The organism is Ruegeria sp. HKCCA4633 (assembly GCF_013034605.1).
Classification (GTDB): Bacteria; Pseudomonadota; Alphaproteobacteria; order Rhodobacterales; family Rhodobacteraceae; genus Ruegeria.
The window spans coordinates 1-54,150 of sequence record NZ_WQGJ01000014.1 but is presented as its reverse complement, the minus strand read 5'-3'; the positions used below and the strand labels follow the sequence as shown (position 1 = coordinate 54,150).

Here is a 54,150-nt window from a genome sequence, read left to right as displayed (position 1 = left end):
ACCTTCGACCAACTGGCCGCATAGCGCCGCACCGCATCGTAGCTGCCGTCGTAGCGGTTGATCTGGGCCTCAATACGGACCCTCCATCGCCATCACTTTCTGCGGCTGATGCTCCAGTGTGTTTAAACCATGAAGATCGCCGGCAACGATCTGCAGAGGGGTGACCAGAACGGCCATCCACTTTGCCATCGAGAACATGCGGGTGACCTCGGCCGCGCGATTACCACTTAGCAGGTGCCATGCCGCAACCCCGGCCACCATGAAAGAAGTGGTGAGTTAAAACAGGCAATCCATCTATTCGATCGAAAAGCAAAAGCTTGGAGCAAAGAGCCTTGTGCTCGGTTCAACTGGTGCTTCCCGCAACCAGCCTCACTTGGGAGTTTCGCCGAAGTAACCTCCAAAAAATGCAATCATTACCACCAACACACTCAACAACACCACAATCACCCAAAGCGCTCCGCTACCTCTGGCGAAGTATCCCAACGAGATTAGACCAACCACGAAGATGCCAACTAAGAAGTACAGTACCGTATTGTCCAATTTACTCCCCCCAGAAATTAATACCTAAACTCAAAAGACGCCTGCTTTGCAAAGGCGATCTAAAGGCTGTTTGAAAGGCGATATCAAACGGCTTTCGGTGAATGTCGAATGCCACTCAGCGTGGCGAACAAAACCGGGACCAATATCATTGTGAGCATCGTGCCCACCGTTAGCCCGCCCATGATCGTAACGGCAAGACCCACCCAGAACACGTCAGGCAGCAGCGGTATCACACCCAGAACTGTCGTGGCCGCGGCCAGTACCACGGGGCGAAGCCGTGAGGCCCCTGCATTCAAAACCGCGTCATAGCCCGGCTGACCTTCGGCCAAGTTATCGTTGATCTGGTCGATCAGAACGATTGCGTTTTTGATCATCATGCCCGCCAGGCTCATGCCCCCCAGCAGTGCTACGAACCCAAAAGGTGTATTCGTGAGCAGCAAGCTCGGAACAATGCCTATCAGCACAAACGGCACGGTCAGGAAAATGACCAGCGGTCTGCGGTATGAGTTGAATAGTCCGACGACGATAAGCGCCATGATCGAAAACGCAGGTATCATCCCCGGAATCAAGGACGCTTGCGCAGACACCGTGTCTTCGTATTCTCCGCCCCATTCCATGCTATAGCCCGGCGGCAAGTCAGCCTCCAAAGCGTCAAAATCAGCGAGAACTGCAGCGCGATAGCTGGGCAGAGTGACACTGTCGATCGGATTGGCCTGAACGGTCAAAACACGGCGCCGGTCGCGGCGATTGATCGTGGGGTCCTCGGGTTGGATATTCACACCGCGAACAACCTGCGCCAGTGGAACAGGCTCGACAGAAAACGGTGACTGCAGTTGCAGCAGTTCAAAGTTATCCACGGCAGCCACGTCGTCCGCGCCAGGTCGAACAATGATGGGCAACAACTCGTCACCTTCGCGGTAGAGGCCGACCGAGCGTCCGTCGAATGCACGCTTTGTCGTATTTCCAAGATCTTCGTATGTGATGCCGGTCCATCGTGCCCGATCCTGGTCATAGTCGGGGACTGTTTTCAGGACACGGTTGCGCCAATCGGTGCGTGCTACCTTTGTCCATGGGTGCTGATCCAGTATCGCGACGGCTCTGTCGCCAATTTCGCGTAAAGTCTCAGGATCGGCATCCGCTGGGCCGATGATGCGGTTTTCGAACGCCCAAGTATTGCTGGGCCCCACACCGAATTGACGTGTGAAGGAGGTCGCCTCAGGCATAATGGCTGCAATCCAAAGCGAGATCTCTTTGGTCATCTCTGGAATGTCGCGATAATCCTCGACGTTCACGATGACTTGCGCGTAGGACGGGTTTGTTCCTTCAGGGTCGACCGGCAAGTAGAAACGCGGCGGGCCAGCGCCGATAAAGCTTGCGATACCGGTCACGCGATCATCCATTTCCACTTGCGCTTCGATCCGCGTGACGGCCTCGGAAACCGCTTCGATCCGGGTTCCTTCAGGGGCGTAATAGTCGATCATGTATTTGGTCATCGAAGAGGTCGGGAAGAACAACTGTGTAACGGTCCCAAACCCGATCCCGGCAATAACCAGCGCAGCGACGGCGACTCCGATCGTCAGATAGCGAACCCGGATCGCGGCGGCCAGAAAGCGGCGGTATACGGCGTATAGACCGGTGTCAAAGGTCTCCTTGGCTCCACCCTTAGGGTCCGGCAGCATGGCCACGCACTGTAAAGGCGTGACTGTCATCGACAATAACCAACTGACCAACAACGCGATCCCGACAACCGAAAACAGCGTCCGGCAGTATTCTCCCGCGCTCTCAACGGAGGCAAAGATTGGGTAGAACGCCATAACCGCAACAAATGTTGCACCAAGCAGAGACATAGCGGGGCGCGTGGCAGCGTCGATAGCGGCTTTCGCCCGGTCCATTCCCTGTGACATTCGAACCATGGCGCCATCTGCAACCACGATCGAGTTATCGACCATCATACCAAGCGCAATGATCAACGCGCCCAAGGACATGCGTTGAAGATCTATTCCTAGCATCGCGAGCGGGATAAAGGTGGCAAGTATCGTCAGGATCAATCCGCTACCTATTATGATCCCCATGCGAACACCCATCGCCAGGGTCAAAACGACCAGAACAATCGCGACAGCTTGTCCAAGGCTGACTAAGAAGCTGCTGACTGCCAGATTCACGTCGTCAGATTGCCAATGAACCCGTTCTACCTCGATGCCTACCGGCAGGCCTGCGATCAGTTCCGTTACTCTGGCGTCTACGGCCTCACCAACGCTGACAACGTTGACACCAGACTGGAAGGATATCGCCAAACCAATAGATGGAAGGCCGTTATAACGCATCATGGTCGTCGGTGGATCAGCATAGCCTTCCTGGACCTCAACGATTTCACCAAGCCTTAGTAACTCTGGTCCACGGCGCTGACCGCTTTGAGCTTGGTCCAGACCGCTTGGCCGAACAACCAAATCAGCGATGTCTTTCGGGCTGGTGAATGCGCCGCTTGGCGCAATGCGCATGCGATAGTCGCCGATATTTACGCGGCCTGCATCCACAATCGCGTTTTGGGTTTGCAAGGTATTTAGGATGGTCTGAGCCGAAACGCCCAATGCTGCCAAGGCTTCTTCCCGTGTCTCCAAATAGATGACCCTATCGCGATCCCCCCAAAGATCGACTCGGCCAACGCCGTCGATCAACGAAAGCTCTCGTTTGAAGTCTTCGGCAAAATCGTCAAGCTCGCGGGCGGAGAAGCCATCAGACGTCATCGCCAGAAGTAGACCGAAAACATCACCGAAATCATCATTGATCGCAGGGCGACCAGCACCTGGTGGCAGGTCTGTTTCAACGTCTCTGACTTTGCGACGCAACGTGTCCCAGATCTGCGGTAGTTGATCCGACCAATAGTTCGGGCGGATCTCGACTTTGATTGTCGACACACCCGCCCTGCTTTCGCTCGAGATGTAGTCAATCTCTTTGATCTCTTGGAGTTTTAGTTCGATCCGTTCGGTAACCTCCTGCTCAACTTCGTCCGGGCTGGCACCAGGATAGAGGGTGGTCACAACAGCAGTCTTGATTGTGAATTCGGGGTCTTCCAACTGCCCAAGGCTAAAGAAAGCTGAAATGCCGCCCAACGTGAGCATGACGACAGTGAACCAAACAAATTTGGCGTTGCGGATCGAAAAAGCCGCCAAACCCATTAGTCCGTGTCCTCAGAAAGCAGCGAAACTTTCTGACCTTCTCGCAGAGAGTTTGCCCCGGCAGTGACTACCACGTCACCAAATTCCAAACCTTCACTAACGGCCACCCCTTGCGACCGTGGAGTGCCAAGCGAAACCTTCCTTGCCGTTACGGTTTCTGAGCCGGTATCAAACACCCAGACATGCGGATCGGTTTCCCCTTCAGGCACGAAAACCGCGCTGGCAGGAACCATGATCGCATCGAATGGTTCGTGCCCTTCCTTTGGTTTTCCGCGAACGCGCCCTGCCATACCCGGAAGAACAAGTGCGTCTTCGGGCTGCTCCATTATCAATGTGACAGGGAATGTTCGCGTCGTTGCAGAAGCCTCTGATCCAATCTCACTAATTTCTGCGGGTAGAACAACGTCCCCCAAAGCGTCAAAAGTGACGGTTATGTCTTCAATGTGCGGGATAAGGGCAATGTATCGTTCGGGGATATCGATCACCACTTCGATGTGCTCGGCATCCAGAATGCGCAGCACTGGGGTTTGTGCTGCGACTTCTTCAAAATCTTCAATGTATTTGGCGACAACACGACCATCGAACGGTGCGGCCAAGCTCGTATAGGTTAAATCCAAAGTCGCTCTGTCCAGTGCGCCTTGAACAGAATTGATTGCTGCCTGAGCTGACGTTTCGCCTGCAACAAACCGGTCGAGTGTCGCCTGAGCGGCAACATCTTTTTCAACCAACGATCGCTGCCGATCTGTTTGCAATTTGGCGTTTTCGAACGTCGCCTGCGCGCTCTCAAGCTCAGCAGTAAGCCGATCGACTTCAGCCTGGTAGGGGGCCGGATCCAAGGCCGCGACAACAGCACCTTTCGTCACAAGGTCACCAACCTGAACGTCGACGCCAACAACATTGCCCGGCACGCGAAAGGCCAATGATACTTCGCGTGCAGCTCTGGCCGTTCCCACAAAGTAACGATCATGCAAACTCGAAAGGTCAGAAATCTCAGTTGCTCTGACAGGTCGGATTGTTGTTTCGGTCGCTTCTTCTTCCTTCTCCCAGCAGCCGGTAAGCAACACGAAAGCAAAAAGCCAAACAGATAGTTTCCTCATATCCCCCTCCCGTACGACCCGCATTTCTCTCTTCGTCTCTGTGAAGGTGGCCCAACTTGCGGATTTTGCGCCTAAAGCTGTTGAAATTGTACGCGCTTATTTAACAAAGTCAAAAATCCGAATTTATTTACTGCGAAGAAGAGAATTCTGACTAAACCTATTCAGGCGACCAAAATTTTAGGCTGACAACTTCGCAGCACGACGTCGCCTTGATGCTGCCGTTTGTCTTATCGATCGTGCAGAAGGCTGTTTTTTTGAAATTAGAGAAGCTGCGCCGGAAGACAAATACCCAGAGATTTCTGTGTGCCAGAACACAGCCAAGAGCGGCTTGTGGAAAATCCAGCCCCTATACGATGCAGTCTGAGACATTCTGCGTCGGTTTCATACTTTCGCCAGATGTGCATTTTCCGTTGCTGGGGCAAATGATGATCCTTGGACCTGGTGTCAAAACAAGCGTTCGCACAGGTGAATAGGGTATGCGTCTTATCGCAACCTTCCGCGCATCGCTGAGGGAGGTGCGTTGTGGCTGGTGGAACTTCGTTTCATTGTCTAGGGACATGATTGAGCAAGTCAAAAAGGCATGGAAGGCGGCGGATTGGTTCAAAGGTCAATTCCAGCTACCGCCGGGTGATGTTGCCGACCATATCCCGATCACGCAAGAACTTGAGCGAACACCGCCTCAAAGTAAATTCGAGCCTTAGACCTGTCGTTTTGGCCCGGGGTTGTCACTTCTTGATAGTCCGTAATCCCGATTTACAGCCCCAGAATGTCTCGTGCCTGATCAACTGTGGCAACCGGACGATTGTACTGGGCGCAGATTTCAGCAGTCCGCATCACGAGCGCTGCGTTTGATGGTGCCAGCGTATTGCGATCCAGGCGCACGTTATCTTCTAACCCCGTTCGCGCATGACCACCTGAGGAAATCGCCCAGTGGTTCAGAACCTCTTGTTGCGCACCGATGCCGGCCGCACACCAAGGTGCCCCCGGAAACAGCCGGTTGACAGTTTTCACGTAGAAATCAAAGACGTCCCGATCAGCAGGCATTGCGTTTTTGACACCCATGACGAACTGCACATAGGGCGTGTTTTTTATCTGCCCTTTCGTGTGCATCTCAGCCGCTTTCAGAATATGGCTGAGATCGAAGGCTTCGATCTCAGGCTTGATGTCATACGTCACCATCTCAGCCGCCAACCAGTCGACCAGATCGGGCGGGTTTTCGTAGACGCGTGTGGGGAAGTTGTTCGATCCTACCGACAAAGAGGCCATGTCCGGTCGCAACGGCAACATGCCACCACGCGTCTTGCCCGCTCCGGACCGTCCTCCGGTTGAAAACTGAATGATCATACCGGGGCAGTGTTTCTCCAGCCCCTCTTTCAACCTTGCGAACTTCTCAGGGTCGCTCGACGGTGTTTGATCATCGTTGCGAACATGAGCATGGCAGATCGTCGCTCCTGCCTCGAATGCCGCGTGTGTGCTTTCGATTTGTTCCTCGACCGTTATCGGCACCGCCGGGTTGTTGGCCTTGGTCGGCAATGATCCGGTGATCGCGACGCAAATTATACAAGGCTCTGCCATGTCACGCCTCTTTGGGGGCAAGAACGAAATCGAATTCAACGTCCCAATACGGGCCCTCAAAGCCAACTTCTGCAGATCGTGCCGGGTCATCGACGCGATTGAACTCTGCGATCAGACTCTCTTTGACCCCAAATACTGCGTCCGAGTTGATGTATTTGTCATCGGGATCAAAGATATGGGTTGTCAGGTCGTCATACCCGTCTTTCGACACGATATAGTGCAGATGCGCTGGCCGAAACGGGTGCCGTCCCAGACGCTTCAACAGATCGCCAACCGGCCCGTCATCCGGGATTGGATAGTTCTTTGGCCGCACCGCACGGAACCAATAGGTCCCATCAACACCGGTTGTGAAGACGCCGCGCAGGTTGAAATCGGGCTGAATACCTTTCTGTTGTACGTCGTAAAACCCGTCATCATTGGCTTGCCAGACATCAATCTTGACGCCTTCCAACGGGTTGCCTTCCACATCGGTGACACGACCTCGCACCACCATGTCCTCACCCTTTTGGTCGAGACAAATGTTGTGCCCCATCTCATATTCCGGCGCGCCGCCCACATGGAAAGGACCCAGAACAGTATTCTCGGAGGCTCCGGTTGGGCGACGAGAATTCACGGCATCCACCAGCATCGACACGCCCAGAACATCGGACAGAAGAATGTATTCTTGCCGCCAGTCATCGCACATGTGCCCGACCTTGGTCAGGAACATGATCGCCTCAAACCACTCCTGCTGCGTCGGTTCAATTTCCTTCACGGCTTCATGGAGCTTTCGCGTGATGACCTCCATCACCTGCTTCAGCCGTTCGCTTTCTGCGTTTTTGTTCCGTGCGGTGACGACCTCGGCCGAGTTTTCTTCGGTAAAGTATCCCATCTCATGCGAGCCCATTTTGGCCTCCTGACTTGTGTAAGTTTGCTCCAGATTGGCTCATCGCGAAAGTACTGTTGTCAGCGCGCGACGTAGTTCGGCTTGGGCATCCGCAACCATATCGGCTGAGCGCCACGCCACATGTTGATCAGGACGGACCAACAAACAGCCTGTATCCGAAATCTCGGACGCGCGCGCCCAATCCCCGGTGTGGTCAACATAGGTTTGGCGCGGGCCGATAACGTGACAGCGAATGGGCATGCCCAGCTCTTTCGCGATAATCTCGGCTGCTTTTACCCAGGCCTCGCCACCAATTGCGGTCAGCACAGTGAATTCTCCACGACCGCACAGATCCAGCGTTGAATGCTTGTTCCCGGTGTCATGATCGAACACCCAGACATGCGGAATGCGCGCACCGGGCCATGTCGTCGGCTGGTAGTGCAGCTCAGCATCCTGATCAAAACCGGGATTGGGTTGACCATCCGTTTCAATCGCACAGGAGTCGTAGCGTTGGTTCATTTCCACGCCATGCGCATCGAACTCATATTTCTTGAAGGCAATCGCCTCGCGAATGGCTTGTCTTTGTGCCGCAGCTTCAGGCGTTGATCCCGAGCGTGCCTCAAGGTTGCTTTGCATGACCTCTGGGTCGACGCCTTCGGCCATTCCGAGCGATTCAAAGATCGGTCCGAATTCACCGATGGATTGATTGGCCCTTGTGACGATCTGCTTTGCCACTGGCGCACGTTCCTCGCTGTAGCTGTCCAGCAGGTTTTCTCCGGCATGGCCTTTCAGGACAGCCGCCAGTTTCCAGGCGAGGTTGAAGCTATCCTGAATCGACGTGTTCGACCCCAGCCCGTTTGACGGCGGATGGCGGTGCGCCGCATCACCCATGATGAACACGCGATCCTTCTGCATATGGGTCGCGTACATGTTGTTGACGGTCCAGGTGTTGGCGCTGATCAATTCGATCTCAAGCTCGGGGTCGCCAACAAGCTGGCGCGCAACCTGCGTAGCCATGGCCTCGTCAACTTCGGGCGCTGGTTGGTTGATGTCATAGCCCCAGACAATGAGCCATTCGTTCCATGGGCGGACCATGCGGACCAGACCCATGCCGATGCCACCGACATTCGCGCCTGGTTGCATCACCCAGTAGAGGACCGACGGCCGATGCGCGACATATTTACTGAGATCTGCGCGGAACAGGATGTTCATGGACCCGCCGACGCCCATCTGTCCTTCGAAAGGCAGACCGGCATGTTCGGCGACCAGAGAATTGCCCCCATCCGCTCCGACCAGGTATTTCGACCGGATCGTGATTTCTTCGCCTGACAAACGATCCAAACACGTCGTTGTCACACCATCTGCATCTTGCTCATGTCGCAAGTATTCGATGCTCATCCGCGCTTGCGTGCCTCGGCGGCAGGCCGTGCCAAATAAGATCGGCTCCATGAATGTTTGTGGCAGATCGTTCATCATCGTCGGGCTGGACAGCAGGTGTTCGGCCTTGGACAGAGGATGATTACCCCAGCTTTTCATCCGTCCGATTTCTTCGCCCGCGAGGCTTTCGCAGAACACATTTTCACCCATCAAGTCCTGATGCGCGGCATGCATATAGGCTTCGGCCTCGACCTCGTGACCCAGATCGCGCAGCACCTCCATCGTGCGCTGATTGGTGATATGCGCCCGTGGCGTGTTGGCTAGCCAGCGATAGCGGTTGATGACCATGTTCTCGACGCCATAGCTCGACAGCAGTGCCGCCGTTGCAGAGCCTGCCGGTCCAGTCCCGATGATCAGGACATCCGTTGTGATGGTGGCCATGTTACGCCTCCCTTCTATTGTCAGATTGAATCGTTTCGAAGCCGTCTTTTGCATTCGCAATCACAAGGCGACGGCGCACGGGAAACAACTGCAGCCCGGTCTTTTCCGAGATCAGTCCCCACAGACCGCGCGGCGCAAACAGCATGATGGCGATCCCGATCAGCCCTAGTACCATGAGGTACCAAGAGCCGTAGTCCGCCAGCAGGCTTTGCAAGATGAAGAAGATCAGCACGCCCAGGATTGGGCCTTCGATGGTACCGATACCGCCGATCACCACGATGAAGATCACGTAAGCCGTCCAATCAGTGACCGAGAACGCCGCATCTGGTGAAATCCGCAGCTTTTGCACATAGATTAGCGCACCGGTCAGCCCGGTTCCTGCTGCTGAAACAAGGTAAACAAGCCATTTCATCCGCGCTGCATCGACACCGACGGATTTCGCCGCTTCAACATTGTCCCGGACTGCGGCCAGTGCCAGCCCACGCTTTGTTCTCAGCAGCCAGTAGATACCGGCAATCGTTGCGATCACCAGCGCCAAGGCCAGCCAATAGGTCAGGATATCTCGCGCTGCCGCGCCGCGAACGTCAAACGTGGTCTGGATCCATTCGGTCGCCCACATCTCGCGGGTTGCAGTGCGGGGCAGAGAGGTTCCGGTGCCGCCGCCGAGCATTTTCCACTGGGCCACCAGCAGGCGCATGACCTCTGCGATGACCCAGGTGCCGATGGCGAAATAGGCCCCTTGCAGGCGGAAGGTGAAAAAGGCCGTGGGGATAGCGACGATCAGGGCTGCGACGCCGCCCAAAAGGATTGCCGGAACCGGGTCCAAGCCCCACAGGATGACACCGCCAAACATGGCATAGGCTCCCATGCCTACGAAAGCTTGCTGCCCGACGGACACCAGCCCGCCATATCCTGCGAGCAGGTTCCAGAATTGCGCCAAAACCAACATAGTGAAGATAAAGAACAGGTCTTGGATCAAGCCTCTGCTGGCGAAGGTCGGCAGCAGGATGAACAGGATGATCAAAGCGATACAGACCGCTCCTGCGCTGTGGGACGCGCGGGTCTGTGTCTGGACGCGGTACATTGCAGTATCAGTCATCAGTCCACCGCCCTTGGAAACAGGCCTCTGGGCTTGATCAGAAGCACGATGAGAAAGGCCAGATGACCGGCCAGGATTTGCCATTCGGGATTGATCGCCGCGCCGACAGTCTGAGCGACACCAATGATGATACCGCCGATCAGCGTGCCCCATAGGCTGCCCAGACCGCCAATGATCACAGACTCAAAGGCGTAGATGAGACGCGCAGGGCCGATATTGGGGTCAAAGTTCGCGCGCATTCCCAGATACAGGGCCGCTAGTGTAACGACGAGCATGGCAATCGCTGTTGCGGTCGCAAAAATGCGTTCGGGGCGGATTCCCATGAGACCAGCGGTCACCGCATCATCCGAAGTTGCACGGAACGCCCGACCCAATTCGGTGCGATAGAAAAGTTGGTTCAGACCAACGATTACAAGAATTGCCGATGCGAAGGTTAACAATGGCAGAACGCCGAGGTTCAATCCGCCCACCTGAACAGACGCAGTCGTGATCTCACCCGCAGGCAGACGTTGGCTATCCGCCGAGAACCCTTCGAGTAATGCGTTCTGCAAGACGACCGACAAACCGAACGTCACAAGTAAGGGCGGCAGGATATCAGGCCCCAGCACGCGGTTCAGCACATGTCTCTGCAAGGCCCAGCCCACACCGAACATTATCGGCGCGGCAATAATTGCTGCCAGAATCGGCGAGAGCCCCAGCAGCGAGACCAACAGAAGGATCAGATAGGCGGCAAAGACGATCAGATCACCATGGGCCAGATTAACCAAGCGCATGATCCCGAACACAAGGCTAAGGCCTGCTGCGAACAGCGCATAAAGCCCGCCCAGCAAAACACCCTGAATGATGGTATCGATCCAGATCATGCGGCGGCTCCTCCGAAATAGGCGTCGTGTATGACCTCGCGGCTGAGCGTGTCTGCTGTGCCTTCCAGCGTGACGCGGCCTTCCATCATGCAATAGACGCGGTCGGAGACCTTCATTGCCTGGCCAATATCCTGTTCCACAACGATGAGGCTGGCTCCGGCCTCCTGAATGCGAGGGACGGCATCGTAGATGTCTTTGATGACTACCGGCGCGAGGCCAAGGCTGATCTCGTCACAGAGCAGAACACGGGGATTGCTCATCAGCGCGCGACCGATTGCAACCATCTGCTGTTGCCCGCCAGACAGGGCTGTACCGGGATGGTTCCGGCGCTCTTTCAGGATTGGGAACAGGTCGTAGATTGTTTGCAGGGACCAATGGCCCGATACCTTTCGGCCATAGGTTCCGATCAGTAGGTTTTCCTCGACACTTAGGGAAGGAAACAGCCGACGCCCCTCGGGTACCATGGCCACTCCGCGCGCCATGATCTCGTCCGCACCGAGGTCTCCGATGGGCTGTCCGTCAAAGCGCACTTGGCCGGAACCGTTGGTCAGAACGCCCGAGATTGAGCGCATGAGGGTCGATTTGCCCGCCCCGTTTGCACCGATGATGGCAACTGTTTCGCCTTCATCCAGATGCACATCCACGCCAAACAGGGCTTGGAAATCTCCGTAGTGGGCGGTCAGCGTATGGGTTTCCAGCAGACTCATCAGACTTCGATCCCCAGATAGATTTCTTTGACTTCCCGGCTGTTCATGATCTCGTCCGGATCGCCCAGACCGATCACCTTCCCGAAATCCAGAACCAGCAGCCGTTCAACGACCGATGTGAGCGCATGCAGGACATGTTCGATCCAGATGATCGTCACTCCGCTGCTGTGCAGTCCCTTGATGGTGTTGATCAGCGCGGTGCATTCCGCGTCGGTCAAACCCCCGGCGATTTCGTCCAGCAGCAACAGCTTTGGGTTTGTTGCCATGGCGCGCGCCAGCTCTAGCCGTTTGCGTTGCAGCAGCCGCAATCCACCAGCTGTGTCATTGGCAACTTCCAGCAATTCCGTTTGCTCAAGAATGCGGGCGCAGTTCTGTTCGACCTCGTGTTCGGACTTGTTCTGTCCATGCGTCGCAGCCACCAGCAGGTTCTCGAATACAGTCAGATGATCAAACGGCTGAGGGATCTGGAACGATCGCCCAATACCCGACAAGCATCGTTGCATAGGTGGCGCGCGAGTAACGTCAGCACCATCGAAATGGATCGAACCCGCATCAGAGGTCAGGTTGCCCGTGATCAGGTTGAACAGCGTCGACTTCCCGGCCCCGTTTGGGCCAATGATCCCAAGGGCTTGGCCTTGCTCGACGTCGAAGCTGACATCGTCGGTGACGGTCAGAGCACCGAAGCTTTTCGAGACGTTTTTAAGCGAAAGAATGGTCATACCGGTGTTCCTGCCCCGGAATAAATCCGGGGCGTTGATTTCATTGCGATTAGGAGATTTCTTCCATCACCCCCGCGGTCGGTACCTCGGGCGCTGAAGAGTTGTCGACGATCACGAGGTCATAGCTGCCACTGTCGAGCAGCCTCCACTGCCCACCTACCAATGGTGTCTTTGCGACGTTCTGAGCGGCGAAGGGGGGCAGGCCCGCGCCATCAAAGGCGATCCGGCCGACAATAGAGTCAAGCTGCGTAGCTGCGATGGCTTCGGCCACTGCATCCCCATCACCCGCGTCATCAACCCGGCCCATGACGTTTGCTGCCATTTCGAACAGCGCATGCACAAAGCCGATGGGTTGGGTCCACTGACGGTTGGTGGCGGCCATGTACCCTTGCGCCAGTTCAGCCGAGCTTGCGCCGGTCAGCGATGACGAGAACGGATGGGTGGGGGACCACCAAACTTCAGAGCTCAGGTTGTTGCCTGCGTTGCCCAAAGCTTCGACGGCTTGCGGGAACAAGATGGCCTTGCCAATGCTCGCGGCTTTCGGGGTGAAACCTTGCTGTTTGGCCTGGCTCCAAAAAGTGGTGAAGTCAGGCGGGATCGGAACGCCGGTTACGATTTCAACATTCGCCTGCCGGAACGCGTTGATCTGGGCTGAGAAATCATCGGTAAGGTTCTGGTACCGCCCGGGGTCCGTCAATGTGTAACCCAACTCTGAGAGAACAGGCGGGAAACCTACATTTGGGTCGCCCCAAGCGTTGCCATCGCCGTCATTCGGGAACAGCGCACCGACCTGCTTGTTGGTCTCCAACTGGTTCCACATTGCCGTGAAAACCGAGATCACGTCCTCAAGGCCCCAGAAGAAGTGATAAGCGTAATAGAACGGCTCCCAGCTGGCTGGATCGCCAGGATTGCCCTGCTGGCCGATGAACCATGGCTGCCAGGGCGCAACGGTGGAAATACACGGTACTTCCTCGGCCTCACAGGTCGAGGCAACTGGGTTGGTCGTTTCGGGTGTCGAAGCGACCAGCATCAGGTCGATCTCATCATCCACGATCAGTTCGCCCGCGATGTCTGCCGCTCGGTTCGGGTTCGACTGGCTGTCTTTGACGATGACTTCGAAATTCGCACCGGCTTCGGATGCGGCGAAATTCTCCAGAATAAACTTGTCCGCCTCGGAGAAGGCGGCCAGAGGACCTGATTGCGGGCTGACATAGCCCAACTTGATCTTGGCGCCCTGAGCGATAGCGGGCGCAGCGAGCGTGCCGGCGGCCAATCCCAGGCCGGTTGCAGCGCTGGATTGCAGCAATTTGCGTCGTGTGATCATGTGTCCCTCCCTTGACACGGTGAAGTCAAACGCTTGGGGCGTTGCCTGCCCACGCGTTTTGAAGAAGCGCCCGCAGCCCATCAGCAGTGACGGGTTGCGGGTTCCAATACGGGTTGTTGAGTGCGATTTCGGTTGCGCGATCCAGATCGCTTTCTGAAAGGCCAAGGTCTTTCAAAGCAAATGGTGCGCCCAATCTCTTTGCAAAATCCCAAAGGGCCTGGCCCGGTTCAAGGCCACCAAGAACGTCTGTCACGGGCGACAGAAGCTCTGGCACACCCACCGCGTTGTAGGCGATGGCATGGGGCAGAACGATTGCGTGGGTTTCCGCGTGCGGCAGATTGAAGGACCCGCCCAGCGTATGGCAAAGCTTGTGATGCAACGCCATTCCGACCAGACCAAGCACCGTACCGCAGGCCCATGCACCACGCTGCGTTTCTTCTCTGGCTTTCAGGTCGTTGGGGTTTCCGACAACGGTTGGCAGTCCCTCTGCAAACGCCTTCAGACCTTCGATGGCCAATTCCGTGGTCTTATCAGTTCGGTCCTTGGCATAAAGCGCCTCGGCGGCATGAGCCATCGCGTTCATGGCGCTGGTCACGGTCATTGCGGGCGGTAATGAGGCAACAAGTTCGGGATCGTACAGAATGACCCGCGGCAGAACCTTCTGGTCTGTCAGGGTAGTTTTGATGCCATCCTCAGTCTGACCCAGGATCGGAGTGGCCTCGCTACCGGCATATGTGGTCGGGATGGCGATTTGCCGCAAATCGGTCCGAAGGGCAATCGCCTTGCCTAAGCCAATCGTTGAGCCTCCTCCGATAGACACGATGCTATCCGCATTTACAGACAGGGCGTGTTCAACCGCTTCTTCCGTCACGTCGACCGGGGTGTGCATCGTTGCTCGCGTAAAGACACCCGCAGCACGATCCCCAACAGTTGTCGCAAGCTCCATGGCCATATCGACTTGCTGAGGTGTCGAAAGGATGAGCGCTTTGTTCGATCTCAGCGCTGTTAGTTCCGTGCAGATGTCGTCACGCAAACCTGCGCCGAACCGGACTTTCTGGCCATTGATACTGGTGGTACTGAGAGCCATTGGGCGAATTCCTGACAAGCGCTGGATTGCAGATCTGAAGGAAACGCTAGCAGGCAAAGACAGCACTCTTGATCGAATTATCGACGCTCAATATAACTTTGGGTTATGAAGCTTGATCCAAGACATCTCGAGATTCTTGCCGCTATTGTCGAAGCCGGCGGATTGACCGAAGGCGCTGCTTTACTTGGGAAATCGCAACCCAGTGTCTCCAGAAGCGTCTCTCTGTTGGAGGATAGGGTGGGGGAGCCTCTATTCCTGCCAACCCGAAGGCCATTGCAACCCACTGAGCTGGGACTTGCTTTGGCCCAGGAAGGTCAAAGAATTCTGAGCGCTGGTCGCCATGCAAGCCGTCTTGTCGACGAACACCGTCAAGGTCTTGCCGGTGCAGTACGGGTTGCTGGCACGCCGATCTTCATGGACGGTGTCATCTCGAACGTTATTGCAGAGTTTCAAGCCGAGTACCCAAATATTCGGATCGACCAATCTTATGGATACCCTGCCGAGCTTTTGTCCCAGTTGTCCGCCGAAACTCTGGATTTGGCCATTCTCCCTATGCGCCCGGCAGACGTGTCAGATGAGTACGAGTTTCGTCAAATCCTACCGGGTCGAAACGTCATTGCTTGCCGCGTTGGGCACCCATTGGCGCGCAAGAAAGAGGTGAAGCTGGAAGATATCACCGAGTATTCCTGGATTGCGCCACCTGCCAACAGCCCGCTGTTTCGTGATTTGCGAAACACGCTTTATGGTATCGGCGTGCGAGACTTCAAAATAAGTTTTACCGGCGGGTCTCTGAGTGCAGTTGTGAACGTTCTAACAGGCTCGGATTCCCTGACCGTTCTGCCGTTTTCAGTGGTCTTCATGATGCAAAGGCAAAAAACTCTGACGGCACTTCCGATAAAAATCGGTGATCCCGATCGTCACTTGGGCTGCGTCACACTAAATGCTCGTAGCACGTCAGGCTCGTCAAACCGTGTGCTCGATTTCATCAAGCAGAAGTTCGAAACGCTTGATCGGTTGATCTGCAACGCGTCAGGATAGCTCTGAGCGGTCGGCCCTGAAAAAAGCCTGAGATCGAATTCTTCGACGACGTTTTGGCTGCCAATAGAGTCGAAGGTTAATGTCGTTTCACAGTAGATTTTGGGCGATGGATAGTCCTTCCATCAGTGGCATAACCTTGCCATTTTCGCCTTACACCGTTCATCCGGCATCTAAATCGATCTGTTTGATCCTGACTTCCTTTTGGGAAAAACTGGGCTGATGTGCAGGTCAGACGATAAAGGTGCCTGTTCTGGCTGATTTGCCGCGTGGCGACAGAGGATGGGAGCAAAGCCGTCATTCATCGCGAATGCAGCGAGCCGGCATGGCATGCACTGTCGTGAATTTACGACATCAGTTAGACTGCGATTAGGAGGGTCCTATGCAGCGTCGACTTGCCGCAATCATGGCTGCAGATGTCGTTGGGTTTTCGTCGTTGATGGGAGACGATGAAGCGGGGGTATTGTCCGCTCTCAAATTGCTGCGTTCGGAGATTTTTGATCCTACGATCGACAGATATAATGGGCGCATCGTCAAGTTGATGGGAGACGGTGCCCTTGTCGAATTTTCTTCGGTCGTAGATGCCGTAAACTGTGGTGTCGATATTCAGCGTGCTGTGGCCAGGACCGCGCCGACACTTGCCAATGGATCCCGGCTGCAGCTTCGGATCGGTATTAACCTCGGCGATGTCCTGATCGCTGACGGGGATCTTTTTGGTGATGGGGTGAATATTGCTTCGCGTCTTGAAGGTTTGGCCGACCCTGGTGGTGTCGCGGTCTCCGAGAGTGTCGTGGGTCAGGCAATGGGCAAGGTCGAAGCCGCATTTGAAGATCTTGGCCTGCAAAAACTTAAGAACATTGCAGAACCAGTTCGCGTTTTCCGGGTCTTGTACGACGGAGCTTCTACCCCTCGGCGGCAATCAAACAAACGCCTATTGATGGCAATCACATCGGCGCTGATTTGCCTGTGCGCGGTGGGTTTCTTGGCGTGGTGGATCGGAATTGGTCGCGAGCAGTCCAACGTCACGACTTTCGATGACAGGGTAATTTTGGCGGAACCAACTGGCCCGACGGTTGCTGTTTTGCCATTTCAAAACCTTAGCAACACTGATGCTCGCGATTTGTTGGCGATAGGCATTGGCGAAGACATCATCGTTGAACTAGGAAGTTATCAGGACCTCAATGTATTGTCCCGCCAGTCCACCCATACTGTTGATCCGAAAGAAAGTGATCCGCGCAGTATCAGGCAGAAATTCGGAGCGGACTATGTGCTGGAAGGCTCGGTCCGGCAGGTTTCAGAACGCCTTCGCGTGACGGCACGGCTGATCGACACAACATCAGGCCTTCAGGTCTGGTCGGATGCGTATGACGAAAGTCTCACAACATCGAATATTCTCGACGTTCAATTACAAATTACTGAAAAAGTTGCCTCTGCAGTCGGGGACGCCGGTGGCGCGATTAAACGCATTCATGCCGGGCACGCGCGCGCGAAATCTCCTGAACACTTGTCGTCTTATGAATGTTCTCTGATGCGTGTCGGGTTTATGAACAGGCGAGACATTCAAGAGCGCGTCCGTGGTTGTATAGAACGTGTCGTCGAGGACGAACCCGATTATTGGCGCGGCTGGGCGCAGTTATCCGAGGCGCTTCTGACGGACGTCAAGTTCTTTACCGGTTTGTATGACGGCACACAGGACGAAAAAATCGCTCGGGCCGAAGATGCCGCCCGCAGGGCCGTTTCGTTGAATCCGTATTCGGCGCGTAGTCATTACCTGTTGGCTCTTGTTTTGCAGATTCAGCGCGATCTTGATGGGTTTTTCTCATCTGCCGAGACCGCACTCGCGTTAGGGACAGATCGTTATCTGCAGGGCCAGATCGGTTACGAGTTTATTTGGTCCGGGCGTCTGGAATTGGGCGCTGCTCTTGTTGATAACGCAATTGCCCTTGACCCAAATGCAGCAGACCCGAACTGGTTCCAGGCGCTTGCCGAGTATCACTTCCTAAATGAGGATTATGAAACAGCATTGGAAACGTACGGCAAAGGTGCGCAGCCTGATCTGTGGTGGTCGGTTTCGATTGAGGTCGCGATATTGGCCGAGCTTGGTCCACATAGCGCTGCATTGGCGGCGAGAGACAGGCTCAACAGAATCCGCCCAAATATTAAAATCGCCGATATCGTTTGGATGTACCGGCGTTTTGCGCGACCGGATGAACTTATCCGTCCATTTGTTGAAGCATATAGGGCTGTGGGATTACCCGAAGGACAGTACGCCCCTTTGGAAGTGGAAAACGGAGGTTAACGCGTCTAGCCGCCGGTTCAGAGCGTTTATTGCATCCGACTGCTCACAAAGAACTAAGCACTATTCAGGCACGCCCGCTCTTTGCAGGCTCGCCAACCAGACTCGGCGGTTTTCAGGATGGTTTTTGGACCCTACGAATTGCCTACGCATCGCTGAAATCGACAGTTTTGGGTTAATCTTCAGCGCAGCCTCGACGGCTTTTTGTGCCTCTTCTGGTTTGTTCATTTCGGCAAGAGTGGCGGCGCTCAGCAGATGATGAAACAGCCGCCACGTATTGCTGGTCGCCACTGCGCCCAACTTACGGGCGGCTTCCAGCGCTTCTTCGTAGTGTTCAAGGTGAAACAGGATGTGCCCTTTATAAAAATACATGTTTTGCAACATTGGATCGCGCGGACTGAGTCTGATCGCCATCTCTATCTCGGGCAGGGCGCGATCCTGCATTCTGAACCAATCATAGGTATGCGCCAGTTCCAGTCTGATGCGTGCGTCATTAGGGTTAAGTGCGACGGCGCGTTCAAGGTTAGCGATGGCAGGATCTGCTTCACCGGTAAAGCGGTAGATATAGCCAAGGGCTGCATGCGCCTGCGCGTCCTGATCATCCAGCTCAATCGCCCGTTTGGCCGCTGCGGTTGCGGCTATCAGCGTATCCTGAGGAGCGTCTGACCACTGAAAGAAGAAAATCGTGCCCAACGCGCGGGCCAACAGACTGTGTGCCGCAGCGAACCCAGGATCAGTGTCGATGGCTTCCTGCGCAAATGCCACCGCGTCCTGTTGCGCCTCGTGCGAAAAGATCGCCTGCCGCGCCCGACCACGCAGATACAGATCCCACGCCCCCATATCCTGCGTTGGTTTTCCCAGCGATCTCGTTTCGCCAGACTCATAGATTTTGGGTAGCAATTGGCCGGCGATGGCCTGGCTAATCTCGTCCTGAACGTCAAAGATATCTGTCACCTGGCGATCGAAAACCTCGGCCCAGATGGTTTCGGCACTGTCGACATCGATAAGCTCTCCGCTCACGCGCATCTGACCACCCACGCGGCGAACGCTACCGCGGACCACATACTCAACGCCAAGATCGCGTGCGATTTCAAGCGGGGTTGCTTGATCCTTCGCGTAAGAGAACATGGTTGCACTGGACACGACGAACAGTTCGCGATTGCGCGAAAGATGCGCGCTCAGGTCGTCGGTGAGACCATCGACGAAATACTGCCCTGTTCTTTCGCCCCCAATGTTGTCAAACCGCACGATAGCCAAAGAGGGCTTTCCATTGTCCGGCAATCTCTGTCGGTCGGCAAAAAAGGAAATTGAGAACAGCGCTATGGCCAGACCCAGCAGAGCACCCGCGATGAGAAGGCCGGGTTTCGGCGTGTTGGCAAGACGTTCGGGCAGGGCGTCATCCGATTCAACCGGGGCCACAAATTGAAACCCGCGCTTGGGGTAGGTTTTGATATAATCCGAATTTGCCGCGGTGTCTCCCAAAGCCTTGCGTACGGACCGGATGCGCGTGTTCAAGGCAGCGTCTGTGATTGCGGCCCCACCCCAAATCTCGTCAATAATCTCGTGTTTGCTGACGATCCTGTCTCGGTTCCTGACCAGAAACTCAAGCAATTGCAGGGCCTGTGGTTCCAAAGGAACAGGTTGGCCAAGGCGGTTCAAACCCTGCGTCGGATCAAGTCGGAACTCCAAGAAACGGTACATACTGCAACCTACACCCCGCTTTATCCTTGGCTCAACGAAGTTTGGGGATTGTCAGAAGAATGTCAGAAAAAATCAGCTTCTGATCAAGCCCGACGTGCCTGCTGCAACTAGCGTTTACTTGGCTAACGTTCTTTTGCTTTGCCCAACACTTTATGGAGATAGGATATGGTACACTTAAAAACACTTCGCGTAGTGGCTGCTGTAGCCCTGGCAGGAAGCCCTGCATTCGCTCAATCTGATCTTGAAGCGGCATTGAACAATGGAGCCGAGCGTCTCAAAGCTGAACAGATCGCGGAACTTCTGATCGGCAAAACCGTCACAGCCACGTCTGGAGAGAAGACGTTTCGCTTCTTCTATGACCCGAATAACATCGTGAGCGGAGAGCTGATGAACGGTGGTTGGAGCGGAGCGGGTGCCTTTGCCATCACAGACACAGATAAGGTTTGCGTTTCAATGGTTGCCGACAAAGGGCGCTACCGCTGTATGACTGTGCTCCGTGTTGGGGGCTCGATACAAAAATTCAATGCCGACGGAAAAAGGACTTTCGAACTTCACAGCTTTGAGCCTTCTACCGGTCTCTGAGGCAGGCTCAGTCTGGTTGTAGTGCAGCAGCCATCTTTTGAATGACGAGCTGTGGCAACTAATATCCGACCGCAAGGGGATTTGCGCAGACAACGAACACCCAATATTTTGTTGAGATCTCGAGCAAAAAAAATCGGGAACTTTTGAATAGGGCGCTGTCGGAAGCCAATTCTGAAACGCCCTCGCAAGTCGATGATCGCCGCTCAAAAAAACGGCCCAAGCTCGGTCTCTTTCGCCAAGGTTGTTCGTCCCATAGCGATGCCACCCACCGCGTTCAGAGTGTTTTCTACGAAAAGGTCAGCCTCCAGCTCTGGATTGTGCGCACAAAGCTAAGGTGGCGCGCATCGCTGCGCCGGAAACCAGAATGTGTCGTAAACCGTCGGCTCATCGCGAAAGTGAAACCGGATCACGGATCGCTTGTCGGGCAAGGCACCGACTAGAAGGACGCTTTGGCATTTCCACATCATCTTGGATGCCAATGCGCCTGCCAGTGCCACCTCGGCTTCGATGTTCTGCTGTGCTCAAAACCCCAATGCCTTGATGACGGGTTCCTTTGCTGTCGCATCGGGCGTTGCCGCCAATCTACTAGGGCAAGAAATCTGGTTGCCTCTCGAGCCGTCGGTGCCTGCGTTTTGGTTTCTAACGTTTGGCTTTCATCTAGCGATCCAAACGTGAAATTGGCTTGGTGAAAGGCTTCGACTGCTATGCAAAAATTGCAAAGCGAGTATTCGAGAAATCTTGGTAGTCGGAATCGCGATGCTCTCATATATGCGTCCGGTAAATGAAACTCCTGATGAGGACCAAGACGATGGCAAAAGAAATCAAAGATGCGTTCAGCCTCTTGAGCCTGATCGCTGCAACCGCCCTGTTGATTGGTGTGCATGCCTGGATTTATGTTCAGTAAGTCAAACCTAACCACGATTGATCTGATGAATGCAGATTGATTGGATTGGAAAAGGTTGGCTGCGTGGCCGTCTGCGAATGAAAAAGGAGCCCGAAGCCCGGGCTCCTTTCTTTGTTTTTAGTTGAATCCATTACCGGCTGAGCAGCAGTTCCGGAAGCCAGAGCGACAATGACGGGACAAAGGTGGTCAGCATCAGCGTCGGCAACCAGGCGAACACGATGAAGATCAACGTTGGCCACAGCATCTTGGACACGGACGTGTCGCAAATCTGCGCACCGAGATAGAGCAACGGCGCCGTCGGAGGCGTGATGTTGGCCATACCAAGATTGACACCGATAATCGCAGCGAAGTGGATTGGATCGACACCTACACTTTGGGCAATCGGCAACAGGATTGGCGTGGCCAAGAGTAAGCCCGAGATATCGTCCATCAGCATGCCGATCAGGATCATGACCACGTTGATCATCAAAAGGATCACGATCGGATTGTCCGATACCGAGTAAACCATATCCTTGGCCAACTGAGGCGCACCCTGCGAGATCAGGTTGTCCGAAACGATCAGCACCATAAAGATCATGACCATGACCACACCGATCGTCACACCCGAAGTCTGGATGGTCTGAGCAAGCGTTTTCCAGGTTAGCCCACGATAGAAATAGATCGCAACCGGGATAGCATAGCATACCGCAATGCCTGCGGCCTCGGTCGGGGTCATGACCCCGCCATAGATTCCACCCAAGATAATGATGGGCATCAAGAGCGCTGGACCCGCCAGACGGCCCTGACCCAAGAGCGCGGGCATGAACGGATCTGGTCGCTCCTTCAGTTGAATGTCGTCATACTTCCGCAACATGAACTGGTTGGTGACAATCAGAAGAGTTATCAGGATGATTGCCGGAATCACGGTTGACAGAAAACACTTGAGCACGTGCTGTTGCGCCACCCAGCCATAAAGAATGTGCGACGAGCTGGGCGGGATCAAAAGGCCCAAGGGTGCTGCACTGACGATAAGCGCCGCCGATTGCCCGCCTGGATAATTCGCCTTTTTCAGATGCGGCATCATGATACCGCCAATGCAGGTCAGTGTCGCATTCGCACTCCCCGAGATCGAGCCGAAGACCCCACAGGCCAGTACGGAGGCCGCATTCAGGCCGCCCTTTATGTGGCCGATGAACATCTCGGCCAGCGCCACAAGGGGGGCTGCGATTTTACCTTTTTCCATGATGCCGCCAGCGATCATGAACAGTGGGATTGCCAACAGCACCAGTGAACGGATGCCAGTCGCACCGGTCGGCAGATAGCCGGTAATGGACTGATCCCCAACAATGGCAATAAAGATCAGAACCGATCCAAAGGCCACGTAGACGCTGACACCGAGCAGCAGCATTAGGCAGACGATAATCAGGCTTCCGGTGATAATCATTTGGCGGCTCCTTTCATCGTCTCAGACCGAAGGGGCAACCCAAGGCCTTTTCGGATGTGCACGTAGAGATACGCAGCGGTGAACATCGCCATGAAGCCGAAGGCACACATGATCGCAATGCGCCAGGTGACAAACGGAATGCGCAACACCGGGGTGGACCGTAGTCGCGGGAACGAGAAGTCGTCCAGCAGCGAAACATAGCAGGCGTAAAAGAGAAACAAGATAACCACGAGTTCAACCAGCAACACCACGAAGCTGCGCCACCAAATCAACCGTTGATTATGTATTACAATGCTGAGGATATCAGCGTTGATGTGCAGATTGCGGGCAGAAGCCAGAACGGCCCCGGCAAAAAAGCCGATAATGGAGAAGGCCAAAAGCCATTCCTCATAAGCAAAAAGATCGCCTCCAAAGCCGTATCTGATCACGACAACAGCGCCAAAGGTGAATGCCATCAAGAACCCGCAGAACATTACGAGCTGTCTACAAACGAACGCGATCACCTTCATGGGATACCCAATGATAGGCGGAAGTTCGTCTGTGATTTTTTGTGGTTTGCCCTCGTCTTCATCGCCGACGAACCGTGGCAAGCCGTCTTCGTCATTCGGCATATCTGTCCCCCCCATTTTGGCATTTTTATTGAGGAATTAGCAAAAAAAGGGCCGGCAAATATGCCGGCCCTTCCGTGGTAAGGTTATCAGTTCTTCGCCGCCAGCAAGCGATCGATCACGTCCTGGCCGACGCTTTGGGCCATCATAGGCCAGATATTTTCCTGGATATGGGCGGCCATGGCAGCCTGCTCTTCGTCGCTCAGGCTCAGGATTGTGTAGCCCTTGTCGATAAGCTTCTGTCCAAAGGCCGCGTCATTGTCGCGGTTATACTGGAAGAAGTCATCCGAGGCCTTGGTCATCGCTGCCTGAAGCGCTGCACGCTGCTCATCGTTCAGTTTATCCAGCGTGCGCTGTGACGCGTAGAATGTGGTCAGTTCCGAGATCGAGTTGTACTCGACAAAGTGCGTACCAACATCCGACTGGGCGAAGATCGAGTAGGTTGCCGTCTTGGTGCAGCAGATTGCGCCATCAACGATACCGGACTGGATCGCGGGGAAGATATCACCCCACGCCATGGTCGTGGCCTGGTAACCAAGCGCTTCCACCATGGCTTTCACGGCGGGCGACGACCACACACGAATGTTCATGCCTTTGTCGTCGAAGTTGTTCCAGTTGGTCGGTTCCTGCGTGGCCACGATACCCACAAACCCTTCGGGGTTCTGGGCCATGACGCTCACGCCGTACTCGTCGGTGATTTCCTGCAAGATCTGATTATACTCAGAATCCATGTTGCGCATGATGTTGTCCATGTCGTCCCAGCCCCCTACAAGGAACGGCATCGACAGGAACTCCAGGCGCGGGTCAGTATCGGCATAGATAAAGGCCGCAGCCAGGTCGATATTGCCTCGCGCAACATCTTCGAACAGCGCTTCGCCCGAACCAAGCTGGTTGGCTGGGAACACCTCGATTGTCAGGCCGACATCTGCCGCTGCAACATCTGCGGCGACCTGCTCCATCATCTTGGTACCTTGGTGATCAATTGGAAACACGCCGGCAAAGCGCAGCTTGACATCGTCAGCAATTGCGGCAGTCGACATCAGCGCGCTCATTGCACCAACCACGATGCCCGTGGTTAATTTCGCAAAGTTCATGGAATACTCTCCCTGTTGACGTTTGTTCGTTCAGATATTTTTGCTGACCTTAGCTGGTCAATCTGTCCGGCCAGCCTAAGCAAACAAATTGCACAGTGCAATTTGATTCACGTCTGCTGGTTTTTTTGATTTTAGCCCCTCCTTCAGTTGATTTTTTTTGAGTAACTCTTGGTTTCGCGGCTCGTTGTAACAAGGCTTTGCGTCATCATTGTCGGGAAAGCGCGATTGTTTAGCCGAGCTTGGCCGCAAGGGCGATATGCCTGTGCTTCGCGGCCAGAGTGGCATCCAGTGTATCGTTAAACGCCATCATGTCTCATGTAGTCGCTGTAGTCGGTCCACGCGTCCGGCCTGCAATGTATCCCCTTGACTTATGCGGACCTTCCCTCGAAGCCGTCGAGGAAAGACTGCAGGTTTGTACCCAATTCATTGCAGAGATACCCGCCTTCCTGCACGATCACGGTAGGCAGGTTGAGCGCTGCCAGCATCCTTGCCATCTTGGCAAATCCAGGTGTTGAAACCGCCAGACCACCAAAGGGGTCGCCTTCGAAGGCATCAAGTCCAAGGGCAATGACGATTGCACCGGGCGCGAAGTTCCTAACGACGTTCAAACCTTCGTTCAGACCCTTCATGAACCCGTCATCCCCGGTGCCACGTAAGAGCGGTATGTTCAAATTGTATCCGTGCCCCGCGCCTTCACCGACCTCATGAGCGTGACCCCAGAAGAATGGATAGAACCGCGCCGGGTCCGCGTGGATAGACAGGGTGAATACGTCGTGACGTTCGTAAAAGATGCCTTGCGTTCCGTTGCCGTGGTGCAGGTCAACATCGATGATCGCCACGCGGTCATGAGTTTGCCGTAGGTATTGTGCAGCAATAGCGCTGTTGTTGAGATAACAGAATCCGCCAGCTAGATCGCTAAAGCAATGATGCCCCGGCGGCCGGCAGAGCGCATAGGCCACGTTGTCCCTGTCCAATACTGCCTGGGTTGCGCTCACGGCGCAGTTTGCGGACCAGCGCGCTGCTTCCCAGGTGTGTGCACCGATAGGGCAGGACATGTCGGTGACGTGAAATCCTGCCTGACCGACTGCCGACAAGGGATAGCTGGCCGTGCGGCGATCCGGGTGGATATTCGGGAATATCTCGGGCGTGGCGTCTGGAATGCGCGCCCACCGTTCATAAACCGTCGACAGGAACTTCAGGTAGGCCGGAGTGTGTACTGCCGCGATCGGAGCTGGGCCATGATCAGTCGGGGCGTGCACAGCGTGACCGCCCGCCGCGACGCCTGCAAGTAGGCGCTCCAACCGCTCAGGTTTTTCGGGGTTGGGTTGCATAACTCCGTTTACCAGAAACCCGCTGGGATTATGCTGGCCCTGCTGTTCCTGGTCAGAAAAGACTTTCATGTGTCAGAACCCTACCTTGTCTGCCCCTTTAAGACCGAGCATCGCGCGCGTCTCGTCAGGTGTTGCGATCTCGTATCCCAGCTCCTCCAGAACCGACCGGATTTTAGTGACCTGTTGAGCGTTGCTGGTAGCAAGTTGCCCGCGTCCGATCATCAGGCTGTCCTCAAGACCGACACGTACATGCCCACCCAGGATGGCGCTCATAGTGCCCAGTGGCATCTGCTGTCGCCCTGCGGCAAGCGCCGAAAACTCGTAGGCGTCGCCCAACAATCGGTCAGCCGTTTCCTTCAAATACATCAGGCTGTGCGGGCTGGCGTCGATCCCGCCCAGTACACCCATCACAAATTGCAGAAAGACCGGTGGCACAATGCTCTTTTGCTTTAGATAGAACGCCAGCGTCTGAATGTGCCCCACATCGTAACATTCACATTCAAACCGCGCGCCACCAGCATCGCCCAGCATTCGAAACACGGTTTCTATGTCATGGAATGTATTCTTGAACACAGTGTCGCGTGTGTTCTCCAAAAAGGACTCTTCCCAATCATGGGTCCAATCGGAATAGCGATCCTTCATCGGGAAGAGGCCGAAATTTATGGAGCCCATGTTGAGCGAACACATCTCGGGCGCCAGTTCCACGGGGGCCGAAAGCCGCTGTTCCACACTCATCTGTGAGCTGCCGCCCGTGGTCAAGTTTATAACCGCGTCACTCGCGTCCTTGATCCTTGGCAGGAACTGGCGAAAGACATTGATATCCGAGCTTGGGCGGCCGGTGTCGGGTTCGCGCGCATGCAGGTGTAAAACAGATGCGCCAGCTTCTGCTGCCTCAATTGCAGACTTTGCTATTTCGTCAGGCGAAACCGGCAGGTGTGGGCTCATGGTCGGCGTGTGGATCGAGCCTGTCACGGCGCAAGTCAGGATAATTTTTTGCGCCATGGGTCAAACCTCAAATGCACATTCACGGGCAAAGTCCCGGAGACTGTCGTCAAGTATGTTCAGGATTTCGTTGATCTGCGCTTCGGTCGCGCTCAAAGGCGGGCAAATCAGGAAATGATCGCCCTCAACACCGCCGCGAGTGCGGCGCGAATAAGTGATCAGGTTGCGCTCGTAGCAGATTTCTACGAACCGTTCATAGGCGTTCAGGTCCTTGGGCAATGGTGACATGGTGTCCCGATCCGAGACCATTTCAAAGGCGGTTAGCAGGCCTTTTCCCCGCACATCACCGATGAACGGGTGACGCGCCATGAGGTCCATGAGCCCCGCCATCAGGATTTCGCCCATGATCCGCGCATTGGTCATCAGGTCCAGCCGGTCGATTTCGTGCAGAACAGCCAACCCAGCGCTGCATGCGAGCGGGTTACCGGCATAAGTGTGGCCGTGGGCAAATCCGCCGCTGTCCAGCACGGTTTCAACCATCGCTTTGTCGGCGATCATGGCCCCCAACGGCGCATAGCCTGCGCCAAATCCCTTGGAAAGGGCCACAAGATCGGGGCGGATGTTCCAGTACTCCGAAGCCAGAAACGTACCAGTGCGTCCGACACCAGACATGACCTCGTCCATGATCAGCAGGACGCCAAATTCGTCGCAGATCTCGCGCACCCGCCCATAGTAGCTGTCGGGCGCAACCAGCGCCCCGGTAGATGCACCGCCCACCGGTTCCATGGCAAATGCCAGAACCGTGTCGGGCCCTTGTGCAATGATCTCATCCCTTAGCATCTCGGCATATTTCAGACCACGATCGTGGTCGGACAGGTTGTCGCGGTCCAAATAGCAAGTGGGCGCAGGAATTTTCGGCATTTCCTTGAAAAGCGGCGCAAACGCGTTCGTCAGCGGCCCGTATCCGGTAATCGCCAGCGCGCCCAAGGTAGAACCGTGATAAGATGGAAAGCGCGAGATGACTTTCCACCGACTGCCTTGCCCATCAGCAACTGCCCATTGCCGCGCGAATTTCACGCAAGACTCCACGGCCTCGGACCCGCCAGAAACAAAAAAGACCTTGTCCAGGCCTGCCGGTGTGCGATCTGCGATGGCTGTGGCCAGGTCTTCTGCTGGGGCGTTCTCAAAATGTAGACGATAGGCAAAGGTTGCGCTGTCCATCTGCGCCTTCATTGCAGCTAGAACATTGGGATTTGAATGGCCAATATTGCTGACCATCGCCCCGGACGAACCATCAATATAACGCTGGCCGTTCTTGCCCCAAATATAGATTCCTTCTGCGCGATCGACCTCGGGGCGGCGCGCGCGACTTTGATAGAAAAGGTTCGATGCCTTCACGGTTTTTCTTCTTTGACAGGTGTGGCGATGCAGGAGCGATACCCAACCTTGTGTTGGATTCTTTTATAGGGCAAATAGATAATGAGAATTAAGCATATTGATTGAATCAATGGATAACGCCACTGAACAGGACAAATTGATCCGCGATCTGGATTGGAATCTGCTTCGCACCTTTATGGTCATTGTTCAGGAAGGCAGCATCACCCTGGCGGCCCAGCGCCTGATGCGGCGACAACCTTCCGTCAGCCAAGCCCTGAAACGTCTTGAGACACGGCTTGGAATGCCGCTGATTGATCGCAGCCCATCGCATTTCCGCATCACACCGGCCGGGCAGACACTGTACCAGGAATGTCTGGACATGTTTGGAAGCCTGGCGCGGGCTATCCAAAGCGCACAGGGAACGGAAGACATCGTGACGGGTACCGTCAAACTCGCGCTTCTCAGTAGGATTGAAAGCGATTTTTTTGATGCGATACTGGCGGACTTTCATCTCCAATTCCCCGAAGTCAGCTTTGATATTGAGGTTATGTCCAGCAAAGCCGTCAGGCAGGCGGTTCTTGAAAAATCCGCGACACTTGGCGTCTGCTTGGTGCATGACACCCATCCAAGTCTGCAGCATGAGGTTCTTTATCGGTCCTATTTTGGGTTCTACTGTGGTCCGAGCCACCCATTGTTCGGGCAACGCGATCTGAAACTCGACGACTTGCGAGACCATTCGTCGGTTTCATTCCGGACAGACCAGCTTTGGGATGCGTTACGTCCGGTGGCGTTGCTGCGCGCGCAGCACAAGCTCGACAACAAAGTGATCGGTTACACTTCTGACCTGGGCGAGGCACAGCGGATGATCGGCGCGGGGCTCGGGTTTGGCCCTCTGCCTGTTCACATCGCTGAACGCTTCGTCAATCGCGGCGAACTGTGGCGTTTGCCGCCTTATGAAAATGCGTTGGCAATTGATATTCATCTGGTGCACCACAAAAGCGCCCGCCTGAATCGCGCGGAAAAAGCACTGCTCGACATGTTTCGAAACCGGCTTGCATCGGTGCCGCTTGAACAGCGCAGCTACAATCCGGCCGAAACAATCGAGCCAAGGGTCCAAGAGGGGTAAGCCAAACAATGACATCAAATGACACCCTGTCTCTGCTGGCTTGTCAGATTGAAATCCCCGCCACCGAGAGCGCCGCCGCGAGAGATAGACATCTTGCGGAAAGCGCTGCGAAAGTGCGCGATCAGCTCAGCCGCCGGAACGTGGACCTCGTGGTTTTGCCTGAGCTATCCAGTATCGATTATTCCCGCTCGGCCTTCGATCGGCTCAATGAGATCGCGGAACCCCTGGAAGGCGCTTCTTTTGAAAAATGGCGCGAGGTCGCCAAAGAATTCGGTGTCCATGTCTCTTACAGTTTTGCGCGCCGGGGGGAATTGGGGACGCATATTTCAATTGCGGTCGTCAACCCGGACGGTGCGCTGACCGGCTATTACGACAAGCTTCACCTTTGCCAATATGGCGCTTCGATGGAGAAGGAATACTTTGACGCTGGGGATCACATATTCACATTCAAAATCAATGGAATAACTATCTCTCCAATCATTTGCTACGATATCCGAATTCCCGAACTTGCACGCACCCTGACACTAAGGCACGACGTCGATCTCATCCTGCATTGCGGGGCATATTATCGCGACGAGTCCTTCCAAACCTGGCACAATTTCGCCATGGCGCGCGCGATGGAAAATCAGATCTTTTTCTTGTCCATTAACCGGGCCGGAGAAACCTGGGGCAATTCGATCTTCTGTTGGCCTTGGATGGATGAAAATATTCTGCCTGTGCGGTTTGCCGAAACAGCTGAAGATTTCCGTCACCTGACCATCAACAAGGGCCAGCTCTTGCAAGCAAGAAAAGACTATACATTCCTCAAGGACCGACTGGCGGATTATGATGCACTGTGAAGGGTCAGACAGCGTTTTGTTGGCGGTTGCGAAACATAGGTAAGGTTTCGAATGACACAGGTTGCCATCTCTCCGGTGACGCTCGACAAAATAAACGATCTGGATTTTGCGCTAAGGGCGTTGTCGGCTGAAATGAACGACAGGCACGTCGCGAATGTTGACGTTTTGAAAGCTGCATTCGCTGATGACCATCCGGCCTTCAACGCTTTGCTCGCCTACAATAAGGCCGAAGTCGTCGGTGCAATTGTTTGGACGCCAGTGTTTTCAACGACCAGGGGGGGTGGCGGCTTGTTTGTAAGTGATCTTTGGGTTTCCTCTTCGGCGCGAGGGCGAGGTATTGGAAACAAACTGTTGTCTCGTTCGGTTTTCGATGCGGACAAATCTTCAGGCGCGTGCTTCCTTAAACTGGCAGTCCATCGCACCAACCCTTCTGCTCTTGCCTACTACACCCATATCGGATTCAGAGAAGAAACGGACATGAGGACCATGATCCTCGAAGGTGCTCCTTTGCGGAGTTTAAAGAACTTCTGAAGGCTAATTGCGGCGAAGTCGTCAAGTCGATCAACCAATTAAGGCTGTCGCGATGGTGGTTTTGGAAAGCTAAAGAGGGTGCGTTCCGTATCTTGCAAAAAGACACTTTTGCGCAATCGAACGACAAAATGAAGTCGGTTGTCAAAGCATGAATTTGATCCGAAGCGCCAATTGATTCACACTTTGTTAACAACTTTTGCCCGCCTCTCAGACGTTGCGCAAAATCCGATGATGAGCAGCTTTGGCGTCAAAACCGATTGCTGACGAGATCTTCGTCAAATCGGTAAAACACGGCGCGAAATTTCAAGAAAGTATACGTTCAACCACGCGTCGCCCGAATTCATGTGTCGGTCCTTCCCAATACGGACTGAGGCGACCGCCGTCATAGGCAGGCGACAGGCGCCCCTGCTGCAGCAGTTCGAGCATACCAAGATCCTCTCGGTTGAGATCATCCCACATGTGCATGAGTTCGGCCCTTGCGTTGGCATGGTCCTCTGACGTCGCAGCATCTCCGATCAGGAAAACATGCAGCTCTTCACGCGTTTTGTTCGGTGCAATTGGATAGCTTACTAGAACTGTAAATTGGTCTGGGAAGACTTCGGCGGCGAAGTGTGGGAAGCATAAGAACCAAAGACCGCGTTTGGCATCTTCTTGTGACAGATCGGGATAGTGCGGCAGACGATCACCGCGCCCTTCGCCCAATTCAGGAAAGATGTAGTCGTTGTAGAAAACGTGTTGGTCCCATTCACCCGACCACCGCACGTTCATCGGCGCAAACTTCAAAAGTTTGGGATGCACGGCAAAGACATGATAGCCCTCCATGTAATTCTCGTAGACCAACTTCCAATTGGCATTGACTTCGAAATCGATTTTCCCGGCCCAGCGGATCGATGTGAAATCATAACCCGGCGTACGTGCAAGCATCGGTTTCAACCAGTCCTCTAGCGGGTCTGCATCCCCTGAGATATTGACGAAAACACAGCCGTTCCAGACCTCGCACCGGACCTCTTGTAGATTGAGCTTGTCGCCGCCTCCGTCTTTGAAGTGGTCCGTTATATCCGGTCCGTTGAAATGGGGCCGTGCTCGCAGCTTGCCGTTCAGACCATAAACCCAGGCATGATATGGGCAAGTCAGGGTTGATCTCTTGCAGGGTTCAGTGACAAGTTTTGCGCCGCGATGCCGGCACACATTGTGCAGTGCGCGAATGGCTCCGTCCTGGTCGCGTAGGATGATCAGTGGCGCACCACCAATGTCGACCGGTTTCATGTCGCCGCGCTCGGGCAATTCCGCGTCGGCCCCCGCAAATACCCACGACCTGCGAAAGCAATGCTCCTGCTCCAATGCCAACCATTCTTTGGACCAATAGGCTGCATTTGGAAGGCCGCTGGCTTCCTCAATCGGGGCAAATGTCTGGACTAACCCTTCTTCACCCAGCAATGCCTTAACCTTTTTGAGGATCGGTGTATCGGGGAACTGGCCACTCATGAGGCCTCCATTCGGATAATTCTTGCGCAACTGGGAAAATTATGCACGGTAAATTTTCATGATCGTCAAGAAAAAACTTCAAACACGCAATCAAGAGTCGCTCAATAAGTTGGGTGAAGACTTACGCGCCCTGCGCAAAGCACAGAACATGACCCTGAACGACTTGTCTGAAACTTCGGGGCGCTCGGTTTCGTTTCTGTCAAAGATTGAACGCGGTCTGGCCCGACCCTCAGTCACGGCGCTGCAGGAGGTCGCCGAAGCACTTGGAGTACCTGTCGGATGGTTCTTTGAGACCGATGGCCCAGCTCCCGCCGAAGAACGCCCCTTTGTCGTGCGCGCCGACAGGCGTCGCAAGCTGACCTATTCCGGGCTTTCAGGGACAGACTATATGGGGTTCGAAGATCACTTGCTGTCCGCCAGCCTTGACCGACAGCTGGCGATGGGCATTTCCACCTATGAGCCCGGAGGCAGCACCGGCGACGACCTCTATACCCATGACGGGGAAGAGGCCGGGATGGTGCTGAAGGGTGAAATCGAACTGACCTTGGATAGCCAGGTCTTTCGCCTTCAGGCTGGTGATAGCTTTAGCTTTTCCGCTGACATCCCACACCGTTACCACAATCCCGGCAAAGTCGAGGCCCAGGTCGTCTGGGCCAACACTCCCGTTACCATGAAAAGACAATAGATGACTGAACACACGCGTGTTGTTGTAATCGGTGGCGGCAATATGGGGGCGAGCGTCCTGTACCATCTGGCAAAAGAAGGATGGACAGACGTTGTTCTTGTTGAAAAGGCCGAGCTGACATCGGGGGCCACTTGGCATGCGGCGGGATTGGTCAGTCGTATGACGGCGGGCCATGCGTTGGGGATCTGTCACGATTATGCGGTGGATCTGTATAAAACCATTGAGGATGAGACCGAGCGGGGCGTCAGCTGGCACAATTGCGGGTCCTTGCGCGTGGCCGCAACCGAGGATCACCGTGCCTGGCTGATGCACACGCGTGACGCGGTTTTGGCCCGCGGGCAGGAGTGTCACTGGGTTATCCCCGAAGAAATCGCCAAGCTGAACCCGATCTATGACACGTCGCATATCATCGGCGGGATTTATACGCCCGATGACGGCCATGTTGATCCGTCGGGCACCTGTCAGGCGATGGCCAAGGGCGCGCGGATGCGGGGGGCCAAAGTGCTGCGCCGCAACCAGGTGACGGATGTGCAGCAGATGCCCTCGGGCGAATGGAAGGTGGTGACCGAGCAGGGCGACATCATCTGTGAGCATGTGGTCAATGCCGGTGGATACCATGCGCGCCAGATCGGGGCCTTCAGCGGGCTCGACCTGCCGATTGTCCCGATGCAGCACCACTATGTGGTCACCGATGCGGTGCCCGAGTTCGAGGCGATGGGTCATGAAATCCCCGTCACCCGCGATGATTACTTCACCGGCTATCTGCGCCGCGAACAGGGTGGGGCGCTGATCGGACTTTATGACACCCATGACGCGCTGGCCAAATGGCGCGAGGGCTGTCCCTGGGACAGCGAGAACGAACTGTTTGAACCCGACTATGACCGTATTATGCCGTGGTTGGAGAAATGCTTTGAACGCTATCCCTGCCTGATGGAGCGCGGCATCAAACGCATCGTCAATGGCGCAATCACATATACACCTGACGGGCACCCGCTGGTCGGGCCTGCGCCGGGCTTGCGCAATCATTGGCTGGCCTGCGGTGCGACCGTGGGCATTGCCTGGGGGCCGGGACTGGGCCGGGCGCTGGCGCAATGGATGGTGCATGGCACGGCCGATATCTCGATGCGCGGGTTTGATCCGCGTCGGTTCCATTCGCGCGTTGATAAGGACTACACCTATCAGCGCTGCCGCGAAAATTACATGACGCGCCTGTCGTTGCCTTATCCACAGTTGCAATATGAAACCTGCCGCGAGATCCGAACCTCTGGCGTGCATGACAGAACCAAGGCGCTGAACGCGGTGTTTGAGGAAGCGGGCGGATGGGAACGCCCGCGGGTCTATGGCAAACCGGAATGGGATGGCAAAGAACCGCAATCATGGAAGCGTGGCCCGTCGTGGGAGGCTGCGCTGGCCGAGGCGCTTGCGGTGCATGAGAGCGTCGGCATTGGCGACTTCTCGGCCTTTTCCAAGTTCGAAATCACCGGACCCGAGGCCGAGGCCTATCTGAACCGCCTTTGTGCGAACAGAATGCCGAAAAAGGTGGGCGGCACGTGCCTGACCCTTTTGCTGAATGAACGAGGCACGATTGAGGGCGAGGCAACGATTGCCCGGCTGGCCGAAGATCGGTTCTGGTTCGTCACCGGCGGCCCCTCAGAGCGCCGGGTCTGGGACTGGATCACGGTTCATCAGCGCGGGTCCGAAGACGTGACGGTCAGGAACCTGTCCGATGACTGCGGTATCCTGACCGTGGCCGGACCCAAGGCGCGCGCGGTGCTGGGTCAGCTCAGCGATGCGTTTCTGGAAAACTCCGATTTCGGTTGGCTCAAGGCGCGCGAAATCGCTGTGGCGGGCATCCCGCTGATCGCGATGCGCCTGTCATTCTCGGGCGAACTGGCGTGGGAACTGCACGCAAACATGGACCAACTTGGCGTGCTTTGGGATGCGGTTTGGGACGCGGGCAAACCCCATGGCATGGTCCCGTTTGGATCGAAAGCGTTGGAAATGATGCGCATGGAAAAGGCCTATCGCGGTGGGCATGAACTGGCCAATGACACCAGTCCCGTGCACACCGACCAGATGCGCTTTGTGAAATTCGACAAAGAGTTCATAGGCAAAGAACCGCTGCGCAACCTCGCCGAAACCGGCAGCAGTTCGGTTATTGCGTATCTCGACATTGAGCTGGTGGACACAGACGTGCTGGGCGGCGAGGCGGTTTATTTGGATGGCGAGAAAGTAGGGTCGGTTTCCTCAGGCGGGTTCGGCCCGGTAACTGGTCGCAATCTGGCCTTTGCCTTTGTCAAACCAAAGGCAGCGAACCCCGGTACGGCGCTGGACGTGATCGTATTTGGCCAGATGTGCAAAGCCACAGTGCTGGCCGATGCGGTGTTCGACCCGAAAAACGAAAGGTTGAAGGCATGAACACTCCTACTGACTTTGGCAAAGCGATGCTGCCAGCGCCTGAAATCGATTGGACCAAACTGAACGATTACCGCATGGGCCGCATCCGCGAGGCCATGGCCGAACGGGACGTGGAACTGGCTGTCATTACCAACCCGCTGACCATGCGCTATGCGGTGAATTACCATGAATACATGCAGTTCCAGGCGCGTATCCCGCTGATGATGCTGTTTGTCTTTGCCGACGGCCCGGTGGTCTTCAGCGGCGCGTTCATCAAGGATCTGGACCATGTCACGGAATACATCCCAATGTTCGGGCTAGCGCCATTCCTTGCGGGCTTTGATCAGGTGGAGAATACGCGCAAATTCGTAGACTTCGTCCGCGGCCGTTTGGCCGGCAAAGGGCGTTGCCGTGTGGCGCTTGACCGTTTGGACGCCTCTGCTGTTCAGGGCTTGATGCAGGCCGGGTTCGAGGCCGTCGACGCGCCCGGTTTTCTGGAAAAGGCCCGCTCGATCAAATCAGGGGAAGAAATTACGCTGTGCCGCTATGCAATCGAAGTGGCGCAGCTGGGTATCGCCCGGATGCGCGAAGCCTTCCAGCCCGGCATTTCGGAAAACGAACTGTGGAGCATCCTGAGCCAGGTCAACATCGCCCATGGCGGCCTGTGGTCCGAAGCCCGCATGTTGGCCTCGGGCGAGCGGACAAACCCCTGGCTGCAAGAGGCAGGCGAACGCCGCGTTCAAAAAGGAGAGCTGGTGGGCTTTGACACCGATATGGTCGGCCCATTTGGCTATATGTCCGACATCTCGCGCACCTGGTACTGCGGCGAAGGGAAGGCGCCAAACGCGTTCCGAGACCTCTACAAGCGCGCTCTGGACGAAATCGAACACAACAAGGCCAATGTGCGACCCGGTGTGTCGTTCAAAGAACTGGTGGACAAGAGCTTCCGCCACCCTGAAGAATTCCAAGCGCACCGCTATCCGTGCATCATGCACGGTGTGGGGATGTGCGATGAATTCCCCTATGTTCCATACCCGCAGGACTGGGAAGACATTGGCTATGACGGGATCATAGAGGAAAACATGATGATCTGCGTTGAGGGGTATGTTGGATCAGATCGAGGCGGCAGCGGCGTCAAGATCGAGCATCAGTTTCTGGTCACCGCGACAGGTCTCGAACAGCTCGACAGCTATCCTTACGACGAAAACCTGTTGAATTAATATCCGATGAGAGTTCTGACCGACTGAAAACAATTAGGTTGCCAGATCGTGGTCGCGAGTTTTGCGTAAATCACCAGTGGCCAGGTGAGCGGTCGCACTGCTGCGTTCAGTGTCACGCTGACGCTCAGAACTACTGACGCGAACGCGCGCGGAAACAAGTCCCAAAGTACTTGGCGGGCTTTCATCAGGCCTCATTTGCGCGGAGGATTGATGGCTGCTTCGCTTTGGCCGCAGTATGATGAAAGAAATACTTGCGACAGTATTTGCCTGGGAAGATACCCAAACCTGAACCGATGCCTCGGTTCCTGCTGTAAAAGCAGCAAGTTGCCTACAGAGCTGACCGTTTTTTCAATTTGCGATCTTCACGGTATTGAGGTTTCAGCGACGTATTCTGATAGGACTGCTCGGCTACCGTTTTGCCATATCTCAGACACCGTGGACGTAAAGGCATCGGCAAAACGTATATTGCGCCCAATCTCACCATAGTACTGGGCTTGTTGCAGCCAACACTCTGGGTCAGATCGGGACGCTAATGCGGTTTTTTGCAGGTTCTGCCATTGCGGGTCATTGGGCACGATTTCAGAGCCGTCTTCCCGAACACCGGCACACATTCGGCACCAAAACGCTTCGGCCAGCGCCAGCCCGTTCACAGAAGAACCAGACGCCAATGCGTCGCGCAGCGACGGCAGCAGGAACCCTGGGTGTCGTGCCGATCCGTCAAACGCAACCCTACGCGTCGTATCGTGAATCGCGGTGTTCGCAAATCGCGTCTCGACCAGCTCAAGATACTCTTTCGCGGTGGTTCCGGGAACGGCGTCGACATGAGGAAGAATTTCTTCGGATTGAACCTTTCCGAAAAACGCCTGGATGTCCGGATCCTGCATACAGTCGGAAATCGTCGGGACGTTCAAGATTTCCCCGACATTTGCAAGCAGTTGGTGTCCTCCGTTCAAAATCCGCAGCTTCATCGTCTCATAGCTGTGAACATTGTGAGTCAGCGTCACCCCGACCTGTTCCAATGGCGGCCGACCTGCGCAAAAGTCATCCTCGATCACCCACTGGCGAAAGTTCTCGTGCGAGACCGGAGCGCGGTCATCGATGCCAAGTGCCCTGCATTGAGATACTACTTGTTCCGTCGTCGCCGGCACGATGCTGTCGACCATCGAGTTTGGGAACGCGCCATTTTGGTCGATCCAGTCGGCCAGATCAGGATCGGACATCCGCGCCAAACCTACAACGCAGTTTCGCAGGATTGTCCCGTTGCCCTGAAGGTTATCGCAACTCAGCGCCGTGAAGGGGGTGATGCCTTTCATTCGTCGTTGTCTGAGGGCTGCAACCATGGCTCCGAAAACTGTGCGTGGTTGATTTGGGTTGGCCGCGTCATGACGAATGTCTTCGTGATGTGTATCGAAAGCGCCGGTATTGGCGTCCAGATAGTACCCGCCTTCGGTAACAGTTAAGGACACAATACGGATGGAAGGGTCTGCCATCTTGACGGTCAGCGCTGTGTTGCCCGTCTCAATCGGCAGGTAGTCGATCATCGGACCAATCACCTCGGCGGATACGCCGTTCGGATTCAGCTCGATCAGCGTTGTCAGGCAATCCTGCTCCAGCAGCTTACTTCGCATTTCGGCGTCGTAGCTTCGAACACCTGCGCCGATGATAGCCCAATTGCGGGCCTGACCTTGCTGCATTAGCTGGTGAATGTACCAGGCCTGATGCGCGCGGTGAAAATTTCCCAACCCGATATGCACTATGCCCGGCGTCAGATCCGAGGGGGCATATGCAGGTGTCCTGACTGTTACGGGCAGGTCTTCAAGCCTGTCACGCCGCAATCGTACCGGAGTTTTTGCGTTCGCCACGGGGTCCATCAGCTCATCCAGTTCCCACCATCGACGTTGTAGGTTTGTGCGACAATGTATTTCGCATCGTCCGACGCCAAAAACACCGCCATGCCGGTCAGGTCTTCGGCGCAACCCATTCGGCCATACGGCACAGATGCGGCCACTTCGCGTTTCTTTTGACCGGGGGCTTTGCCTTCGTATTTCGCAAAGAAAGCATCCACTCCGTCCCAGTGCTCGCCGTCAACCACGCCTGGAGCTATTGCGTTCACATTGATCCCATGAGTGATCAGGTTCAGCCCCGCAGATTGGGTCAGAGATATGATCGCGGCTTTGCTGGCGCAGTATACCGCGACCAAGGGCTCGCCTCTGCGCCCGGCCTGCGACGCCATGTTGATGATCCGGCCCTTGGTGCCGTGTTCGATCATATGGCGCGCGACCGATTGCATTGTGAACAATGCACCAGCGACGTTGATGTCGAAAACACGGGTGTAGTCGGCGCGCTCGATCTCAACGATTGGTGCGGCCGTGAAGATGGCCGCGTTGTTGATGAGGATGTCGATGGGGCCAAGGCAGGAGGCTGATTTGGCGACGGCCGCGTCTATGCTCTGCTGTTTGGTCACGTCCATCTCGATTGCGATTGCATCCTCGCCAAATTCGGCGGCTGCGACCTGCGCGCGTTGAAAATCGATGTCAGCGATGGCAACACGTGCGCCCTCGTCCACATAGGCCTTGGCAAAGGCCAGCCCGATGCCCCTTGCGGCCCCGGTGATCAGGGCGATTTTGCCTGCCAGACGTGTCATTCGATCCGCAGACCTTGCGCGTCAAACCGGTGGATTATATCCGTCCGTGGGGTCAGGTGAATGCGATCTCCGTGACGAAATCCAACCTCGCCATCTGCACGGACGGTGATTGTTTCTGCCAGACCGGTTTCGTGCACGTGGAAAAAGGTATCCGATCCGAGATGCTCCGAGACGCTCACAACGCCGGACCAGTCCCCTTCGGTTTCAGAAACCCCAATATGTTCTGGTCTGATCCCGATGGTTTGAGCGCCGTGTTTTGCGGCCTCGGGCCCTTCAATGAAGTTCATCTTCGGTGAGCCAATGAAACCTGCCACGAACAGGTTGCGGGGCGATCGGTACAGCTCTAGCGGGCTTCCAACTTGCTCGATGACACCGGCTTGTAGAACGACGATCTTGTCGGCCATTGTCATCGCCTCGACTTGGTCGTGGGTCACGTAGATCATGGTGGTCGCAAGTCGCTCGTGCAGCTCGCTGATCTCCAACCGCATGCCAACCCGTAGCGCGGCGTCGAGGTTTGAAAGCGGTTCATCGAACAGAAACGCGGCCGGCTCGCGGACAATCGCACGCCCGATGGCGACACGCTGCCGCTGACCGCCGGACAATTGCCCGGGGCGTCGATCCAAGTAGTCGGTCAGGTTCAAGACGCTGGCTGCGCCTTCGACACGCTTGTCGATCTCGGCTTGATCCAGTTTCGCCATACGCAGAGGAAAGGCGATGTTCTTGCGTACCGTCATGTGTGGGTACAAAGCGTAGGACTGGAACACCATTGCCAACCCTCGTTTTGCGGGTGGGACATCAGTGGCGTCCGCACCGTCGATGTCGATGGAGCCCGAGGTGATATCCTCCAGCCCTGCGATCAGACGCAATAGCGTGGACTTACCGCAACCCGAGGGGCCGACGAAAACGGTGAACTCGCCATCCTCAATGGTCAGGTCAAGCGGTGGAATGACCTGCACGTCGCCGAAGCTTTTGGTCACGGACTTGAGTTGAATACGTCCCATGTGTCGTGTTCCTTATTTCACAGCGCCGAAGGTCAGGCCGCGTACAAGTTGTTTCTGGCTGAACCAGCCAAGGATCAGGATTGGTGCAATCGCCATGGTCGAGGCCGCGCTGAGCTTGGCAAAGAACAAGCCCTCGGGGCTGGAATAACTGGCGATGAAGGCGGTCAGGGGGGCGGCGTCGACGGCCGTCAGGTTGAGCGTCCAGAACGCTTCGTTCCAAGCCAGGATGAAGTTCAACAACACGGTCGAGGCGATGCCGGGAATGGCCATTGGGGTGAGGACGTAGAGGATTTCCTCTTTCAGCGTCGCCCCGTCCATCCGTGCGGCTTCCAGAATCTCACCGGGAATTTCGCGGAAATAGGTATACAGCATCCAGACGATGATCGGCAGGTTGATCAGCATCAGGACCACGACCAACCCTCCACGCGTGTCCAGCAAGCCAAGTCTGATGAACAGTAGGTAGATGGGATAGAGTACCCCAACCGCAGGCAGCATCTTGGTGGACAGCATCCAAAGCAGGATGTCCTTGGTACGCTTTGAAGGCACAAAGGCCATTGCCCATGCAGCGGGGACGGCAATGATCACACCCAGAATGGTCGAGCCACCAGCAATGATGACCGAATTCCAAAGGAACCGCATATAGTCCGATCGTTCTTGCACGATGGCATAGTTCTCAAGTGTCCAGTCGAAGTTCAAAAACAGCGGTGGGCTGGCAATGGCCTGCGCCTCGGTCTTGAAGCTGGTCAGGATGGTCCAGAGGATCGGGAAGAAGATCAGCAGTCCGACGGCCCAGGCAAGGGCAGTGTTCAGCGATTTGCGGCGGGTTGTGACGGCGCGGGCCATGGTCTTACCTCCTCACGCGTCCAGGTTCTTGCCGACGATGCGCATCAGGAAGATCGCAACGATATTGGCAAGGATGATGGCATAGACACCTCCGGCTGATCCAAGGCCGACATTTTGGCTTTCCAGCACGCGCTGGAAGATCAGGTAGGTGAGTGTACGGGTGCCGAATGCGCCGCCGGTGGTCACGAAGATCTCGGCGAAGATTGACAGAAGAAAGATGGTCTGGATCAGGATCACGATCGTTATCGCGCGGCTCAGATGCGGCAGAATGATGTGGTAGAAGCGCTTCAGCACCGGCGCGCCGTCCATTTCCGCTGCTTCAAGCTGCTCACTGTCCAGCGACTGGATCGCTGTCAGCAGGATGAGCGTTGCAAAAGGCAGCCATTGCCACGAAACGATCATGATGATCGAGGTCATCGACGCCTCGGACAGCCACGAGATCGGCTCGGCCCCGAAAAAACGCCACAGATGCGCCAGCAGGCCGTTGACCGGGTCCATGAACATGTTCTTCCAGACCAGCGCGGATACGGTCGGCATTACGAAGAAGGGCGCGATCACGAGGATGCGGACAACGCCCTGACCCCACATCGGCTGGTCCAGGAGCATCGCCAGAAGGATACCCAGCACGACCGTTATGACTAGAACGCCGCCAACGATCATCAATGTCGCCTGCACCGCTGGCCAGAAAGAGCTTGAGGAGACAAATCGGACATAGTTGTCGAAGCCAACCCAGCCCAAGTCACCACCACGCAGGGGCAGGTATTTTTTAAAAGAAAAGTACAGCGTCATCGTCAGCGGCACGAGCATCCAGCCAAGCAGCAGGACCACTGCGGGTGCCATCATAAGGCGAGCAACGGATCGGGAATGTTCGGTAGCCATGACGCAAGACCTCTCTGTTCAGGCGTCGCTTAGCCTGCGAGATAAACGCGGGTTAGGGAAGGGTCTGGTGTGGCGGGGGGCAGGGGGCTGCCCGCCCGCTTCAGCTGGGGCCTCAGTAGCCTGCGGCTTCCATTTCTTCGGCAGTAAAGGCCTGAGCTTTTTCAAGCGCTTCTTCCACCGTTTGCTGTCCGGCATAGACCGCCGAGAACTCCTGGCTCACCTGCGTGGCGATGCCTGCAAATTCTGGGATCGCGACGAACTGAATGCCTGTGTAAGGCGTTGGTTGTGCGCAGCAGTTTTGCGGGTCGGCCATCAGGATCGACTCCAAGGTCATGTTCGCAAAGGGAACTTCCTTGTAGTTCGGGTTCTCATAGAGCGAGGTCCGCGCACCGGGTGGTACATTGGCCCAGCCTTCGTTTTCGGCCACCAATTCGATGTAGTCTTTCGAAGTTGCCCATTCGATGAACTGTTTCGCCGCATCCTCTTGCTGTGTGCCGGCCGGAATTGCCAACGCCCAGGCCCAGAGCCAATTGGCGCGCTTGTCTACGCCTTCCGAGTTAGGAGCCAGAGCGAAGCCGACCTTGTCTGCAACGGTCGAGTCATCCGGGTTGGTCACAAAAGACGCCGCAACAGTGGCATCAATCCACATCCCGCACTTGCCTTGCTGGAACAGGGACAAGTTTTCATTGAACCCGTTGGTGGCATAGCCTGCCGGACCCGATTCACTCATCATATCGACAAAGAATGTAAGCGCTTCTTTCCATTCGGGTTGATCGAACTGGGGTTTCCAGTCCTCGTCGAACCAACGCGCACCAAATGAGTTTCCGGTGACGGTAATGAAGGCACCACCTTCACCCCATCCGGCCTTGCCGCGCAGGCAAATGCCGTTGATGTCGTTGTCGCGGTCCGTCATCGCAGCCGCGGCTTCCCGGATAAACTGCCAGGTCGGTGCCTCGGGCATTTCCATGCCGGCCTTCTCCATCAGATCGGTTCGGTACATGATCATCGAACTTTCGCCGTAGAAAGGTGCCGCGTAAAGCGTTCCATCGTGGCTCAGACCGCCAGCCATAGCAGGCAGGATGTCGTCAACGTCATACTCGTCTGACATGCCGTCCAGCGGCACCAGCCAGCCATTTGCGCCCCAGATCGGCGTCTCATACATGCCGATGGTCATGATATCGAACTGACCGCCTTTGGTGGTGATGTCGGTGGTCACGCGCTGGCGCAGTACGTTTTCTTCCAGCGTCACCCATTCCACATCAATGCCGGTCGCTTCGGTGAATTTGTCGGTATAGCCCTGCATCCGGATCATGTCGCCGTTGTTCACAGTGGCGATCGTGATGGATTGTGCATGAGCCGCTGCCGTTGCGACGAAAGTCAGTGCAGTCGCCGCACGAAGTGCGTTCTTCAGATACATCCCTGTCCTCCCTGAGCTTGGATGTCGTACAGAGAGCCTAGAGTGTAAGTTGTCGCGCCGTCAATAAAAACTTTACGCGCGTTAAAAAGTTAAATTATGCAGAATCCCTCAAGACAAGTCGCGCGGGGAACAAGGTTTCAGTGCGCGTTGAGAATTTCCCACCACTTTCAATGAGTTCGAACAAAGTTTCGACGCTTCGGCCGGCTACATTATCGTAGTCATGCGCAGCTGTCGTCAAAGAGGGACAGGTAAACTTTGCGAATGGGTGGTCATCGTTTGAGGCGACACGAAGCGAACAATCTTCTTTCCGACCAACCCGAATCCCTTGTTCGAAACAGGCTGCCAGAAAGCCGATGGCCAACCGGTCGTTGCTGCACAAAACAGAATCTGTCTTCAGCCCGCGCTCTTGCAGGACTTTCAATGCGCCTCGGTGGCCGATCTCTTCAAAGGCCCAGCCTGTGCCATCGACTTTAATGATATGTGGCTCGAAGCCCAACCGCTCCATCACGTCGACATAGGCCTTACGTCGTTTATTCGCGTTTGGGTTTGCGGGCGTGCGCATTTCAAAAAAGGAAGGTGGCTCACCTGTCCTTGTCATGTACTCCACGGTCTGCGACACAAAGCTAAAGTTATCCGAACCGACAAAGGCTGCCCCCAGGCCATCAAGGTTACTGTCGAACAGGATTGTCGGCACATTGGCACAGAACTTTTCGATAGTAGATCTGTCCGAGGTACGCCCCAAAGGTGCCAAAAGCACTCCTGCGGGTTTCAAGGATTGCAGCCCATCCAGGATCTCGTTCTCGAGCTTTTGTTCGCCATGTGAGCTGAACAGGGATGGGCGATAGCCGGCTGCAATGCAGGATTGTTCCAGATAGCGCGCGATTTCGGCAAAGAACGGATCGGCCAGATAGGGCACGACGATGCCAATATTCTTTGTAAGCTTCCGGTTTTGGTTCACTGCATAGATGTTCGGGCGGTAGTCAAACCGTTCCAGCGCCTCCTCTATGCGCGCCCGTGTTGTTGGGCGAACGCTATCGGGATCATGGAAATACTTTGAAACTGTAGGCCGCGATATCCCGCTTAGGGCCGCGAATTCTTCCATGTTCTTAATTTTGGTCATGCCAGTCTGCCTGCGGAACTCAGCCGCCTTAATCTTATCATGTTTTTACATATTCTTTGCGCGCGCCAAGAAAATCAATAGCCAGACAATTTCCACATCTTTGTTTGGGCGGGGCGCGGGCTTCACAAACTCACTTTAGAAAACTCTTGATGCTAAAACAGGGCCACGATGGGCTAGGTCACGGGCAAATGCTCCGGCGCTCTGGGTATAGTCATGGTCGACGCTAAAGTAACAATATTTGAATGTGAGCGCAGGTAAGACTCCGCAGGCGTTACAAAACCGTGGCAATTCCTACGGCGAAAGTTGACCGGGAATGGAGTATTGGGGCGACCCATTTCAGTCGCGAAGGCTAGTAGTTGAATCTCAGCCCAATTCCGGCACCTTGGTCATAGGGGCGGTCTGCACCGATGCCGATCAGAATATCAGCATAGAGAGCAACTCTGGGGCTGAAGTTCTTACCGATCTGGAATTCTGCAGTGGCGGGCCAGGCGTCATTCTCCCAATCGTATGGCGCTTTGATATCCGCTTTGATCCAATACCCATCACCAAACGACTGAAGCGCAATCAGGCGCATCGCTGTTTGGCTGATATCGGTCGGACCGTTATAGGAAGCGAAGTGTTGGACCAAAGGGATCAAAGTCAATCCGGTGTTCGCATTTGCGAAGGCGAACCCGCCAAATGGTGCAATCTGATCCGATCCGGTTCCGATGCCTTCGTTCGGCTCGCCAAAATCAAGTATCCACTCCAAACCAAGCGCGGATTTGACGCTCCAGGTGTCATTCAGGGGCTGCTGTGAGGGGAAATAGATCAGCTTGAAATTGGTCTTTTCAAATCCACTGAACCGCGTGCCGGTCGCGTTCGTCGAGTTGTAGTGAAGCTCATATTTCAGTTTCAGATTGGGGCGCAACATGTATGCACCGTCGATGAAAGCATCCTGACGGTCGACATCCCCTTCGAGATCGAAATACTGATAGCGAATGTCGGTGTTGTTCACTGCAGCCAGTGGATTTGAAGCATTTTCTTCGGCTTCGGCGGCAGCACCCACCATAAGCTGCGCTGAGGTCAGGAAAGCAGAGCAAAGGGAAATTCGTGACATAGTTCACCTGACGGAATGGGTGCGGGTAATTAGACGGCGGCGGTTTGGTACCGCCGTCTGAATTCGTCATTGCCAGCTAGAGAAAACGTCTCGGGTCAGTTCGCTTTCAGGGCGAAGGTTTTCTATGCCTTCATAAGGCACACCTTTTCCGAGTGGCAGATGGGGGTGCTTTGCGATGGTTTTCTGGTGGCGCTTGACCATGTCCTGGAAGGACGCCCCGGACCAAAGCGAGTACCCGACAAGCGGATGTTCTTCACGTGGGTCGCGATAGACATTGAAAACGGGTGCCGCAGCGCCGGGCTGTCCAGGGGCTGGAAGATGCATCTTGAACTCTTGCTTGACCACCGAGCGTAAGACGGGCCCTTCGTAAACATAAACAAAGTCGCGGCGCGAATTGCCTTCGCCCTCAAGCAACAGCGCCGTCTGGTCAATACCGTCAATCACGCGGTCGCGCGGAATGTGGTCCGTTGCGCCTGCGATACGGGCAAAGGTTGTAAACAGATCCGAGACATGCACGATGTCACCTGCTGCGCTGCCCGGCTCAATCGCGGCGGGCCACCGGATGAACGTATCTGTGCGCACGCCGCCTTCAAGATGCTGTGTCTTGCCGCCGCGATAAATCAGTTGGTTCAGGCCGGACGCTCCTTCGTAGTGATACATCAAGCCATTGTCAGCCATGATCACGACAATGGTGTTGTCTGCTTTGCCGGTTTCATCAAGTTTGGTCAGCACATCCCCGATCCAGCCGTCCAGAACTTGCAACTTGTCGGCATGGAAGCCTCCATTGCGGGATACGGCTTGATCGGGATAGGCAAAGTTCAGTGGATAGAGCGGCCAATACTGCATGAAAAACGGGTTGTCCTGTGCTGCGAGCCGCTCAAGCTGCTCCAGTGCTTGCCGCTGATAGCGCAGGTTCATTTCCTCGTATTTAGCCTGAGTCCACTCTTCGCCCGGCGCCATGTCGACTTCGCGCGCCAGACCGCCAGCTTCCGCTTCCACGCCGGTTACCAGGCCGTAGGGTTTGAACCGCTCGTCCAGCTGGAATTGGTTCGACTGACCCGACGGATGGAAGCCAAGCATGTTGTTTGCAACCATGGCGTCCCGTGTCATCAGGCTGAGCTGAACCTGTTGATGCAAGGGGAAGGCCGCCCAATCAAAACCCTGATTGTGCGGGTAGGCCTGTTCTATATCGCCCTGATGCCACTTCCCGACATGCGCTGTGTTATAGCCTTCTTCCTTCAGGATTTCGGCAATCGTGACCTCCTCGGCTGAAAGACCTTCGCCAACCAACGCTACTTTGACCTCCTCCACACCGGCACGTACCGGATGGCGACCGGTCAGCATGGCCGTTCGTGTCGGTGTGCAGGAGGGCTCGGTATACATTCTCATCAAAGACATGCCTTGCGTGGCAAAGTCGTTGATGTTGGGCGTGTCAAAGCCGGTGACGTAGTTCATCGTCCGGTTGCCCATCTGACCAAAGCTGACATCGTCTATCAGAATGTAGAGGATATTGGGTGGCTTGCCGCCATTGGCGTCTCGGATCTCGGCAAGCTTTGCTTCAATTTCTGTATCCTGAGCATCCCATTGCTCTCCAAACTGTGCGCGAAGATATTCAAATTCTCCGTCACGAATGATAGGCGCATCCTGAGCAAAGCTCGTGCCTGCCGTCAGCACCATGGCCGCGGTGTGTATCAATACTGACCTCATTGGTATCCCTTCCCCGTGTTTGAATTACATCTTCCCCGCGCGCCGCAGCGATTGGGCAATTTCATCTCGAAGCCCATTCAGGGTTTCACGGATATCGCAGGCGAACCGGTCGGATTCACTTCCCGGCTCAGCGTTTATCGAGAGGTATTCTTCACTCAGAAGCTGGTAGTCCCTGCAAATCTCGTCGAATACAGGATCCCTACGGCGTAAGTCCGCGATTGCGGCCTTGTTCTTGGGAAACAATGTCTCAATGGCGTTGCTTTTCATTTGGGCGGCACGTTTGATGGGTAAGACGTTTTCTCGATCGAACAACAAATTCACTTCTTTCAATAGGTTTATCGGGGCATAATACGGTATAACGAGGGGTGTAACTTTTTGAAAAAATTGTGTTATCCGAGGATCATCAGCAGTGGTGAATGAGGGGAAAAACCCTAGTGCCGAGGATGTTCAGGCCGCGCTTCAGCGGCTTGTGAGGTCTTCGACCTTCGAGGGATCACAGAGATTGCAGGACTTTCTTGTGTATGTGGTCGAGGAATCTCTGAACGGTCGGGCCGACGACATTCGGGCCAAAACGATTGCGATGGATGTCTATGGCGGATCAATGTCCGAGATGCCGCGCCGCGAAAACGTGGTGCGGGTGGATGCTGGTCGCTTGCGCCGCAAGCTTGCCGAATACTACGCCACAGATGGGCGCGACGAGAAAACGGTGTTCGACCTGCCAAAGGGCGGATACGCCCCGCTGATCTCGAAAAGGTTGGGTGAGGCGGCTCTGCCTGAGACCCCAAAGTTTGAAACCAAGGCGACTGCATGGGTAAAGCCAGGTGCAGGGATCGCTGGGGTTTTCTTACTGGGCTGTTGTGTGATTGCTTTTTGGTTGGCTTCGACATGGCAGGACAGCGCAACCGATTTGCCAGTCGACGGCCTGAGCCGAGATGAGCGCAGCGCCATTTTTGATGCCTCTCCAATGCGCCTTCAGGCTGTAAATCTGGCCAATACTGGTCGGGACCTGATCTTTCCGGCCCTGGAACCCGCGCGACTTGACGCGGCCTTGACCATATTCAAAGGGGCGATCGAGAACGACGAAAGCTATTTTGGCGGCCATGCGGGCGCCGCGCAGGTTGCGGCGACGATTGCTGTGCTGACACCGGATCCCGATCTGGCCAGTAGCATGTTGAGCTACGCAGACACGCGAGCCAATAGGGCCGTCGAGTTGGCCCCGGAAACGGGTTGGAGCCAATCCGCAAAAGCTTGGGTCGAATTCGCCAAAAATAACTGGCCAGAGGCCATGGAGGCTGCCCAAAGAGCACAGCGTTTGGCGCCCAATGACGTTCATGTATTGGAGTTTGTGTCACTGATAATGCTGTACTCGGGTTCGTTTGAAGAAGTCATTGTGATCAGTGAGGACGCGCGGTCGAAATTCGACCTCGAGCGTGGATATGTGTTTCAAAACGCAATGGGGTCGGCCAAGTTTCATTTGAAGGACTACGAAGGCGCTGTATCAGCCTTTGAACAAGCAACCGAAAATGGCGGCCCTGTCGGACCTGTGTCTGTTGCTTACCTGATGGCGTCTTATCAGATGTTAGGCAACGAAAGCAAAGCGCAGGCCCTGTCAGAAAAACTGTCACGTGAGTGGCCCGACAGTCGCGTGGACGCGCTGTTTCAAAAGCTGTTCGCGGACCCAAAATATGGGAAAGACCTTGGTGAGGCTATGAGACAGGCCAATTGGCGACCAGGCAACTCGCGCTAAAGTTGCGCACTTCAGCAGTGGCAATGAAACCTGATGGCTTCGGCGAGGGGTGTGTGGTCACGTGAAAGTCTTGATGGAGCCTAGGGAAATGCCGCCGAACGCCTAATGCACTGATAGTAAACACTATTGTGGTGTGTTGGTTTACAGTGTGCCACACCGAAGTGTGTACAAATGTTTGTTTGTCAGTGCATCTATGGGTCTGGTTTTTTGTTTGCTCTATCAGTTGGTCAACACCCTGTTCCCTTCCACAGTAGTATGCAGCATGTGGTCGTCTATTGCTCCCAACAGTGATTTATAGTGTTCTGTTGATCGAGGAGAAGTTGATGCTATCGAAACTATAGTCGCGCAGTATCGCAGTCACCCCTGCTGCACATTGCGCAGGGTAGTTAGACGCAATTGACCATGAGGCGAGCACTATTGTAGACAAAACATAACTTCGACGGCGGCGAGAAAGTCGTGACTGACAGGCGGGCACATGCAATGAAACGGGCATACCAACACTTTTTGAGGGCTGGCCTAGCTGTCCTCTGTCTCGCGTTGGTCGTTTGGTCCGTAACGCCATCATTCTCGCACGCACCGGCGATTTTTGAGACAATCCAAGATCATCTGGAAATGGTCGAAGATCATGGCCACTCACATGGGTTTGAAGAAGACCTCTTTTGGGCGATGCACGGTCTTAGCCACGATGTGGCCGATCATGACCACAACCAGGCGTTTCTCTCCAGTGGTCCCAGCACTGCTCCTGAATTGCACATAGGCGAGGCGTGGCGGCGGCTAGCTTCGGCCAACGGCCCCACCCGTAAGTTCAGAATAGACCGACCTCCGCGCGCTTGATCGGCACTGCGCAGTTCATGCGCATCACCGATCAATCTAAATACTAAGCGGAGTTACTCCATGAGAACCTTCATTGAAGGCGTCAGACGCAATTCTAAGCGTCTCGCGTTCTTCGTCCTATCCATGTTGCTGCTATCGACCAGCGCAGCTTTGGCGCATGATGTTACGCCCGGCGATGCTGGCTACATCCAAGAAATCTGGGGCGTGCACATCATCCCCTTCATGTACCTCGGCGCCAAACATATGGTGACGGGCTACGACCATATCCTGTTCCTCCTTGGCGTCGTCTTCTTCCTCTATCGGTCGAAAGACGTTGCAGTCTACGTGAGCCTCTTTGCAGTGGGGCATTCCATCACGATGCTTGCAGGCGTCTGGTTTGGCTGGGGCATCAGTTCATACATTGTGGATGCCATCATTGGGTTGTCCGTTGTCTACAAGGCACTCGACAACCTAGGGGCCTATCAACGTTGGTTCGGCTTTCAGCCCAACACCAAGGCGGCGACTTTCATCTTCGGCCTGTTTCACGGCACCGGCTTGGCCACGAAGATACTCGACTACCAGATCGCACCAGACGGGCTTCTGCCCAACCTCCTGGCGTTCAACGTTGGCGTCGAGATCGGGCAACTTCTGGCATTGGCTGCCACCCTCATCGTCATGGGGTACTGGCGAAAGAGCGCCAAGTTTTTCGAACAAGCCTACACCGTCAATGTCGTCATGATGACCATCGGCTTTGTGCTGATGGGATACCAACTCACCGGCTATTTTGTGGCCGCATAAGGAACCCCACAAATGTTTAACGCAAAGAAACCGAGCCTCGAAGAGTTACCAAGCTCAGCCCAACTCCTTCGGTCCACCATCATCGCGGCTGTCAGCGCCGTGGCAATACTGGTCGCTGTTGTGCTGCCTGCGGAATACGGGATCGACCCAACGGGTGCAGGGCGCGTGCTTGGCCTGACTGAGATGGGTGAAATCAAACAGGACCTGGCGGATGAAGCCGAACAAGACCAACAGCTTCATGGGGCCGATCAGTCGTCAAGCTTATGGGATAACGTATTCGGTCTGTTCGTTGGCACAGCACTTGCTCAGGAGGCGTGGCAGGATACAATCACGTTCACGCTCGAACCTGGCGAGTTCACCGAGATTAAGGCAACTATGGAAGAGGGCGCGACCCTCTTTTACGCGTGGGCGGCTGAAGGTGGTCGTATCAACTTCGACCTCCACGCGCATGCGGGCGACCAAAACGTGACCTACGAGAAGGGGCGCGGTCAAAACGAAGGCGAGGGCAGTTTTGAAACCCCCTTCGCCGGTGATCACGGCTGGTTCTGGCGAAACAGGGACGATGAGGCGGTAACCGTCACACTCAACCCAAATGGTGCTTACTCGGACATCGTTCGGAGCGAGTAATGTCGCAAGCCGCGCATCAAAACAGTGGTGCGCGGCATCAAAACTCCAGTTCGAGTTCTCAAGTAATTGGTGTATGCCGATTAGTTCACTACCCGAGACGCCTTCTGCGGCCAGTACCCAAACCCACTCTGGAATAATGTCTTCTATTGGTGCGGCAGGTTGCGACTAGCCTGCATCTGTTGAACATCGTCAGGCCAAGTGGAACGTATGTAGGCCAGCACGTCCCATATGTCTTCGTCAGTCAGGGTGCTTTCAAAGCCGGGCATGCCACTGTTAAAGTCTTTAACACCGCGTGCTGCCAACGCGTCTGCCCCACCTAGTTTGGTATACTCGAACAGCAGCTGATTATCATGGTGCCATGTGTGCCCTGTCACGTCATGTGGTGGAGCAGGCAACACTCCGTCATCGTCGGGTGTCTGCCAGTTGGGTTGGCCTTCCAGATTAACTCCATGGCATGAGGCGCAGTGCTCTGCATAGAGTTCCTGCCCATTCGCAAGGTCTCTATCTAACAACTCATGGTCTGCAGCGACGCTGGTACCAATGCAGCATATAGCAAGTGCGGAAAGGTGTTTTTTCATCTCTGCCTACCTTAGCTCGGAAGCGTTAGTACGCTCGTGAGTGTGGCTGTTGTCGCCAAAACCACTAATACGACTATTGCCTCCACCTCGATAGATCGGGCGAGGTGTCGCGCTGCTTTAGCATCTCCGCTTTGCATGGACGGAACAAATCGGAGCTTGTTCGCTGCGGCGAGTATCAACAAAAGCCCCACCAGCAACACTTTGAACAACAGTGCCTGCCCGTAGCCAGTGAACAAGAGCCCTTGGAGATTGCCAACAAGCAACCAAGCCATCCAGAGACCTGCCACGATCAAAGTCGGAACAATCAATACAGCAGCTTGTCCAAACCTGTGCCCCAGTCCAGCAGCATCTGTCAGATGTTCAGGCATGAGAGCCAAACTCCGCAGCGGGCTAAATATGCCCACCCAGAAGGCTACACATAGCAGGTGCAATAGCAGCAAGAGCTGGACGCCGACACTCTCTAGCTCGGGTACGTGCCCGATCTGTGCAAAGGACCACAAAGCCACTGTGCCACCCAACAGTGCGATCCATTGACCAAAGCGAGGAACAGACAGCCCCACAAGGATCAACACTGCGCCGATAAGGCGGTAGACAAAGGCGTCTCCCACGGATGTCTGCCAAAGCAGACCAAGCATTTCTGGATCGACCATGCCGTCAACTCCGCCTGTTAAGGCGGCTCCACGAAGCAGGAAACCAACAACCGTTGCGGCGAGAGCAAGCCACGCTAAGGCTCTAGCTTGGCGTTTTATCCCGAGGCTAATCGGTGCGACAAAGCCGGAATAGAGGTAACTAACAATCACAAGCCCGGTGGACCCCGCAAAGCCGATGTAGAGCCCTAGCTTTGCGAGGATCGAGGCAATACCCCAAATGTCTGGCATGCTCATTCCACGGTAAAGGAAAACTTGCCCTGCATCGCATGGCCGTCTTCACCTAAACCACGCCATTCGATGACATAGGTGCCCGTTCCATTGCTCGGCAGTGGGATCGTGAACTCCTGACCAAAATTTGTCTGGTCGCCCAAATCCAGGCTTACGGCCGAGTGTTCTTCATGGGCCATCTGTATCCGTGTCAACCGGATATCCTTAGAGAAGTTGAGGCCAATTTCAGCGGGCACAGTGGTTATTGTGGCTCCGTCGGCAGGAGTTGTTTCTTCGATCTTGGAATGCGCGAGTACGCCGCTGGGAAGGGCAGCCATGAGTGCGAGTGTTATGAACTTTTTCATGGTCCTGTCCTCAATTTATCCCGTTGGCACGTTGAATTTCACGAATGTACGCGATCACCATGGCAACGTCACCTCGCGTCAGACCTTCCACGGGCGGCATGTCGCCAAACTGCCAATGGTGGCTTCTCACACCTTGTGAAACTGCCCTCTGAAAGGCTTCATCCGCGTGGTGGCTGGGTTCGTAGATCTTGTGGATCAGAGGCGGTCCTGCGCCTTCCACACCGACCGCATTGACACCATGGCAAGAGGCGCAGGAGACCTCAAAGACACGCTGGCCGATTTCAGCGTTACCCTCGATGGGCGGCATCTGAATTGCGACCATAGCATCGCCTTCAAGTGGTTCCTGTGGTGCGGCCTCTTCGATTGAACCGGGCCGAAGAGTTGTGAAAGCGGCGACAGCAGCGACGGTGCATAGGCCTATTGTTAAGTATCTTTTTTTCATAGATTGGTCCTGACATTTTGGAAGCTGTTAGTGCTGCGAAACATCGCGAACAGCCGCACGGGCTTGTCGCTTGCGTCCGCAAGGATTTACGCTGCTTCAAAGGTCAGGGGGCCTGTATGGGCTATCTGGTTCATTCAGCTTGGCTTGGGCACTATCCTGGAGCTCTAGGTCAATATCACGTTGACCTTGAGCGGGTTCACCGTTCTCGACGAGCAATACCACTACTTGGCAGATAAAGGGATTACATTCTCCGGTTCCAGAACTCTCTGGGTCATGATGATGACTTGGAACCGAGATGTCACCGCTGCTCATTGCTGATACAGAGTGTTTCGCAGTTTGCGCATGTTCTTCACAATGAATGCCAATGCAACCATTTGATACCGCGTGAGCAACGCCAGCTATGCCGGTCAGGATGACCAGAAAGCTAACCAAAAGCACAAATGGGTATCGCCGGATGACCATGGTGCTGGACGCTACTGCACAGGAGCGTCCATGACAACGCCATACACTTCATCCTAACGGTTCTAGGTGTGGTGCTTGGTCTCGTGCGGGGGGGGGTGGTGTCGTATAGGACAGTGGCCGACGGAAGTTATAAATGCAGTGTCTGTACAGTGAGAGATACGCATGCAGCTTCATTTTGTGTCACACCGCTCTAATGCTTGCTATCTAGTTGTATTTTTAGGTTTTGGTGGAGCCTAGGGGAAACGCCGCCGAATGTGAACCGGCATGCAAAATTGACCCCTGTATTAGGGTAATCGGCGTCCAAAAGT

General features: G+C 55.2%; 47 protein-coding genes and 1 pseudogene. 14 read left to right on the top strand and 34 right to left on the bottom strand.

From position 1 onward, the window contains the following. Window positions 1-72: 72 nt before the first annotated feature. The 3 genes and pseudogenes from GOV85_RS20770 to GOV85_RS20760 all read right to left on the bottom strand — a co-directional run. Window positions 73-276: pseudogene (locus GOV85_RS20770) on the bottom strand (cytochrome ubiquinol oxidase subunit I); the annotation flags it as partial. A 347-nt stretch (window positions 277-623) separates the two neighbouring features. Continuing rightward, window positions 624-3,716: an efflux RND transporter permease subunit gene (locus GOV85_RS20765; protein WP_171181795.1), complete on the bottom strand. Its 3,093-nt coding sequence runs from the start codon at window positions 3,714-3,716 to the stop codon at window positions 624-626. Next, window positions 3,716-4,813, bottom strand: coding sequence for an efflux RND transporter periplasmic adaptor subunit (locus GOV85_RS20760; RefSeq protein WP_171181793.1), 1,098 nt, complete (start codon window positions 4,811-4,813; stop codon window positions 3,716-3,718). The genes GOV85_RS20765 and GOV85_RS20760 overlap by 1 nt, the downstream gene beginning before the upstream one ends. Before the next feature lie 476 nt (window positions 4,814-5,289). On the opposite strand from GOV85_RS20760, the gene GOV85_RS20755 reads away from it, so the two are divergent. Next, window positions 5,290-5,514 (top strand): hypothetical protein, encoded by a 225-nt coding sequence (locus GOV85_RS20755; RefSeq protein ID WP_171181791.1) that lies wholly within the window; start codon window positions 5,290-5,292, stop codon window positions 5,512-5,514. Window positions 5,515-5,566: 52 nt separating this feature from the next. Here GOV85_RS20755 and GOV85_RS20750 read toward each other — a convergent pair whose 3' ends face one another. The 9 genes from GOV85_RS20750 to GOV85_RS20710 are packed head-to-tail and all read right to left on the bottom strand — an operon-like array spanning window position 5,567 to window position 14,870. Then, window positions 5,567-6,388, bottom strand: coding sequence for a 3-keto-5-aminohexanoate cleavage protein (locus GOV85_RS20750; protein ID WP_171181789.1), 822 nt, complete (start codon window positions 6,386-6,388; stop codon window positions 5,567-5,569). A 1-nt stretch (window position 6,389) separates the two neighbouring features. After that, window positions 6,390-7,274 (bottom strand): intradiol ring-cleavage dioxygenase, encoded by an 885-nt coding sequence (locus GOV85_RS20745; protein ID WP_171181787.1) that lies wholly within the window; start codon window positions 7,272-7,274, stop codon window positions 6,390-6,392. Window positions 7,275-7,313: 39 nt separating this feature from the next. Then, window positions 7,314-9,071 (bottom strand): FAD-dependent monooxygenase, encoded by a 1,758-nt coding sequence (locus GOV85_RS20740; protein ID WP_171181785.1) that lies wholly within the window; start codon window positions 9,069-9,071, stop codon window positions 7,314-7,316. Window position 9,072: 1 nt separating this feature from the next. Next, complete coding sequence (locus tag GOV85_RS20735) at window positions 9,073-10,170, bottom strand: branched-chain amino acid ABC transporter permease (RefSeq protein WP_253282986.1); 1,098 nt, start codon at window positions 10,168-10,170, stop codon at window positions 9,073-9,075. Continuing rightward, entirely contained in the window at window positions 10,170-11,033 is an 864-nt protein-coding gene (locus tag GOV85_RS20730; protein ID WP_171181783.1) for a branched-chain amino acid ABC transporter permease, read from the bottom strand. The genes GOV85_RS20735 and GOV85_RS20730 overlap by 1 nt, the downstream gene beginning before the upstream one ends. Then, on the bottom strand, window positions 11,030-11,740 hold the full coding sequence (locus tag GOV85_RS20725; protein WP_171181781.1) for an ABC transporter ATP-binding protein: 711 nt from the start codon (window positions 11,738-11,740) through the stop codon (window positions 11,030-11,032). The genes GOV85_RS20730 and GOV85_RS20725 overlap by 4 nt, the downstream gene beginning before the upstream one ends. Next, a complete protein-coding gene (locus GOV85_RS20720) occupies window positions 11,740-12,459 on the bottom strand; it encodes an ABC transporter ATP-binding protein (RefSeq protein WP_171181780.1) in 720 nt (239 codons plus the stop codon). Before GOV85_RS20720 ends, GOV85_RS20725 begins: the two co-directional genes overlap by 1 nt. A gap of 49 nt (window positions 12,460-12,508) precedes the next feature. After that, a complete protein-coding gene (locus GOV85_RS20715; RefSeq protein WP_171181778.1) occupies window positions 12,509-13,783 on the bottom strand; it encodes an ABC transporter substrate-binding protein in 1,275 nt (424 codons plus the stop codon). Between the two features lie 25 nt (window positions 13,784-13,808). After that, a complete protein-coding gene (locus tag GOV85_RS20710; protein ID WP_171181776.1) occupies window positions 13,809-14,870 on the bottom strand; it encodes a maleylacetate reductase in 1,062 nt (353 codons plus the stop codon). A 105-nt stretch (window positions 14,871-14,975) separates the two neighbouring features. Here GOV85_RS20710 and GOV85_RS20705 point away from each other — a divergent pair, with 105 nt between their 5' ends. Both GOV85_RS20705 and GOV85_RS20700 read left to right on the top strand, forming a co-directional pair. Continuing rightward, complete coding sequence (locus GOV85_RS20705) at window positions 14,976-15,908, top strand: LysR family transcriptional regulator (RefSeq protein ID WP_171181774.1); 933 nt, start codon at window positions 14,976-14,978, stop codon at window positions 15,906-15,908. 379 nt (window positions 15,909-16,287) lie between these two features. Next, a complete protein-coding gene (locus GOV85_RS20700) occupies window positions 16,288-18,204 on the top strand; it encodes an adenylate/guanylate cyclase domain-containing protein (protein WP_171181772.1) in 1,917 nt (638 codons plus the stop codon). 60 nt (window positions 18,205-18,264) lie between these two features. On the opposite strand, the gene GOV85_RS20695 is transcribed toward GOV85_RS20700, so the two are convergent. After that, on the bottom strand, window positions 18,265-19,902 hold the full coding sequence (locus tag GOV85_RS20695) for a winged helix-turn-helix domain-containing protein (protein WP_171181770.1): 1,638 nt from the start codon (window positions 19,900-19,902) through the stop codon (window positions 18,265-18,267). Between the two features lie 165 nt (window positions 19,903-20,067). Here GOV85_RS20695 and GOV85_RS20690 point away from each other — a divergent pair, with 165 nt between their 5' ends. Then, on the top strand, window positions 20,068-20,484 hold the full coding sequence (locus GOV85_RS20690) for a hypothetical protein (RefSeq protein ID WP_171181768.1): 417 nt from the start codon (window positions 20,068-20,070) through the stop codon (window positions 20,482-20,484). A gap of 1,034 nt (window positions 20,485-21,518) precedes the next feature. Here GOV85_RS20690 and GOV85_RS20685 read toward each other — a convergent pair. The 6 genes from GOV85_RS20685 to GOV85_RS20660 form a co-directional block, all read right to left on the bottom strand. Then, window positions 21,519-22,811: a TRAP transporter large permease gene (locus tag GOV85_RS20685; protein WP_171181766.1), complete on the bottom strand. Its 1,293-nt coding sequence runs from the start codon at window positions 22,809-22,811 to the stop codon at window positions 21,519-21,521. Further along, window positions 22,808-23,422 (bottom strand): TRAP transporter small permease, encoded by a 615-nt coding sequence (locus GOV85_RS20680; protein ID WP_171181764.1) that lies wholly within the window; start codon window positions 23,420-23,422, stop codon window positions 22,808-22,810. Before GOV85_RS20680 ends, GOV85_RS20685 begins: the two co-directional genes overlap by 4 nt. A gap of 86 nt (window positions 23,423-23,508) precedes the next feature. Then, entirely contained in the window at window positions 23,509-24,513 is a 1,005-nt protein-coding gene (gene dctP, locus GOV85_RS20675) for a TRAP transporter substrate-binding protein DctP (protein ID WP_171181762.1), read from the bottom strand. 368 nt (window positions 24,514-24,881) lie between these two features. After that, window positions 24,882-25,913, bottom strand: a complete 1,032-nt coding sequence (locus tag GOV85_RS20670; RefSeq protein ID WP_171181760.1) for a histone deacetylase family protein — start codon at window positions 25,911-25,913, stop codon at window positions 24,882-24,884. 3 nt (window positions 25,914-25,916) lie between these two features. Continuing rightward, window positions 25,917-26,846: a 3-keto-5-aminohexanoate cleavage protein gene (locus tag GOV85_RS20665; protein WP_171181758.1), complete on the bottom strand. Its 930-nt coding sequence runs from the start codon at window positions 26,844-26,846 to the stop codon at window positions 25,917-25,919. 3 nt (window positions 26,847-26,849) lie between these two features. Then, the gene (locus GOV85_RS20660) at window positions 26,850-28,184 is read right to left on the bottom strand and encodes an aspartate aminotransferase family protein (RefSeq protein WP_371810846.1); all 1,335 of its coding nucleotides are present in this window, start codon (window positions 28,182-28,184) and stop codon (window positions 26,850-26,852) included. A gap of 109 nt (window positions 28,185-28,293) precedes the next feature. Between GOV85_RS20660 and GOV85_RS20655 the strand changes: the two genes are divergently transcribed. From GOV85_RS20655 to GOV85_RS20645, 3 genes are read left to right on the top strand one after another with little or no spacing between them, the layout of a single operon-like run. After that, window positions 28,294-29,289, top strand: a complete 996-nt coding sequence (locus tag GOV85_RS20655; RefSeq protein WP_171181756.1) for a LysR family transcriptional regulator — start codon at window positions 28,294-28,296, stop codon at window positions 29,287-29,289. 8 nt (window positions 29,290-29,297) lie between these two features. After that, window positions 29,298-30,128 carry a carbon-nitrogen hydrolase family protein gene (locus tag GOV85_RS20650; protein ID WP_171181753.1) on the top strand — a complete coding sequence of 277 codons (831 nt, stop codon included), beginning with the start codon at window positions 29,298-29,300 and terminating at the stop codon, window positions 30,126-30,128. Window positions 30,129-30,179: 51 nt separating this feature from the next. Continuing rightward, window positions 30,180-30,659: an N-acetyltransferase gene (locus GOV85_RS20645; protein ID WP_171181751.1), complete on the top strand. Its 480-nt coding sequence runs from the start codon at window positions 30,180-30,182 to the stop codon at window positions 30,657-30,659. 303 nt (window positions 30,660-30,962) lie between these two features. Here the strand turns inward: GOV85_RS20645 and GOV85_RS20640 are convergent, their stop codons facing one another. Further along, the gene (locus tag GOV85_RS20640; RefSeq protein ID WP_171181748.1) at window positions 30,963-32,144 is read right to left on the bottom strand and encodes an aromatic ring-hydroxylating dioxygenase subunit alpha; all 1,182 of its coding nucleotides are present in this window, start codon (window positions 32,142-32,144) and stop codon (window positions 30,963-30,965) included. A gap of 58 nt (window positions 32,145-32,202) precedes the next feature. On the opposite strand from GOV85_RS20640, the gene GOV85_RS20635 reads away from it, so the two are divergent. Genes GOV85_RS20635 through GOV85_RS20625 form a run of 3 tightly spaced genes read left to right on the top strand, consistent with a single transcriptional unit; the run spans window position 32,203 to window position 36,446 of the window. Then, window positions 32,203-32,829, top strand: a complete 627-nt coding sequence (locus GOV85_RS20635; protein WP_171181746.1) for a cupin domain-containing protein — start codon at window positions 32,203-32,205, stop codon at window positions 32,827-32,829. Continuing rightward, complete coding sequence (locus GOV85_RS20630) at window positions 32,830-35,247, top strand: FAD-dependent oxidoreductase (protein ID WP_171181744.1); 2,418 nt, start codon at window positions 32,830-32,832, stop codon at window positions 35,245-35,247. Continuing rightward, a complete protein-coding gene (locus GOV85_RS20625; protein ID WP_171181741.1) occupies window positions 35,244-36,446 on the top strand; it encodes a Xaa-Pro peptidase family protein in 1,203 nt (400 codons plus the stop codon). Before GOV85_RS20630 ends, GOV85_RS20625 begins: the two co-directional genes overlap by 4 nt. Window positions 36,447-36,808: 362 nt before the next feature. Here the strand turns inward: GOV85_RS20625 and GOV85_RS20620 are convergent, their stop codons facing one another. From GOV85_RS20620 to GOV85_RS20575, 10 genes are all read right to left on the bottom strand, one after another. Next, window positions 36,809-38,317 (bottom strand): mannitol dehydrogenase family protein, encoded by a 1,509-nt coding sequence (locus GOV85_RS20620; protein ID WP_171181739.1) that lies wholly within the window; start codon window positions 38,315-38,317, stop codon window positions 36,809-36,811. Beyond that, window positions 38,317-39,090, bottom strand: a complete 774-nt coding sequence (locus tag GOV85_RS20615; protein ID WP_171181736.1) for an L-iditol 2-dehydrogenase — start codon at window positions 39,088-39,090, stop codon at window positions 38,317-38,319. Before GOV85_RS20615 ends, GOV85_RS20620 begins: the two co-directional genes overlap by 1 nt. Continuing rightward, entirely contained in the window at window positions 39,087-40,091 is a 1,005-nt protein-coding gene (locus GOV85_RS20610) for an ABC transporter ATP-binding protein (protein WP_171181734.1), read from the bottom strand. Before GOV85_RS20610 ends, GOV85_RS20615 begins: the two co-directional genes overlap by 4 nt. A gap of 12 nt (window positions 40,092-40,103) precedes the next feature. Continuing rightward, the gene (locus GOV85_RS20605) at window positions 40,104-40,934 is read right to left on the bottom strand and encodes a carbohydrate ABC transporter permease (protein WP_170614620.1); all 831 of its coding nucleotides are present in this window, start codon (window positions 40,932-40,934) and stop codon (window positions 40,104-40,106) included. A gap of 12 nt (window positions 40,935-40,946) precedes the next feature. Beyond that, the gene (locus GOV85_RS20600; RefSeq protein ID WP_171181732.1) at window positions 40,947-41,813 is read right to left on the bottom strand and encodes a carbohydrate ABC transporter permease; all 867 of its coding nucleotides are present in this window, start codon (window positions 41,811-41,813) and stop codon (window positions 40,947-40,949) included. A 112-nt stretch (window positions 41,814-41,925) separates the two neighbouring features. Further along, the gene (locus tag GOV85_RS20595) at window positions 41,926-43,230 is read right to left on the bottom strand and encodes a sugar ABC transporter substrate-binding protein (RefSeq protein ID WP_171181730.1); all 1,305 of its coding nucleotides are present in this window, start codon (window positions 43,228-43,230) and stop codon (window positions 41,926-41,928) included. Window positions 43,231-43,324: 94 nt separating this feature from the next. After that, the gene (locus GOV85_RS20590) at window positions 43,325-44,350 is read right to left on the bottom strand and encodes a LacI family DNA-binding transcriptional regulator (protein ID WP_171181728.1); all 1,026 of its coding nucleotides are present in this window, start codon (window positions 44,348-44,350) and stop codon (window positions 43,325-43,327) included. 349 nt (window positions 44,351-44,699) lie between these two features. After that, window positions 44,700-45,446: a hypothetical protein gene (locus GOV85_RS20585; protein ID WP_171181726.1), complete on the bottom strand. Its 747-nt coding sequence runs from the start codon at window positions 45,444-45,446 to the stop codon at window positions 44,700-44,702. Between the two features lie 66 nt (window positions 45,447-45,512). After that, window positions 45,513-47,141 carry a sulfatase-like hydrolase/transferase gene (locus GOV85_RS20580; protein ID WP_253285875.1) on the bottom strand — a complete coding sequence of 543 codons (1,629 nt, stop codon included), beginning with the start codon at window positions 47,139-47,141 and terminating at the stop codon, window positions 45,513-45,515. A gap of 36 nt (window positions 47,142-47,177) precedes the next feature. Further along, window positions 47,178-47,420: a hypothetical protein gene (locus GOV85_RS20575; protein WP_171181722.1), complete on the bottom strand. Its 243-nt coding sequence runs from the start codon at window positions 47,418-47,420 to the stop codon at window positions 47,178-47,180. Window positions 47,421-47,655: 235 nt separating this feature from the next. On the opposite strand from GOV85_RS20575, the gene GOV85_RS20570 reads away from it, so the two are divergent. The 4 genes from GOV85_RS20570 (at window position 47,656) to GOV85_RS20555 (ending at window position 51,138) form a co-directional block, all read left to right on the top strand. Continuing rightward, window positions 47,656-48,900: an adenylate cyclase gene (locus GOV85_RS20570; protein ID WP_171181720.1), complete on the top strand. Its 1,245-nt coding sequence runs from the start codon at window positions 47,656-47,658 to the stop codon at window positions 48,898-48,900. A 612-nt stretch (window positions 48,901-49,512) separates the two neighbouring features. After that, the gene (locus tag GOV85_RS21655; protein WP_254443006.1) at window positions 49,513-49,734 is read left to right on the top strand and encodes a hypothetical protein; all 222 of its coding nucleotides are present in this window, start codon (window positions 49,513-49,515) and stop codon (window positions 49,732-49,734) included. 123 nt (window positions 49,735-49,857) lie between these two features. Beyond that, window positions 49,858-50,511, top strand: coding sequence for a HupE/UreJ family protein (locus tag GOV85_RS20560; RefSeq protein WP_254443007.1), 654 nt, complete (start codon window positions 49,858-49,860; stop codon window positions 50,509-50,511). Between the two features lie 12 nt (window positions 50,512-50,523). Next, window positions 50,524-51,138 carry a transmembrane anchor protein gene (locus GOV85_RS20555; RefSeq protein WP_171181714.1) on the top strand — a complete coding sequence of 205 codons (615 nt, stop codon included), beginning with the start codon at window positions 50,524-50,526 and terminating at the stop codon, window positions 51,136-51,138. Window positions 51,139-51,281: 143 nt separating this feature from the next. Here GOV85_RS20555 and GOV85_RS20550 read toward each other — a convergent pair whose 3' ends face one another. From GOV85_RS20550 to GOV85_RS20535, 4 genes are read right to left on the bottom strand one after another with little or no spacing between them, the layout of a single operon-like run. Beyond that, window positions 51,282-51,716 carry a c-type cytochrome gene (locus tag GOV85_RS20550; protein WP_171181712.1) on the bottom strand — a complete coding sequence of 145 codons (435 nt, stop codon included), beginning with the start codon at window positions 51,714-51,716 and terminating at the stop codon, window positions 51,282-51,284. Between the two features lie 11 nt (window positions 51,717-51,727). Beyond that, window positions 51,728-52,594: a copper resistance D family protein gene (locus GOV85_RS20545; protein WP_171181710.1), complete on the bottom strand. Its 867-nt coding sequence runs from the start codon at window positions 52,592-52,594 to the stop codon at window positions 51,728-51,730. Between the two features lie 2 nt (window positions 52,595-52,596). Further along, window positions 52,597-52,938 (bottom strand): copper resistance CopC family protein, encoded by a 342-nt coding sequence (locus tag GOV85_RS20540; RefSeq protein ID WP_171181708.1) that lies wholly within the window; start codon window positions 52,936-52,938, stop codon window positions 52,597-52,599. A gap of 10 nt (window positions 52,939-52,948) precedes the next feature. Continuing rightward, window positions 52,949-53,380: a cytochrome c gene (locus tag GOV85_RS20535; protein WP_170787093.1), complete on the bottom strand. Its 432-nt coding sequence runs from the start codon at window positions 53,378-53,380 to the stop codon at window positions 52,949-52,951. Window positions 53,381-54,150: the final 770 nt, after the last annotated feature.

What these genes read in the sequence shown, in the direction of transcription:
- GOV85_RS20765 (WP_171181795.1), bottom strand. Translation starts at nt 3,716, where the DNA reads ATGGGTTTGGCGGCTTTTTCGATCCGCAACGCCAAATTTGTTTGGTTC.
- GOV85_RS20760 (WP_171181793.1), bottom strand. Translation starts at nt 4,813, where the DNA reads ATGAGGAAACTATCTGTTTGGCTTTTTGCTTTCGTGTTGCTTACCGGC.
- GOV85_RS20755 (WP_171181791.1), top strand. Translation starts at nt 5,290, where the DNA reads ATGCGTCTTATCGCAACCTTCCGCGCATCGCTGAGGGAGGTGCGTTGT.
- GOV85_RS20750 (WP_171181789.1), bottom strand. Translation starts at nt 6,388, where the DNA reads ATGGCAGAGCCTTGTATAATTTGCGTCGCGATCACCGGATCATTGCCG.
- GOV85_RS20745 (WP_171181787.1), bottom strand. Translation starts at nt 7,274, where the DNA reads ATGGGCTCGCATGAGATGGGATACTTTACCGAAGAAAACTCGGCCGAG.
- GOV85_RS20740 (WP_171181785.1), bottom strand. Translation starts at nt 9,071, where the DNA reads ATGGCCACCATCACAACGGATGTCCTGATCATCGGGACTGGACCGGCA.
- GOV85_RS20735 (WP_253282986.1), bottom strand. Translation starts at nt 10,170, where the DNA reads ATGACTGATACTGCAATGTACCGCGTCCAGACACAGACCCGCGCGTCC.
- GOV85_RS20730 (WP_171181783.1), bottom strand. Translation starts at nt 11,033, where the DNA reads ATGATCTGGATCGATACCATCATTCAGGGTGTTTTGCTGGGCGGGCTT.
- GOV85_RS20725 (WP_171181781.1), bottom strand. Translation starts at nt 11,740, where the DNA reads ATGAGTCTGCTGGAAACCCATACGCTGACCGCCCACTACGGAGATTTC.
- GOV85_RS20720 (WP_171181780.1), bottom strand. Translation starts at nt 12,459, where the DNA reads ATGACCATTCTTTCGCTTAAAAACGTCTCGAAAAGCTTCGGTGCTCTG.
- GOV85_RS20715 (WP_171181778.1), bottom strand. Translation starts at nt 13,783, where the DNA reads ATGATCACACGACGCAAATTGCTGCAATCCAGCGCTGCAACCGGCCTG.
- GOV85_RS20710 (WP_171181776.1), bottom strand. Translation starts at nt 14,870, where the DNA reads ATGGCTCTCAGTACCACCAGTATCAATGGCCAGAAAGTCCGGTTCGGC.
- GOV85_RS20705 (WP_171181774.1), top strand. Translation starts at nt 14,976, where the DNA reads ATGAAGCTTGATCCAAGACATCTCGAGATTCTTGCCGCTATTGTCGAA.
- GOV85_RS20700 (WP_171181772.1), top strand. Translation starts at nt 16,288, where the DNA reads ATGCAGCGTCGACTTGCCGCAATCATGGCTGCAGATGTCGTTGGGTTT.
- GOV85_RS20695 (WP_171181770.1), bottom strand. Translation starts at nt 19,902, where the DNA reads ATGTACCGTTTCTTGGAGTTCCGACTTGATCCGACGCAGGGTTTGAAC.
- GOV85_RS20690 (WP_171181768.1), top strand. Translation starts at nt 20,068, where the DNA reads ATGGTACACTTAAAAACACTTCGCGTAGTGGCTGCTGTAGCCCTGGCA.
- GOV85_RS20685 (WP_171181766.1), bottom strand. Translation starts at nt 22,811, where the DNA reads ATGATTATCACCGGAAGCCTGATTATCGTCTGCCTAATGCTGCTGCTC.
- GOV85_RS20680 (WP_171181764.1), bottom strand. Translation starts at nt 23,422, where the DNA reads ATGCCGAATGACGAAGACGGCTTGCCACGGTTCGTCGGCGATGAAGAC.
- dctP (WP_171181762.1), bottom strand. Translation starts at nt 24,513, where the DNA reads ATGAACTTTGCGAAATTAACCACGGGCATCGTGGTTGGTGCAATGAGC.
- GOV85_RS20670 (WP_171181760.1), bottom strand. Translation starts at nt 25,913, where the DNA reads ATGAAAGTCTTTTCTGACCAGGAACAGCAGGGCCAGCATAATCCCAGC.
- GOV85_RS20665 (WP_171181758.1), bottom strand. Translation starts at nt 26,846, where the DNA reads ATGGCGCAAAAAATTATCCTGACTTGCGCCGTGACAGGCTCGATCCAC.
- GOV85_RS20655 (WP_171181756.1), top strand. Translation starts at nt 28,294, where the DNA reads ATGGATAACGCCACTGAACAGGACAAATTGATCCGCGATCTGGATTGG.
- GOV85_RS20650 (WP_171181753.1), top strand. Translation starts at nt 29,298, where the DNA reads ATGACATCAAATGACACCCTGTCTCTGCTGGCTTGTCAGATTGAAATC.
- GOV85_RS20645 (WP_171181751.1), top strand. Translation starts at nt 30,180, where the DNA reads ATGACACAGGTTGCCATCTCTCCGGTGACGCTCGACAAAATAAACGAT.
- GOV85_RS20640 (WP_171181748.1), bottom strand. Translation starts at nt 32,144, where the DNA reads ATGAGTGGCCAGTTCCCCGATACACCGATCCTCAAAAAGGTTAAGGCA.
- GOV85_RS20635 (WP_171181746.1), top strand. Translation starts at nt 32,203, where the DNA reads ATGATCGTCAAGAAAAAACTTCAAACACGCAATCAAGAGTCGCTCAAT.
- GOV85_RS20630 (WP_171181744.1), top strand. Translation starts at nt 32,830, where the DNA reads ATGACTGAACACACGCGTGTTGTTGTAATCGGTGGCGGCAATATGGGG.
- GOV85_RS20625 (WP_171181741.1), top strand. Translation starts at nt 35,244, where the DNA reads ATGAACACTCCTACTGACTTTGGCAAAGCGATGCTGCCAGCGCCTGAA.
- GOV85_RS20620 (WP_171181739.1), bottom strand. Translation starts at nt 38,317, where the DNA reads ATGGACCCCGTGGCGAACGCAAAAACTCCGGTACGATTGCGGCGTGAC.
- GOV85_RS20615 (WP_171181736.1), bottom strand. Translation starts at nt 39,090, where the DNA reads ATGACACGTCTGGCAGGCAAAATCGCCCTGATCACCGGGGCCGCAAGG.
- GOV85_RS20610 (WP_171181734.1), bottom strand. Translation starts at nt 40,091, where the DNA reads ATGGGACGTATTCAACTCAAGTCCGTGACCAAAAGCTTCGGCGACGTG.
- GOV85_RS20605 (WP_170614620.1), bottom strand. Translation starts at nt 40,934, where the DNA reads ATGGCCCGCGCCGTCACAACCCGCCGCAAATCGCTGAACACTGCCCTT.
- GOV85_RS20600 (WP_171181732.1), bottom strand. Translation starts at nt 41,813, where the DNA reads ATGGCTACCGAACATTCCCGATCCGTTGCTCGCCTTATGATGGCACCC.
- GOV85_RS20595 (WP_171181730.1), bottom strand. Translation starts at nt 43,230, where the DNA reads ATGTATCTGAAGAACGCACTTCGTGCGGCGACTGCACTGACTTTCGTC.
- GOV85_RS20590 (WP_171181728.1), bottom strand. Translation starts at nt 44,350, where the DNA reads ATGACCAAAATTAAGAACATGGAAGAATTCGCGGCCCTAAGCGGGATA.
- GOV85_RS20585 (WP_171181726.1), bottom strand. Translation starts at nt 45,446, where the DNA reads ATGTCACGAATTTCCCTTTGCTCTGCTTTCCTGACCTCAGCGCAGCTT.
- GOV85_RS20575 (WP_171181722.1), bottom strand. Translation starts at nt 47,420, where the DNA reads ATGAAAAGCAACGCCATTGAGACATTGTTTCCCAAGAACAAGGCCGCA.
- GOV85_RS21655 (WP_254443006.1), top strand. Translation starts at nt 49,513, where the DNA reads ATGGTCGAAGATCATGGCCACTCACATGGGTTTGAAGAAGACCTCTTT.
- GOV85_RS20560 (WP_254443007.1), top strand. Translation starts at nt 49,858, where the DNA reads ATGTTGCTGCTATCGACCAGCGCAGCTTTGGCGCATGATGTTACGCCC.
- GOV85_RS20555 (WP_171181714.1), top strand. Translation starts at nt 50,524, where the DNA reads ATGTTTAACGCAAAGAAACCGAGCCTCGAAGAGTTACCAAGCTCAGCC.
- GOV85_RS20550 (WP_171181712.1), bottom strand. Translation starts at nt 51,716, where the DNA reads ATGAAAAAACACCTTTCCGCACTTGCTATATGCTGCATTGGTACCAGC.
- GOV85_RS20545 (WP_171181710.1), bottom strand. Translation starts at nt 52,594, where the DNA reads ATGCCAGACATTTGGGGTATTGCCTCGATCCTCGCAAAGCTAGGGCTC.
- GOV85_RS20540 (WP_171181708.1), bottom strand. Translation starts at nt 52,938, where the DNA reads ATGAAAAAGTTCATAACACTCGCACTCATGGCTGCCCTTCCCAGCGGC.
- GOV85_RS20535 (WP_170787093.1), bottom strand. Translation starts at nt 53,380, where the DNA reads ATGAAAAAAAGATACTTAACAATAGGCCTATGCACCGTCGCTGCTGTC.